Origin of the sequence: Streptomyces sp. NPDC052721 (genome assembly GCF_040678315.1) — a bacterium.
In the GTDB taxonomy this organism is placed as follows: domain Bacteria; phylum Actinomycetota; class Actinomycetes; order Streptomycetales; family Streptomycetaceae; genus Streptomyces.
The window spans coordinates 1-57,671 of record NZ_JBFATL010000017.1; the positions used below are offsets into that span (position 1 = coordinate 1).

Consider the following 57,671-nt stretch of genomic DNA (forward strand, 5'->3'; position numbering starts at 1 on the left):
ACGAGGGCCGGGGCCCGGCACGCCGAGAGCACGCACCTGACGCCGCGCGGCCCGCCCTCCGGGCGGACGACGGGAGTTTGACGACAGGACCTAGCGGACGCCCGCCGCCCATACGAGCCATGGGGGGCTCAGTTGCGTACTCGGCCGGATCGGCTCGTGCTTCCGCGCGCCTGGTGCTGAATACTGTGCACCGTAGACTGTAGACGAAAGACAATTGATACTGAGCCGACAGTGAGCGTCTCAGGGTCCACGCGTCAGACCTGCTCAGGAGGGGACCGCGATGTTGTCGACCGGACTGCCGCAGGGGGCGGTGCCCAAGCTGGAACGGCCCGGCCCGCTGCGCGAGCGCGTCTACGAGGCGCTGCTGGAACTCATCACCACCCGCGCTCTCCAGCCCGGCCAGCACCTCGTGGAGAGCGAACTCGCCGGGCACCTCGGCGTCTCCCGGCAGCCCGTGCGCGAGGCGCTGCAGCGGCTCAACACCGAGGGATGGGTCGATCTGCGGCCCGCCCAGGGCGCGTTCGTCCACGAGCCGACCGAGGAGGAGGCCGACCAGCTCCTCACGGTCCGCACCCTGCTGGAGGCGGAGGCCGCCCGGCTGGCCGCCGCGCACGCGGACAGCGCCGGCATCGCCGTGCTGGAGGGGCTGTGCGCGGAGGGCGAGCAGGCGGTGGCGGCCGAGGACGTGGACCGCGCGGTCGCCCTCAACGCCGCCTTCCACGCCAAGGTGATGGAGCTGGCCGGCAACACCGTCCTCGCCGGACTCGCCGCCCAGGTGGACCGGCGGGTCCGCTGGTACTACACGCCGGTGGCCCGGCAGCGCGGCCGGCAGTCATGGCGCGAGCACCGCGAACTGATCACCGCGATCGCCGCCCGTGACGAGCAGCGCGCCACCCGGTTGATGCGCGAACACACCGAACACACCCGGCGCTCCTACCACGAGCGGAACGCGACCTGACCGACGCGTTCGTGCCGGGGGCGGGACGCGAGCTGACCGGCGCTTTGGTGGTGGGTGGGCCGCGCTCGTTCCAGGAGTGGAAGGCGGTCTGACCGGTAGTTTCGTGGAGGGTGGGCCGCGTTCGTGCCGGGGGCGGGACGCGAGCTGACCGGTGCCTTTCCGGACGGGCGGCCGCACGCGGTGTCTCCGGGCCGCCGCGCAGTCGGCATGCGGTGAGGGCGGGACCGGCCCGGTCCGCTCCGGGCGTTCGGTGAGCCGGTACCACCGCACAGGGAACGGCCGGTCCTACGGGAAGTTCCCCCTCCGGCGACCGACGAGCGGTCGGGGAGGGGGAACACCGGTTGAGCCGGGCGGTCAGGTGGCCGGGTGCGGCTTCGCGGCCGGTACCGGCTCGCCGTCGCCGGTGCGGCCCGGCTGGCGCAGCAGGAGCGCCAGCGCCGCCGCCACCATCGAGACACCGCCGGCCAGCGCGTAGGCGCCGTTGTAGCCCCAGGCGCCGACCACCATGGAGCCGAGGCCGCCGCCGAACAGGCCGCTGACCAGCTTGCCGCTGTACACCAGGCCGTAGTTGGTGGCGTTGTAGTTCTCGCCGAAGTAGTCCGGGGTCAGCGCGGCGAACATCGGGTAGAAGGCGCCGCCGCCGAAGCCGGAGAGGAAGGCGAAGAACAGGAACAGCCACTCGCTCCTGACGTCACCGGCCCAGATGACTCCGAACTGGGCGAGTCCGAGGACGACGATGACGAAGACGAGGGTCGTCTTGCGCCCCCAGTGGTCCGACAGCCAGCCCACGACACCGCGGCCGATGCCGTTGATGACCGCCATCACGCCCATCGAGGACGCCGCGACCAGCGGGCCGAAGCCCACCTCCTTGGCGAAATCGACCTGGAAGGAGATCCCGAAGATCGACACGCCGGCGGTCATCACGATGGAGACCCACATGAGGGGCAGCATCCCGGTGCGGATGGCCTCCTTGGGCGTGAACTGCCGTACGGCGGGCGGGTTCTTCGTCAGCGACCGGGCGTTCTTGCTGTCGCCGGAGAAGGCGAGCGGGTCGATGTCCGCCGGCCACCAGTTCTTCGGCGGGTCCTTGAAGAAGAACGCCGAGGCGAACACGACGATCATCACGTAGACGCCGATGAGGTCCAGGACGCGGTGGTAGTTCTCCGTGTCGAAGGCGTAGTTGAAGATGAAGATGAACGGCAGCGAGCCGTACGCGAAGCCGCCGTTGACGAAGCCCGTGCGGGCGCCCCGCCGTTCGGGGAACCATTTGCCGACCATGTTGATGCACGTCGCGTACACCAGTCCGGCGCCGATGCCGCCGATCACGCCGAAGCCGAGGATCGCCAGCCACACGTCGTCCAGGTGCGACAGGGCCAGGAACCCGATCAGGCACAGGCCGGATCCGGTGTACATCGCACGGCGGGCTGTCAGGACGCCCTTCTCGCGCAGCCAGCCCGCCGGGAAGGCGATGCCTGCCTGGAAGAACACCCAGACGCTGAGGATCCAGAAGGTGTTGGACTGGGTCCAGCCGTGCGCGTGCGAGAGGGTGTCCTCCGCGGAGCCGTACGCGTACTCGAAGACGCTGATCGCCATCATGGCGATCCACGGCAGGTAGACCATGAGCTTGCGGGAGTGGCCGAGGATGTCCCGGTCGGTCTCGCCCACGCGGTAGACGCGGCCGTGCGAGTCGGTCACCTCGCGGTAGGGACGTGGTGCGGCGTGCAGGTCGGCCGAGAGTGGATCTGCCGTCATGCTTATGCCATCTCCTCACCGAGGGGGTGCGGGTTGGGGACGATGCGCCGGGCCTTCGGCCTGCCCGGGGCCTTCAGGAAGAGCGCCAGCACCGCGGAGGCCAGCCCGACGGAGCCCGCGAGGACGAACGCGCCGTGGTAGTCCCACGCATCGACGACGACCGCGCCCAGGCCCGAACCGACGAGCCCGGAGACGAGCTTCGAGCTGTAGACCATCCCGTAGTTGGAGGCGTTGTTGTTCTCGCCGAAGTAGTCCGCCGTCATGGCCGCGAACAGCGGGAAGATCGCCCCGCCGCCGAAACCGGAGACCATGGAGCACAGCAGGAAGAACGGCATGCTGCCCATCTGGCCGGAGACCAGCACACCGAACTGCGCCGAGCCGAGCACGACGCACACGATGATCAGCGTGTTGCGGCGCCCGTAGCGGTCGGATATCCAGCCGATGACCCCGCGACCGGTGCCGTTGACGATGGCCTTCAAGGACATCGCGGTCGCCACGATCCCGCCCGCGAAGCCCATGTCCTTGCCGAACGGCACCTGGAAGGCGATGCCGAAGATATTGATCCCGGCCGTGCACAGCAGACAGAACCACATCATCCACAGAACAGGGGTGCGCGCCGCCTCCTTCGGGGTGTACTGCTTCACCGCCGGCGGGTTCTTCTCCAGCGCCCGGCGGATCTTCGGGTCGTGGGTCACCATGAGCGGGTCGACGTGCGCCGGCCACCAGTTCTTCGGCGGGTCCTTGAAGAACCAGCCGGCGGACGCCACCACCAGGCACAGTCCGATGCCGACCGTGACCAGCACACCGCGGTAGTTGCTCAGGTCCATGTACGACGTGAACAGGAACACGAACGGCACCGAGCCGTAGGCGAAGCCGCCGTTGACGAAGCCGGTCTTGCCGCCCTTGCGCTCCGGATACCACTTGCCGACCATGTTGACGCAGGTCGCGTAGACCAGGCCGGCGCCGATGCCGCTGCACATGCCGAAGCCGAGGTAGGCGACGGCGACGTGCGGCGCGTACGCCAGTGACAGATAGCCCAGCAGCGTGCCGACCGCGCCGAGCAGCATCGCCGTACGGGCGGGCAGCCGGCCGCTCTCCCGCAGCTGCCCCGCCGGGAAGGCCACGGCCGCCTGGAAGAACACCCAGACGCCCATCAGCCAGAAGATGTGCCCGCTGCTCCACAGATGCGCCTCGTGAAGCGTGTCCTCCGCCGATGTGAACGCGTACTCGGCTGAGCTGATGCCCATCATGCCCACCCAGGGCAGGATGACCATCCAGGTGCGCCTGCGGCCCATGATGTCGATGTCGGACTCGCCGACCCGGTACACGCGTCCGTTCCGGTCCGTCACTTCCCGGTACGGCACGGACGTCGAGTAGTCGGTCGTTCTCATCGCTCACCCCTTGCGTCGAAAGTTCCGGCCAGCGCCCCCTGTCCCATGCCTTTCGTGCGCAGACGGGTCCCGGGGCCGGCCGGCGCGCACCGCCGGCCGGCCCCGTTCCGCTCAGCTCATGAACCGCCCCCCAGCAATCCGGCCGCCCGTGCCCACCGGTACTTCGCGCCGAGCACCGCCACCGGCTTCTCGGTCGTGTACGGATACGCCACGACCCCCCGCTCGAACAGGTACTGGCAGGCCTCCTCGACCTCGACGTCACCGGCCAGCGACGCCACGACCGGTTTCTCGACGCCCCGCTCACGGAACTCGGCGACCACGCGCGCGGTGAGTTCGGCGAACACCATCGGCGGGGTGACGATCGTGTGCCAGTAGCCGAGCACCAGGGCGTGGACGCGGGGGTCCTCCAGGCCCAGCCGGATCGTCGCCTCGTACGTCGACGGCGGCTCGCCCCCGGTGATGTCGACCGGGTTGCCGGCCGCGCCGAACGGCGGGATGAACCGGCGGAACGCCTCGTCCAGGTCGGGCGGGATCTCCATCAGGGACAGCCCGTTGTCCGTCACCGCGTCCGACAGCAGCACACCGCTGCCGCCCGCGCCGGTGATGATCACGACGTTGTCCCCCCGCGGGGTGGGAAGTACCGGCAACGCGCGGGCGTACTCCAGCATGTCGTTCAGGCCGGGCGCCCGGATGACCCCGGCCTGCCGGAGGATGTCGTCGTACACCGCGTCGTCGCCCGCGAGCGCGCCGGTGTGCGAACCGGCCGCCTTCGCGCCCGCCGCCGTACGGCCCGCCTTCAGGACCACGACCGGCTTCTTCGGCACGGTCGCGCGGGCCGCCTCCACGAACGCCCGCCCGTCCTTGAGGTCTTCGAGGTGCATCGCGATGCACTCGGTGTGCGGGTCCTCGCCGAACCAGGTCAGCAGGTCGTCCTCGTCCAGGTCCGACTTGTTGCCGAGGCCGACGATCGCCGACACACCCGTCTTCGTGGTGCGGGCGAAGCCGAGGATGGCCATGCCGATGCCACCGGACTGCGAGGTCAGCGCCACCCCGCCCTTGACGTCGTACGGCGTGCAGAACGTGGCGCACAGGTCCTGCCAGGTGGAGTAGTAGCCGTAGATGTTCGGGCCGAGCAGGCGGACGCCGTGCCGCTCGGCGATCGCGACGATCTCCGCCTGGAGTTCGTGCTCCCCGGTCTCCGCGAACCCGGAGGGGATGAGGACGGCGTTGGGGATGCCCTTGCGCCCCACCTCCTCCAGGGCCGCGGCGACGAACCGGGCCGGAATGGCGAAGACGGCCACGTCGACCTCGCCGGGCACGTCCGTGACGCTCTTGTACGCCTTGCGGCCCAGGATGTCGTCGGCCTTGGGGTTCACCGGGTGGATGTCCCCGGCGAAACCGCCGTCGACCAGGTTGCGCATCACCGAGTTGCCGATCTTGCCGGTCTCGTTGGAGGCGCCGATCACGGCGACGGAGGCGGGCTGCATCAGCCGCCGCATGGACGTGAGGATCTCCTCGCGCGAGTACCTCCTGCGCGGTGCCGGCTGCCGCTCGGCGAGGAGGATCCGGATGTCGGCGGCGACCGCGCCCTGTGCCGTCGCGATCACCGGATTGAGGTCCACCTCGGCGATCTGAGGGAAGTCCGCGACGAGTTGGGACACCCGGCGGATCTGCTCGGCCAGCGCCCACCGGTCCACGCCGGCCTGTCCGCGGACCCCGCGCAGGATCTCCGCCGACCGGATGGAGCCGAGCATCGACAGCGCCTCGTCGGCGGAGACCGGCGCGAGGCGGAACGTGACGTCCTTCAGCACCTCCACCAGTACGCCGCCGAGCCCGAACGCCACCACCTTCCCGAAGGTCGGATCGGTGACCGCGCCGACGATGACCTCCTGGCCCGCCGGCAGCAACTCCTGCACCAGCACGCCCTCGATGCGGGCCGCCGCGTCGTAGGCGCGCGCGTTCTCCACGATCCGGTGGAACGCGGCGCGTACGCCGGCCGCGCCCTCCACCCCCACGACGACCCCGCCGGCCTCGGTCTTGTGCAGGATGTCCGGCGAGACGATCTTCAGCACCACCGGCCCGCCGAGACGCGCCGCCGCGGCCACCGCCTCGTCCACGTCGGCCGCCAGTTCCTCGCCCGGTACGGCGATCCCGTACGCCTCGGCGACCACCCGGCCCTCGGGCGCGGTCAGCGCCGTACGGCCCTCGGCCCGCACCGACTCCAGCAGGGACCGCACCCGCGCTACCCGGTCCTCGGCCATCACGTCAGATCACCCCGTTCGACTTCAGCAGGCGCAGCTCCTCGTCGCCGAGGCCCAGTTCGCCGACGTAGACCTCTTCGTTGTGCTCGCCGAGGAGGGGTGAGCCGGTCACCTCCACGGGGGAGTCGGAGAGCTTGAGCGGGCTGCCGACGGTCACGAACTCGCCGCGCTCGGGGTGCGGGACGCGGACCACCATCTCGTTGGCGGCGAGCGAGGCGTCCTCGATGATCTCCTTCGTGGACAGGATCGGGCCGCACGGGATGTCGTACGCGTTCAGCCGCTCCAGCACCTCCCACTTGGGGAGCGTCGCCGACCACTCCTCGATCAGCTGGAACATCTTGTTCAGCTTCGGCAGCCGGGCCTCGGGGGTCGCCCACTCGGGGTCCTCGGCGAGTTCCGGCCGGCCGATGAGTTCGGTGATCGGCTTCCAGCCCACGGGCTGGACGATGACGTACACGTAGTCGTTCGGGCCGCCCGGCGCGCACCGGACCGCCCAGCCCGGCTGTCCGCCGCCGGACGCGTTCCCCGAGCGGGGAACCTCCTCGCCGAAGTCCTCGTTGGGGTATTCGGCGAGCGGCCCGTGTGCCAGGCGCTGCTGGTCCCGCAGCTTCACCCGGCACAGGTTGAGGACAGCGTGCTGCATGGCCACGTTGACCCGCTGGCCGCGCCCGGTCCGCTCGCGCTGGAAGAGCGCCGCGAGAATCCCCGCGACGGCGTGCACACCCGTCCCCGAGTCCCCGATCTGGGCCCCCGTCGCCAGCGGCGGCCCGTCCTCGAAACCGGTGGTCGACATCGACCCGCCCATGGCCTGTGCGACGACCTCGTACGCCTTGAAGCCGGTGTACGGGCCCTCCCCGAACCCCTTGATGGAGGCGTAGACGATCCGCGGGTTGATCTCCTTGATGCGGTCCCAGGTGAACCCCATCCGGTCGACCGCGCCCGGCCCGAAGTTCTCGACCATGACGTCCGAGCGCCGGATCAGCTCGGTGAGGATCTCCTTGCCGCGCTCGGTCTTGGTGTTCAGCGTGATGCTCCGCTTGTTGCAGTTGAGCATCGTGAAGTACAGGGAGTCGACGTCCGGCAGGTCCCGCAGCTGCTTACGGGTGATGTCGCCGGTCGGGGCCTCCAGCTTGACGACGTCGGCGCCGAGCCAGGCGAGCAGCTGGGTGGCGGACGGCCCGGACTGGACGTGGGTCATGTCCAGGACGCGGATGCCGGCGAGGGCCTTGGTGGGCGTTCCAGTCATGCGGGCCACCTCACTTGTACATGGTCTGGTTCATGGTTCCGGGGGCGTACGCGTCCGGGTCGACCCAGACGTTGATCAGCGACGGCTTGCCGGACTCGCGGGCCCGGCGCAGGGCGGGGCCGATGTCGGCGGGGTCGCGGACCTCCTCGCCGTAGCCGCCGAGGATCTGCGCGAACTTGTCGTACGGGACGTCGCCGAGGGTGTTGCCGACCCGTTCGCGGTCCTTGCCGTACTTGGCGGCCTGGCCGTATCGGATCTGGTTCATGGAGGAGTTGTTGCCGACGATCCCGACGAACGGGAGGTCGTAGCGGACGAGGGTCTCGAAGTCCCAGCCGGTGAGGGAGAAGGCGCCGTCCCCGAAGAGGGCGACGACCTCCTTGTCGGGGCGGGCCTGCTTGGCGGCGAGCACGAAGGGGATGCCGACGCCGAGGGTGCCGAGGGGGCCCGGGTCCATCCAGTGGCCGGGCGACTTGGGCTGGACGACCTGCCCGGAGAAGGTGACGATGTCGCCGCCGTCGCCGATGTAGACCGAGTCCTCGGTGAGGAAGTCGTTGATCTCGCTGACCAGCCGGTACGGGTGGATCGGGGAGGCGTCGGACCGCAGCTGCGGCAGCCGCTTCTCGATCGCCGTCTGCTCGGCCGTGCGCAGTTCGTCCAGCCACTCCTTGCGCTTGGCCGCACCACCGTCGAGACGTCCGGAGGCGGCCTCGGTCACCGACTTCAGGACCAGCGCGGCGTCACCGACGATGCCGAGGCCGATGTCGCGGTTCTTGCCGACGGTGCGGTAGTCGAGGTCGATCTGCACGACCGTGGCGTCGGGGGAGAGGCGCTTGCCGTAGCCCATGCGGAAGTCGAACGGGGTGCCGACGATGACGATGACGTCGGCGTGGGAGAAGGCGTACCGGCGGGAGAGCTGGAAGTGGTGCGGGTCGCCCGGCGGGAGCGTGCCGCGTCCGGCGCCGTTCATGTACGCCGGGACGTTCAGGGTGCGCACCAGCTCGGTCGCGGCCTCGGTGCCCCGGGTCGTCCACACCTGGCTGCCCAGCAGGATCGCCGGCTTCTCGGCGTGGACGAGCAGGTCGGCGAGCTTCTCGATCGCCTCGGGGTCGCCGGCCGAGCGGGTCGAGGCCCGGTAGGAACCGGCCCGCGGGACACGCGCCTCGGCGACCGGCACCTTGGCGTCGAGGACGTCCCGGGGGATCTCCAGGAAGGAGGGGCCGGGTGCGCCGTGGTAGCACTCGCGGAAGGCCATCGACACCATGTCCGCCGCGCGGGCCGTGTCCGGCACCGCCGCCGCGAACTTGGTGATCGGCGTCATCATGTCGACGTGCGGCAGGTCCTGCAGGGACCCCATCTTGTGCTGGGTCAGCGCTCCCTGGCCGCCGATCAGCAGCATCGGGGACTCGGCGCGGAAGGCGTTGGCGACCCCGGTGACGGCGTCGGTGGTCCCGGGTCCCGCGGTGACCACCGCGCAGCCCGGCTTGCCGGTGACACGGGCGTAACCGTCGGCGGCGTGCGCGGCGACCTGCTCGTGGCGGACGTCGACGACTTCTATTCCCTCGTCCACGCAGCCGTCGTAGATGTCGATGATGTGGCCGCCGCACAGGGTGTAGATGCGGTCGACGCCTTCGGCCTTCAGCGCCTTGGCCACGAGATGGCCACCGGAGATCACGTCCTGGGTGTCGTCGGGCATGGCGAAGTCCCGTCCCTTTCGTAGGAGGTTGGGCGGCTCGCGGGGCAGCGGGGGCGTACAGCGGTGCGTACAAGCGGTGCTACAACACCAGGCGGTATGCAGTAGATTGCATACAGTCGACGAATACTGTATGAAGCTTGTTATCCCGCATCCAGTGGGCGGTGTCCAGGGGGCGTACACAGTTTTCGGTCATCGGTCTCCGGTCGATTCCGGTCACCGGAGCACGCGATGATCCCCGCAGACGGGAGCCGGCATGGACCTGTTCGAACACCAGGCACGACAGCTCTTCCAGGACCACGGCATCCCGGTGCCGCGGGCCGAGGTCACCCAGTCGCCCAAGGAGGCCCGGGAGATCGCCCGGCGGCTCGGCGGCCGGGCCGTGGTCAAGGCACAGGTGAAGACGGGCGGGCGCGGCAAGGCGGGCGGAGTCCGGCTCGTCGCCGACCCGGCCGCCGCCGAACTGACGGCCCGGCAGATCCTCGGCACGGACATCAACGGCCACCGGGTCCGCACGCTGATGCTGGCCGAACCGGTCGACATCGCCGAGGAGTTCTACGTCTCCTACGTCCTGGACCGGGCGGCCGGCGGCTTCCTCGCCATCGCCTCCGCGCGGGGCGGGGTGGACATCGAGGAGGTCGCCGCGAACCACCCGGAGGCCGTGGCGCGCATCCCGGTCGACCGGGCCGAGGGCGTCACCTCCGCCAAGGCCGGCGAGATCGCGAGGGCCGCCGGGCTGCCGCCGCGGACCGCAGACGTCCTCATCCGGCTGTGGCAGGTCCTGGTCGCCGAGGACGCCCTGCTGGTCGAGGTCAACCCGCTGGTGCGCACCGCCCAGGGGCACGTCCTCGCCCTCGACGGCAAGGTCACCCTGGACGACAACGCACGCTTCCGGCAGACCCGTTGGGGCGCCGAGGACGCCGAGCACCGGGATCCGCTGGAGACCGCGGCAGCCGCCCGCGGGCTCAACTACGTCAAGCTCGACGGCGAGGTCGGGATCATCGGCAACGGCGCCGGACTCGTCATGTCGACCCTGGACGTGGTCGCCGGCTGCGGCGCCCGCCCCGCCGACTTCCTCGACATCGGCGGCGGCGCCTCGGCGGAGGTCATGGCCGACGCCCTCTCGGTGGTGCTCGCCGACCCCGCCGTGCGGAGCGTCCTCGTCAACGTCTTCGGCGGCATCACCGCGTGCGACACCGTCGCCGACGGCATCCTGGCGGCGGTCGACCGTGTCCGGCCCACCAAGCCGCTCGTCGTGCGCCTCGACGGCAACAACGCCGCCCGCGGCCGGGCGATCCTCGACGCACGCGCGCACCCGCTGGTCGAACAGGTCGCCACCATGGACGGCGCCGCCCGCCGGGCCGCCGCACTCGCCCACACCGCCTGAGGAGCCCGGACATGGCCATCCACCTCACCACGCAGAGCAAGATCCTCGTCCAGGGCATGACCGGCGCCGAGGGCATGAAGCACACCCGGCGCATGCTCGCGGCCGGCACGAACGTCGTCGGCGGAGTCAACCCGCGCAAGGCCGGCCGTACCGTCGACGTCGACGGACACCCGCTGCCCGTCTTCGGCTCGGTCGCCGACGGCATACGCGCGACCGGCGCCGACGTCAGCGTCGTCTTCGTCCCGCCCGCCTTCGCAAAGGCAGCCGTCACCGAGGCCGCCGACGCCCGCATCCCGCTGGCCGTCGTCATCACCGAGGGCATCCCGGTCCACGACACCGTCGCCTTCACGGCGTACGCGCGGCAACGGGGCACGCGGATCATCGGACCCAACTGCCCCGGCCTGATCTCCCCGGGCCAGTCGAACGCGGGCATCATCCCCGCCGACATCGCCAAGCCCGGCCGTATCGGCCTGGTCTCCAAATCCGGCACCCTCACCTACCAGCTCATGTACGAGCTGCGCGACACCGGCTTCTCCACCTGTGTCGGCATCGGCGGTGACCCCGTCGTCGGCACCAGTCACATCGACTGCCTGGCCGCGTTCCAGGACGACCCCGACACCGAACTGATCGTCCTGATCGGGGAGATCGGCGGTGACGCGGAGGAACGGGCCGCCGCCCACATCCGCGACCACGTCACCAAGCCCGTCGTCGGCTACATCGCCGGCTTCACCGCGCCCGAGGGCCGGACCATGGGCCACGCGGGCGCCATCGTCTCCGGCTCCACCGGCACCGCCCGCGCCAAGCAGGAGGCCCTGGAGGCGGCCGGGGTACGGGTGGGCCGTACCCCCTCGGAGACGGCCCGGGCGGTGCTGGAGACGCTGCGGCAGGGCTGAGCCGAGGCCCCCCGCACCGCCGACTCCCGAGAAAAGGCAGGTACCTCCCAGGTACCTCAGAAGAAACGGCAGGCACCTCCCGCACCCTCCATCCCCGCGAAGCGAGAGCGGAGACCACCGATGTCACCCACCCTCACCCCGCAGCCCCCGACACCTCCTCCCGTCGCACTCCTCAGACCCGGCACCTCCTACGCCGACGCCTGGCAGCGCTGTCTCACGGTCGCCCCCGAGGCCTTCCGGGAGCAGGACGCCGGCAATCTGTGGGCCGGTGTCTGGCACCCCGACGGCCGGACACTGCCCGCGACCACCCCGGTCGACGGCACCCCCGTCGCCGGCGCGCCCCGCCTGGACGGCGGCACCGCCCAGCAGGCGGTACGCGCCGCCCTGGACCAGCACCGCGCCTGGCGGCACATCCCGCTGCCCGAACGGCGGGCCCGCGTCGCCGCCACCCTGGACGCGCTCGCCGAGCACCGCGACCTGCTCGCCCTGCTGCTCGTCTGGGAGATCGGCAAGCCCTGGCGGCTCGCACTCGCGGACGTGGACCGGGCGATCGACGGTGTGCGCTGGTACGTCGACGGGATCGAACCGATGCTCGCGGGCCGGGCCCCGCTGGACGGGCCCGTGTCGAACATCGCCAGCTGGAACTACCCGATGAGCGTGCTCGTCCACGCCGTCCTCGTGCAGGCGCTGGCGGGCAACGCGGTCATCGCCAAGACCCCCACCGACGGCGGTGTGGCGTGCCTCACCCTCGCCGCGGCGCTGGCCGCCCGCGAAGGGGTGCCCCTGACCCTGGTCGGCGGCAGCGGACGCGAGCTGAACCAGGCGCTGGTGCGGGCTCCGGAGATCGGCTGCGTGTCCTTCGTCGGGGGCCGCGACACCGGTGCGGCCGTCGCCACCGCCGTCGCCGACCTGGGCAAGCGGCACATCCTGGAACAGGAGGGCCTGAACACCTGGGGCATCTGGGACTTCTCCGACTGGGCGGCGCTCACCGCCGTCGTCCCCCGGCTCTTCGACTACGGCAAACAGCGCTGCACCGCCTACCCGCGCTTCGTCGTCCAGCGCTGCCTCTTCGACGCGTTCCTCGCCGCCTATCTGCCGGCGGTCCGGGCCGTCCGCGTGGGCCACCCGCTCGCCGTGGCGGACCCGGCCGATCCGCTCCCCGAGCTGGACTTCGGACCGCTGATCAACGCGGCCAAGGCCAAGGAGCTGACCGACCAGGTGGCCGAGGCCGTCGACCGGGGTGCCGTACCGCTGTACCGGGGCCGGCCGGACGAGGCGCGTTTCCTGCCGGGCCAGGACATCTCCGCCTACGTCCACCCGGTCACCCTGCTCGGCCCGCCGCCGTCCTCCCCGCTGCACCACGCGGAGCCCTTCGGGCCGGTCGACACGATCGTCCTCGTCGACACCGAGGCCGAGCTGCTGGCCGCGATGAACGCGTCCAACGGCGCGCTGGTGGCCACCCTCGCCACGGACGACCGGGCCGCCTACGACCGGCTCGCCCCGCAGATCCGCGCCTTCAAGACCGGCCACGGCGTCCCCCGCTCCCGCGGCGACCGGGACGAGCTGTTCGGCGGGTTCGGCGCGTCCTGGCGCGGCGCCTTCGTCGGCGGTGAGCTTCTGGTACACGCCGTGACCCGGGGCCTGGCGGGGGAGCGGCTGCCGGGGAACTTCCCGGAGTACCAGCTCCTGCCCTGACTCTCACGTTCGGCACACAGGACCTCGCGGACTGTATACCGTCGGCAATCCCGCGTCCTGCCTCGCCCGGCGGACGGATACGCAGGTGAAACGCACTCCGAAACCTTGGTATTGTTGTCCATGTCGCCGCGCGGAACACACCCCGCAAGGCGGCAGACACCTGGTCCGGGTGGCGGAATGGCAGACGCGCTAGCTTGAGGTGCTAGTGCCCTTTATCGGGCGTGGGGGTTCAAGTCCCCCCTCGGACACCAGCTGAGACCCCTGTTCATCAGGGGTTTCTTGCTTTCCAAGGCTGTGGCGTGACCAACCACGTGACCAACAGCCTGGAGACTTCCCAGGTCAGACCAGGGATGACAGGCCGAGTCGGCCAGCACCGGAGGCGGCCAGTCGGCGCGCTCCGTCTTTACGAGAGTGGCCGTACCGGGCCATCGTGTAGCCCGGCGAGTGGTGCCGGACGTTGGCGGAGACCTCTACGGGGTTCTCTCCGGCCTCCAGGTCGTTCGTGACCTTGCTGTGCCTCCAGTCGTGGATACGGAAGTCCTCCGGCAGGTGCAGGCGGGTGGGAGCGACGGCCGCTGAGGTCCGAGCACTTCCGGAAGTTGTGGTGACCGTAGAACGGTCAGGCAAGACGGGGCGGCCGGCCACCGTTTTCACACTCCGCGGTGACGATTCCGAGTCCGAGCCAGAACCGGTCTCCCATTCTTCCGCCCCCATGCCGGCCGCAGCAGAACGGGAGGCGCAGCGGCCCACGGTCGTCCGCCTGGACGCGTACCGTCCGGAACCGAACCGTGCCCCGGAGCTTGCGCCGGAACCGAAGCGTCCGGTTCGCCCGCCGGTTTCCGTGACCGAGCGGCCCGAACTCCTCGGAGAGAACCCCTTCCGCGCACTGCTCTAGCGAACAAAGCCCCCAGCCGGTACCACTTCCGGCTGCTGTGTCCTGGCCTCTGGCAGGGGTCACAATGCAGAAACCCCCCGCATCCGAATTGCGGGGGGCTGGCCTCCGGGACACGGCGGCGTCCCGTTGGCAGTCATGGAGCCTAATTCACTCCTTCAGAGGCTGACGCCCAGAGGGCGGCTCAGCGGGGTTTGTGCTGGGTACCTGCGGCCCGGCCGGACCGCCCGGCGGATCAGGCCCCGGCATTGTTGCCGGAAGCTCTACCCTCATAGGTGCGTTCCCTTCATCTGATGGTGGTGGGGAGCCAGACGCCTCGGCCACTTGACCTTTGCGAGAGCGAGAGTGGTCGGGGCGTCATCCCGCGTACTGCGGGTAGTAGGTGAACTTCGGGGCGATCTGCTCGGCGGTGAGGTCCGGCACTGTGAGGTTGCCAGTGACCAATACGTCTTGGTTGCACCAGGAGTCGCCAAGCTCCACGAGCCAACCACCAGGCTCCATCTCCCAGTCGGCGTCGGGAAGCTTCACGACAACGTTGCTGCCGCAGATGAACGCACGGGACGCCTGCGAGACGATCCACTGAGCCTTCCTGATCTCCGAGGCTCCGTCGTTGTGGCAGCGCTCGGCCATCTGCCAGAGCTTCCGCCAGTTGACGGCTGGAGTGAGTGGACCGATGTAGGCGACCTGTTGGTCATCCACAAGAGTGCTCGCGTAGCCGAAGACGGGCCCGAACATGGAAAAGACGGTTACCCGTCCCCGGCCCTTGGTTCCTTCGGCAGTTGCCATGAAAACTCCCTTTTTTACTTAGAGTCCTGGAATGTGAGGGCCGGACTCTAGCGGCTGCCACTGACAGCGGCTGGCATCAGCAGCACGGGCCGTCGCCGCAGCACGTCGGCTCGTTGCCGTCGGCCTTGGTGCCCCACAGGGACTCGTCCACCGCGTAGCCGTGGGCGCGGAGCTTGGTCACGACGTCGACCACCGTGGCCTTGTCCCGGTAGCGGCTCTTCGGGGCGTGGTGGATGAACCGGCCGTACCGTTCGGTGCAGAAGGCGGCGTACTCCTCGGTGTGGAGCATGAACGTGTGCCAGCCGGGGTCAACGACCTGGGAGGGCGACATGCCCTCACCGGTCTGGCCCATGACGTCGATGAACGCCAGGGCCTCGTTCATGATGCGCTCGGCCATCGAGCGCTCGTGCCCGTATCCGCACTCCTCCTCGTCCCCCGAGACGCAGCGGGCCCGCCAGGTCCTCTCTCCGTCGAGGTCTCGGGTGATCTTGTAGTTCACGAAGCTGAGTACGGCTTTGACGCTCACTGGTTCTGGCCCTCGTTCTTCGTCACGTAGACCTTCAGCAGTTCGAAGGTGACAGTCGCCGTGTCTCGCATATAGGCAAATGCGTCGTAGGCGGGGGTGGCCGGCGTCGGACGGCTGGACAGGTCCAGGTGCCTGTACGCCCGGCGGAACAGCTCCATCACCTCGTCGTCCTGGTCCGCGCCCAGGCCTACGGCCAACAGTTCTTCTAGGTGCCCGATGCACTCGGCCGTCCTGGCATCGATGTCCGCTCGGGTCGACCGGGAGAGGCCCATGAGCTGAATCACGGTGATGGTGTCCCTGAACCAGTCAACTTCGAGGTGTTCTCTGGTCGTCTCAGGCTCTCGGATCACGCTGGCCACCACGATTCTCCCCTCGGTGCTGCCTCGGCAGGCTGGGCCCGAAGATGAACGTAGAGGCACTGTCGCTCAAGTCCCAAGAAGATTGCGCCAGTTTGCAGCAAGTCGATTGACGGGCCCGAACGACCTCACGACCATCGTCTTGTCGCGCAATCCGGTGCAAGGAAGCGGACGGGAGAGCAACCATGCAGCTACGGTTCCTTGGGAAGAACTCCACCCCGGGAGACAGCCCCACCCTGTACGCCAGCGACCAGGACACCTACGTCATCCAAGGCTGGAAGGTGTATGCGAACGAACTCCTCATGCAGCTCGACGTGCCGGAAGGACAGACCGTCATCGAGGTGCCGACTGAGCTGTTCGAGCACCTGACCAAGGACGGACTCCCCACTGGCGAGATCAAGAAGTACAACGACCCGATCAAGATCGTCACTGAACAGGGGACCTGCGTCCTGCAAGGTCCAGAAATGCACGACGCTGAAGCCCTGAGCCAGATGCGCATGCCCGACTATGAGACCTGCGTCGAGGTCCCCAAGTCCTCGATCACGGCCCTCCTGGAGGAAGACAGTGGACCTGATCAGCCCCGCGCAGCGTGACGAGCTGTTCAACCAGTTCGAGCGTGATGCCTTCCATCTGGAGCTGCGAGACGACTACGGGTCTCCCATCGAGGACACGCCGTACGCCCGATGGAAGCGCGGCGAACCCGACGACTACTCATGGCTCGATGACTGGACGACGCGGATGAAGCGCGTCACGGGTGAGGGCAAGACGGTCCGTCGCGTTCGCGTGGTCACAGAGCCCCACAGCCAGTACGTCACTTGGGAGCACTCGCTCACGCACCTCAACATCGAGATGGGCGAAGATATCCGATGGCTTCCCAGGCACCGGCTGCCGGAAGGGGTTGCCTTCCCCGCGGGAGGGAACGACTGGTGGCTGTACGACGACCGCCTTCTTGCCGTGGGGCACTTTGATCCTGAAGGCCGAGTTCTCGGGTCGGAGATCCTGGAAGACCCTGACACCGTGGCCGAGTGCATCCGTCTGCGAGACCTGCTCTGGGCCGTCGCCATCCCTCACGCCGAGTACAAGCCCTGACCCATCAGTGAGCAACCAAGCACAAGAAGCACGAGAGGCGTTGGGTGCCCGGCTTCGCGGGTTCCGCAAGGATGCGGGCTTCGCGAGCGGCCGGGCATTCGCGCTGGCCACAGGATGGCAGGAGTCCAAGGTCTCCCGGATCGAGAACGGGAAGCAGAAAGCGAGCGAGGACGACATCCGCGTCTGGTGCACGACGACCAACAGATCCGAGCAGATCGAAGACCTGATTGCCACGGTCCGGCACATTGACGAGCTGTGGCTTGAGTGGCGCCGGCAGTTGGCGACTGGGGCAGAGAAGAGACAGCAGGCCGCGATACCGGTCTACTCAAAAACTAAGGTATTTCGAATCTGGCATCCGACGCTCGTATGGGGGACGCTCCAGACCTCCGAGTACGCCGCAGAGACCTTCAAGCAGGTCGTCAACTATTACGAGATTCCCGACGACACCGAAGCCGCCACGGCCAAGCGGCTTGAACGTCAGCAGTACCTATACCGAGGCGATCGCATCTTTAACGTCCTGCTCGGCGAGCAGGCGCTTTACAGCAACTTTGGAGGAAAGGAGGTGATGAAGGGGCAACTCGACCGCTTGTTGTCGGTCATGGGGCTGGCCAGGCTGAGCCTGGGCATCGTCCCCAAGTCTGCACCCCTGCGTATCTGGCCTGGTAACTCATTCTCGATGTTCGATGACAAACTCGTCCTAGTTGAGACCTTCTCGGCGGAGTTGTCCGTCACACAGCCACGCGAAATCGAGCTGTACGCTAAAGCGTTCGCCCTGTTGAAACAGTCAGCGGTCTACGGAGCCGCTGTACGAGACCTCATTTTCGCTGCAATCCATCACTACGACAGGATGCCGACCGATTAGGAGGCGGGACCTTGGCCACGAACCCGAATTGGCGTACGAGTTCCTACACGAAATCCGATAGCTGCGTCGAAGTCGCAGACAACGACCCCTCTCGGGTCATGGTGCGAGACACGAAGCGTCGGGAAGTTGGTCACCTGAGTCTCAATCCGGCTTCCTGGAGGCGGTTCATCGAGGCTGCGAAGCAGGTCTCTCAGTAGCACTACATCATCACCTGTGGGATCCGGCTCCCGTGCAATGACCGTGGACGGCAGCGGTCCCGGCGTCCACTCCCCGCTTCCGCCGTCCTCACGGCTGGCATAGTGGCTGACCGCGCCGTCCGCGTCATGGCGCTCGCTCACGAAGGGTCGGTTGCCCTTGATAGTCCACGGCTCGATGAGTGCCGTGCCGACGCCCGGCCACGATAGTGCGAGGGTAGCGAATGCCCGTGCCTGCTCCAAGGTGCCGCCAACGAACTGGCCGCCCGGTGAGTCAAGAGCACCAACGTGGCTTCCCGGTACGGTCTGGAAGTGGATCGCGTAGTCATCAATCGTCTGTCCACTCATGGCGCAAGACTACGTGTGGGACCGGCGCATGGCGGGGGCTTCCTGCTGCTCAGACCGTCACGCCCCACGATGTGGTGTAGGGGTGCGGGGCGAGTGTTTTCCAACCCCGAGTATCGGCGCACCCCATGGCATCGCGACGCGCAGAGCACCGACCCCCACGCCCCTTCCTTGAACTGCACTGGGGTGGGGTGCACGTAGTTGTCGAGCGAGTGTCGTACCAACTGCTAGCCGTGATCAGTAGCGCAGTCAGCGCACTTGGCGGAGCCATCTGGTGTGGCGGGCGATAACAGCCAGGCACGGTCACCCGCGAGTTCACGAACCCTCACCAGCTACACCACTCGACGGGACACCACCCTCAGACCCGCAGGTCAGCGAACTAAGCGGCTGGTGCCCGAGTGGAGAGTTCAAGTCCCCCCTCGGACACTCCCTGTAACAATGCGGAAGCGAGGGCCTAGACCTGACGGTCGCGGTCCTCGCTTTTGTCGTACCCGGCGCCGGTGTCCGGCACGCCGGCCGGACCCCGGCGCGGGCCGGCCGGCGGGACGGGTTCAGCTCCCGGCGCAGTAGGTCATCAGCGTGTCGTGGTTGGCCTTGAACTGGTCGTAGATCGCTGAGTTGTCGATCTTCAGCAGCGTCTCGTCGTTGGCCCGCAGCGCTGAGTAGGTGTAGTTGTGGCTTCCGGTCCACACCAGCTTGCGGTTGGCGACCCCGTCGTACGTTCCCTGGATCAGCAGGTACTTGGAGTGCACCCCGATCTTGTAGGTGCCGTCGGGGCTGTTCTCGTAGCACTCCACCCGCTTGGTCAGCTTGCCGTAGAGGGTGTCCGTCACGGCCTGGCTCATGGAACCCGGTGCGCCGTCGGCGGCGAGGTAGACCGAGCACCCCGAGTTCACCAGGCTGACCAGCTTCTGGGCGACCTCGTCACGGCTGAAGAGGTTCATGCCCACGCGGATCTGGGTGCCTCCGGAGCAGCTGACGTTGTCCAGGATCAGCTTGACGGTGTCGGTGCTCGCGTCGTTGCTCCACGACGTGCCGGACGCCTCGTGACGGGGGAAGAAGTACGCCTTGTACGGGCCGGTGGTGCTGGTGGGGGTCTTGTAGTAGTTGTCGGAGCCCGACGAGGAGGAGCCGTAGGACAGCAGGTCCGAGAAGTACGACTGGTAGATGCCGTACAGGCCCGAATCCGGGATCGTCACAGCGTTGTTGAAGTAGGTGGTGCGCTGTGAGGTGGTCATGTTGTGCGAGGTCTGCACCACCACGTTGCTCGCGCCGCCCACGTTGGAGAACAGCCAGAACTTGTTGTGGTTGATCGCCGGATCGCCGGAGGTGAGCTCCCGGTCCCCGATGCAGCCGCGCGCGCTGGGGCAGGCCATCACCCACGACGACTGGGTGCGGTCGATGCCCAGGCCGTCTTTCAGGGTGTTGTACTGGCCCCCGCTCATGGTGGTGGTGGTGTCGTCCACGATGATGCGGACCTTGACGCCTCGCGCCTTCGCGTTGACCAGCGCCTGGGCGGCCGTGCCGTCGGTGAACGTGTAGGCCGCGGCCGTGATCGACTCCCCGGCGGGGGTGGCGTTGATCAGGCTGACGATGTAGTCGCGGATCCGGTTCTGGTCGGCGGTGGTGCCTGACGGGTCGTTGAAGACGGCCGAGGTGGTGACCGTGACGGCGGCGTGGGCCGGGCTGGAGAGGAGCAGGACGGTCGCGGGGAGCAGGACGGCCGCCAGGACCGCCCTCCACATCTTCGTCAGTCGACGCACAACGATCCCTTCGCGTGACGGGCCGGGACTGAGCGTATGTCAGGAGCCTGCGACAGGTTGCCCGTTCACTCCTGTCCATGGCAACAGTCCGCACGTGAACTCCGCCCTGCGCGTGTACCGCGCGCCCGGTGCGTCCGCCGTGGTGAAGGGCTGCGCGCGCCCCCTTCCGCGCGACCCGGTTGTTCTGTCGAATCCCTTGACGATCGCCCCTCCGGCGGATTAACTCACGTCCTAAATTAAGCCATGAGTGCAATCCCTGAAGGGACCCGGGAGCCATGCGCAGCATCCGAGCCGCGGCCGTAGGCGCCGTCACCTTGTCTCTCGCCCTTGCGGCCACGGCCTGCGGAGGCGGATCGTCCACCAACGGCGGGTCGAACGACTCGCCCAAGACGCTGACGTACTGGGCCTCCAACCAGGGCGCCAGTGTCGCCGTGGACAAGCAGGTTCTCCAGCCCGAACTCGACAAGTTCGAGAAGCAGACCGGGATCAAGGTGAAGCTGGAGGTCGTGCCCTGGTCGGATCTGCTCAACCGGATCCTGACCGCGACCACCTCCGGCCAGGGCCCGGACGTGCTGAACATCGGCAACACCTGGAGCGCCTCGCTGCAGGCGACCGGCGGGCTGCTGTCGTGGGACGAGAAGAACTTCGCCAAGATAGGCGGCAAGGAGCGGTTCTCCGACACCGCGCTCGGCTCGACCGGCGCCCAGGGCAAGGACCCGTCCGCCGTGCCCCTGTACTCGATGGCGTACGCCCTCTACTACAACAAGAAGATCTTCGCCGACGCCGGGATCAGCAAGCCCCCGGCCACCTGGGACGAGCTGATCGCCGACGGCAAGAAGATCAAGGCCAAGGGCAAGTCCGTGCTCGGTGCCGAGGGTGCGAACCTGTCGGAGAACATCCACCACGTCTTCGTCTTCGCCAAGCAGCACGGCGCCGACTTCTTCACCGCCGACGGCAAGCCCGACTTCACCAACCCCAAGGTCGTCGATGCGGTGAAGAGCTACGTCGACCTGATGGCCAAGGACAAGGTCATCCCGGCCGGCGACGCCGAGTACGCGCAGAACCAGTCCGTCAGCGACTTCGCCAAGGGCAAGCAGGCGATGCTGCTGTGGCAGTCCGCCGCCTCCAACCTCAAGTCCCAGGGCATGAGCGAGGACGCCTACGGCGTCGCCCCGGTACCGGTGATCTCCGGGACGCCCGGCGCCGGCACCCAGGTCAACTCGGCGGTCATGGGCATCAACATCGCCGTCTTCAAGAACACGCACAACCTCGACGGCGCCACGAAGTTCGTGAAGTTCATGACCTCCGACGCCGAGCAGAAGATCCTCAACACGGCCTACAGCTCCATCCCGCCGGTCAAGGCCGCCCAGGGCGACGCGGCGTTCAACGCGCCGGACACCGCGGTGCTGAAGGACACCCTCGCCAAGAGCGCCGCCGCGCTGCCGCAGGTGCCGTCCGAGTCGCAGTTCGAGACGGCGGTCGGTACGGCCGTGAAGGAGCTGTTCGCCGACGCCGCCGCCGGACGCGCCATTACCACCGACTCGGTCAAGGCGAAGCTGGAGAAGGCCCAGCAGCAGATGCCGGCGGCGTGACCACGATGACGACCACCGCACTGAAGGAACCGGTGCGCGACACGTCCCCCGGTGCGGCGCGCGAACCCCGCCGCCGCACCGGGCGGATCAGACGCGTCTCCCTGCCGTACCTGCTCCTCCTGCCCGCCCTGCTCCTCGAACTCCTCGTCCACCTCGTGCCGATGGCGATCGGCATCGTGATGAGCTTCAAGCAGCTCACCCAGTTCTACATCCGCGACTGGGGCACCGCCCCCTGGAACGGCTTCGACAACTACAAGGTGTCGGTGGACTTCGACGCCCCCGTCGGCAAGGCGCTGCTCCAGTCCTTCGGCATCACCGTCGGCTTCACCCTGCTGTCGGTCGGCCTGTGCTGGCTGATCGGCACGGCCGCCGCCGTCTACATGCAGGACACCTTCCGGGGGCGCGGCCTGCTGCGCGCCCTGTTCCTGGTGCCGTACGCGCTGCCCGTCTACGCGGCCGTCATCACCTGGGTGTTCATGTTCCAGCACGACAACGGCCTGGTGAACCACGTGCTGCACGACCAGCTGCACCTCACCGACAAGCCGTCCTTCTGGCTCATCGGCGACAACAGCTTCTACGCCCTGCTCACCGTGTCCGTGTGGAAGGGCTGGCCGTTCGCCTTCCTCATCGTGACGGCCGGACTGCAGAACATCCCCCGGGAGCTGTACGAGGCCGCCGCGCTGGACGGCGCCGGGATGTGGCAGCAGATCCGCCGCATCACCCTGCCGTCGCTGCGCCCGGTCAACCAGGTGCTGATCCTGGTGCTGTTCCTGTGGACGTTCAACGACTTCAACACGCCGTACGTGCTGTTCGGCAAGGCCGCTCCCGAGGCCGCCGACCTCATCTCGGTGCACATCTACCAGTCCTCCTTCGTCGCCTGGAACTTCGGCACCGGCTCGGCCATGTCCGTCCTGCTGCTGCTGTTCCTGCTCGTCGTGACGGGCGGGTACCTGCTGCTGACCTCGCGTGGACGGAGGGCCTCCGATGCGTGATCCGTCGCTCACAGCGCCCCACAACTCGCCCATGGCACCGGCGCGTTCGTTCCTGTGGTCGCGCCGGGTGTTCCTCACCCTGCTCGCCGGGTTCGTGCTGATCCCGGTGTACGTGATGATCTCCAGCTCGCTGAAGCCGCTCGCCGACGTCACCGGAAAATTCCGCTGGCTGCCCAGCGAGCTGACCATCCGGCCGTACATCGACATCTGGTCGACCGTGCCGCTCGCGAAGTACTTCATGAACTCGCTGATCGTGGCGGGCGCGGCGACCGTCTGCTCGGTGGTCATCGCCGTGTTCGCGGCCTACGCCGTCAGCCGCTACGACTTCCGCGGCAAGCGCGTCTTCACGGTCACCGTGCTGTCCACGCAGATGCTCCCGGGCATCCTCTTCCTGCTCCCGCTCTTCCTGATCTACGTCAACATCGGCAACGCCACCGGCATCGCCCTGTTCGGCTCCCGCGGCGGGCTGATCCTGACGTACCTCACCTTCTCGCTGCCGTTCTCCATCTGGATGCTGATCGGCTACTTCGACTCGGTGCCGCGCGACCTGGACGAGGCGGCGCTCGTGGACGGCTGCGGCCCGCTCGGCGCGCTGTTCCGGGTCGTCGTACCGGCCGCGATCCCCGGCATCGTCGCGGTGGCCGTCTACGCCTTCATGACCGCCTGGGGAGAGGTGCTCTTCGCCTCGGTCATGACCAACGACACCACCCGCACCCTCGCCGTCGGCCTCCAGGGCTACTCCACCCTCTACGACGTCTACTGGAACCAGATCATGGCCGCCTCGCTGGTCGTCAGCGTGCCCGTGGTGGCCGGCTTCCTGCTGTTGCAGCGCTATCTCGTCGCGGGTCTGACGGCGGGCGCCGTCAAGTGACCCACACCCCTGATCCCGAAGGGACTTCCGTGTCCGAACCCATCGACCTCGCCGCCCTCCCGCACGACTTTCTGTGGGGCACGGCCACAGCGGCGTACCAGATCGAAGGGGCCGTCACCGAGGACGGCCGTTCGCCCTCGATCTGGGACACCTTCTCCCACACCCCGGGGAAGACCGCGAACGGTGACAACGGCGACGTCGCCTGCGACCACTACCACCGCTGGCGCGAGGACATCGGCCTGATGCGGCAACTCGGTGTCAACGCCTACCGGTTGTCCGTGGCCTGGCCGCGGGTGGTTCCCGGTGGCACCGGCCCGGTGAACCCCAAGGGACTCGCCTTCTACGACGAGCTGGTGGACGCGCTGCTGGAGGCGGGCATCACCCCGTCCGTCACGCTCTACCACTGGGACCTGCCGCAGGCGCTCCAGGACCGTGGCGGCTGGCCGGAGCGGGACACCGCCCTCGCCTTCGCCGAGTACGCGTCCGTCGTCGCCGAACGCCTCGGCGACCGGGTCACGCTCTGGGCCACCCTCAACGAGCCGTCCTGCTCGGCCTGGATCGGCCATCTCGAAGGTACGATGGCGCCCGGCTGGACCGACCTCACCGCCGCCGTCCGCGCCTCCTGCCACCTGCTCCTCGGCCACGGCCTCGCCACCCAGGCGATCCGCGCCGCCGCCCCCGGCGCGCAGGTCGGCATCGTCAACAACCTCTCCACCGTGCACCCGGTCACCGACCGCCCCGAGGACCTGGCGGCGGCCCGCCGCCACGACGGCCACGTCAACCGCTGGTGGCTCGACCCGGTGCACGGCCGCGGCTTCCCCGCCGACATGGTGGAGACCTACGGCGTCGAACTCCCGGTGGACGACGCCGACCTGGCCACCATCGCCGCCCCGCTCGACTGGCTCGGCCTGAACTACTACTTCCCGGCGTACGTCGCCGACGACCCCGAGGGGCCCGCGCCGTACGCCCGATCCGTCCGCCGCGAAGGCGTCCCGCGCACCGGCATGGACTGGGAGATCGACGCGTCCGGCATCGAGACACTGCTGCTGAGGCTCACCGAGGAGTACGGCGCCCGGAAGATCTACGTCACCGAGAACGGCTCCGCCTTCCCGGACGTGGTCCGCCCCGACGGCAGCGTCGACGACCCCGAGCGCCAGGACTACCTGGAGCGCCACCTCGCCGCCTGCGCCTCCGCCGCCCGCAAGGGCGCCCCGCTGGCCGGCTACTTCGCCTGGTCGCTGCTGGACAACTTCGAGTGGGCGTACGGCTACGACAAGCGGTTCGGCCTGGTCCACGTCGACTACCGCACCCAGGTCCGCACGATCAAGGGCAGCGGCCGCCGGTACGCGGACATCGTCCGCGTCCACCGCGGCCAGACGCGCCGGGCCGCCTGAGCCCCGGCCCGGACGGCCGGTGGACACGACTGGGGAGTTCGTGTCCACCGGCCTGCCCCGCACACCCACCTACGGCACGGTCGGCGTCCGGATGAAACGGCCCGTCGGCCACGGTTCTGGCCGGCACTCCGGCTGCTCGGCAGCAACGTGGTCGCCCCGTCCGCCTCCCGGCGGGCCTCCGGGGAGACCGACAGCAGGGAGAACATCGGCTACCCCGACTGGACCACCACGGCCCTGCACGGCTCCGGCTACTCGGCCGACGGCAACATCGGCGCCCGCCGGACAGCCCGCACGAACTGGCCTGGGGGCTGGAGCTTCGGGAGCTCGGCGAAGAAACCGATGTCGAAGGCGAGCTGGGGCATGGGAGGATCCTAAGTCCCCGGCGGGGCCGTACGCGGACGAAGGCCAGGTCAGGAAGGGATACCGGGCCCGTCGCCGTCGAGATCCAGGCGGATGACGGCCAGGGTCTCCGCCACTTCGGCGGTCAGTTCGTCGTCCGGGCCGAACACCAGGCACAGGTCCGCGTGCAGCGGGTCCAGGACGTCGAAGGCGTCCGCCGTCCGCCCCTGCGCGAGCAGCAGCATGCCGATGTCGCGGCGCAGTTCCACCGCGTTCTCGCTCACGTCGCCGTCAACGGCGCGGACGACGTCGAGGACGTCGTTCAGTCCGGCCAGTGCCTCGGTCACCTGTCCGAGTTCGCCGCGGCAGCGGGCCGCCTGGGCACGGCTGTTCAGCGCGTCCTCACTGCTCGCTCCGCTGACCCGCGCGAAGGCGTCGGCGAGCTGCTCGAACTCGGGCAGCGCGGCCCGGTGGTCACCCGCCAGCTGGCGGCTGACCGCCCGCCACGTGCGCAGCCGTAGCACCGCCTTGTTGTCGGAGCCGAGGGCGCGTGCGGCCGGCCCGATCAACTCGTCCACCACCTCGGCGGCCTGTGCGTACCGCTCCTCCTCCATCAGGGCGAGGTAATGCTCATGGACTTCGCGGATGTGCTCCCGCAGTGCCTCCCGCTCGGCCGCGGGTACGACCGGCGGCGCGTCGGGCGCGGCGGCGGCACCGGGCCGCACGCTCCCGGCGCCGGCGCGGGAACGGGGGGCGTAGGGGCGGCGGAAGATCCCGGTCGGGTCGGGCGCCCCGGCGGGCCCCGCCTCCTCGGGCGGCGACTCCTCTCCCGGCGCGGGCAGGAACGGCCGCAGCCGCTCGTACACCTCCTGCACGTCCGCCGGACGCGCCTCGGGCGCCTTGCGGAGCAGGTGCAGAACCAGCTCTTCCAGGGCCGCCGGTACGTCGGCCCGCAGCTGCCGCAGCGGCGTCGGGGCCGCGTTGATGTGCTGCGTCATCAGCTGCCACTCGCTGTCCCCGCCGAACAGCGGCCGGCCGCAGAGCAGTTCGTGCAGCACACAGCCCAGTGCGTACAGGTCGGTGCGCGGCGTGACCCGTCCGCCGCGCACCTGTTCCGGAGCCATGTACTGGTGCGTCCCGAGGGGGCTGCCCGTCGCGGTCAGTTTGGTGACGTCCGTCCGGAGCATGGCCGCGATACCGAAATCCAGCACCTTCACCGTGCCGTCTCGCGCGACGAGGACGTTGCCCGGCTTCAGATCGCGGTGCACCACGGGCACGTCGTGCGCGTACGACAGCACGGTCGCCACCTGCGCCGCCACGGCCACCGCCCAGCTGACGGGGAGCGGCCGGTCCGGGTGCACGTACGCGGTCAGCGGCACTCCGTCGACCAGTTCCATCACCAGGAACAGCTGCTCGTACGACTCGTCGAGGACCGCGTCGTACACCTGCGGCACACCGGGGTGCTGGATCCGCGCGGTGATCCGGGCCTCGCGCCGGAACCGCTTCTCGAACTCCTGCGCCGCGTGCGGCGACGTCACGGCCTGCGGGCGGATCAGCTTCACGGCGACCGGCCGGTCCAGGACTGCGTCGTAGCCGCGCCAGACGTCCCCCATGCCGCCGTGGCCGAACTGCTCCAGCAGCTCGTAGCGTCCCGCGATCCGTCCAGCGTCCGGCACCTGGTCCCCGCCCCGCCCCGTCGAGTGTCCGACGTCTTCCTCGCTCTTCGATGTGCTCGGCACTCAGTTTCGCGGGTGCGGGTTTCGCGCGTCCAGCCAGGTGGCGGGGTACCTGTGTGATCAGGTCAGGTGCGGCGCGGCCAGCTCGGCCCACACCGTCTTGCCGGGGCCGCCGTCGGCGCGGGGCGTCCAGCCCCATCGGTCGGCCAGGGCCTCGACGAGGAGGAGTCCGCGACCGCCGTCGCGCGGGTCGGCCTCCGGTGCGGGCGCGGGCAGGCGGGGGAGGCGTTCGCCGCGGGTGTCGGTGACCTCGATGCGTACGGTGCCGGTGGGCGGGGCGGTGGTGAGGCAGACGCGGAAGTCGCGGCCGGCCACGTGCCCGTGCCGGACGGCATTGGCGCACAGCTCAGCCGTGACGAGGGTAAGGGTGTCATGCGCGTCGCTGCCGTACGGGATGCCCCAGGCGTCGAGCCGGGTTCCGCACAGCCGCCGGGCCAGGCGGGCGCCGCGCGGGGTGGAACTGAAGCGCATCGTGAACCGGTGCACCGTGAGGGGTGGTTGTGCTGCGGTCATGCACTCACCGTGGCGTCCTGTGGCCTGGCGTGACCAGTGGTGACGCGCTGACGCTGGTGCTTCGTACCGGGCTTGAGCGGGTGCTGTACGTGGCGGTACGTCGTGGTTCGTGGGGGAGAGGTGGGTGGCAGGACAGTCACTGACAGCGGCGCGGAGGTCGACCAGTCCACGACCGCGGTTCCCGGTCGACATGACCGAGGAAACGTACGGCGTCGACCTCCCTGGCTGACAGACGGCCCCCCGCGGCGGTGCTCGCCGGGGGGACAGGCCGGTCAACGGGTCAGGACAAGTACGAGCAAGACGAGGGCGACGCACGCCGCCACGGCCAGAAAGGCCTTCCTCCGTCCCTCGTCCGACACCCGTCTCCGGACGGCGAGCCGTCCGTCGGTGCTTCGGAAGATGTAGAACGCCAGGTTGTCGGAGCCGGGCGGCGTCGCCTTGACGACCGTCAGCCGCTTGATCACGACTTCGCGCTCCTTCTCTCCCTCCAGCGAGCGCAGGTGCGGTTCGAGGGCCGAGCGATGGCTGGGGGAGAGGTCGTCGGGAAGCGGATCGCCGGTGCCGAGCCGGTCCGTCCGCCAGTCGCCCGCGCCCAGTTCCGATGCCACCTGCCGGGGCCGTGGGACGGGGGGCGGCACCTTCTCGGTCTGTGAGGTCCACTTGATCCGTCCCGCCGTCCATGACGTGAGGTTCCCGTGCCCGTGACAGGCGGTGCACTCGACGGTGCCCGCTCCCTTGCACGGTACGCACGGGATGCGCCCAGTCGCGTCGCACTCAGCGCATCTGACCTTCCCCCAGCCCCGGCACCCAGGGCACGCGCTGTCGGGTGTCTGGCAGGCCTCGCACTTCACCCGCTCGTCGGGCCGGCCGGCCCGGCCCTGCTTGGGCGGCCGGGGCGGGGTGCTGGGCAGGCCGCCGTGCTTGAGGCTCTGCGTGCACGTGGTGACGCCCTGGCACACGGTGCATACTCGGGCCGGCTCGCACGGGCGGTACTTCATGCCGTTGCAGTCGGCACACCGCCGTCGGCCGCTGCCGCAGTCACAGGACCTGAGATGCACCGTGCCGCGTTTGACCAGGTCGAGCGGCTGGTCGACGGGCTGCTCGTGCGGGCCCAGCTTGTAATCGCGCAACACGTCGTAGACCGATCTCCCCGAGAGGTCGACGGTGCCGGGCCGGTGCAGTGTCTCCTCGGTGCGGCGCTCCACACGCCGGGTGACCTTGCCTTCGAGCAGGTGCAGGCGGGTGAGGTCGAAATCCGCGGCAGACGGACCGGGACGCCTGCTTTGGCCGCGTGCCAGGAACCTGTCGAGTGCCGCACGCACTTCGTCGTCGGACGGATCGCCGGCTGCCACCGAGAAACTCACTCCCCCCAAGCCACGCCTCTCCCGCCCGAGACAGGGGCCGGACCGAAGCCGAGCGACACCAGTGTGAGGGGGACAGTGCCCGCCGCAAAAGGGCGCGTAGCGGAGAGGCCATGACGCCGCCCGTCCGCGCAGCGCGCGGAGCACCCCCCCAAGTCGTGTCCGGGGCGCGACGTGACCTGTGGTGATGCTATGGCGTTGATCCTTCGGGGGCGGGCTCGACCCCTGTGTCCGGCTGGCGAAGTGCGGCAAGAGGTGGGCGTGGTGGTGACCGTGAGGGATGTGGAAGCGGGGCAGCGGCCGGAGGACGAGCCGGGGACGGGTGTCGTGACCGCGTTCGGCCGGCAGTTGAAGCTGCTGAGGGTGCGGGCGGGCCTGGAACGGGCCGAGTTCGGCAAGCGGGTCGGGTACTCGGCGGACACGGTGGCCTCCATCGAGCAGGGCAGGCGCATCCCGCAGGCACGGTTCATCGAGAAGGCGGATGAGGTGCTGGGAGCGGGTGGGGTGCTGACGGCCTTGAAGGAGGAGGTGGGGAGGGCTCAGTATCCGGCGTTCTTCCGGGACGCGGCACGACTGGAGGCGGACGCGCACGAGCTTTTCCTGTACGCGGTGCAGGGGTGCCGGGGCTTCTCCAGACCGAGGAGTACACCCGAGCTCTGCTTGCCATGCGGCGCCCGCTGCTGGACGAGGACACCATTGAGCAGCGCGTGGCGGCACGACTGGCACGCCAAGAGATCTTCAACCGCTGGCCGGCGCCGCTCGTGAGCTTCGCCATCGAGGAAGCGGTGCTCCGCAAGCCGTTCGGCGGTAAGCCGGTCCTTCGCGGGGTGCTCGAGAACATCCTGTTGATCGGGCACAAGCGCAACGTCGAGATCCAGGTGGTGCTGAACGACAGTGAGGACAACGCCGGGGTGGACGGGCCCTTCACGTTGATCACACCGAGGAAGGGCGACCAGATCGTGTACCTGGAAGTGCAGGGGCGCAGCATCCTGGTGACCGACCGGGACGAGGTACGGTCTGTCTCAGCACGCTATGGAATCATCCGCAGCCAGGCTCTCACTCCGCGAGAGTCCGTGGGATTCGTAGAGAAGGTGCTGGGAGAGCTATGAACAACGGCGAGTCGTGGCGCAAGAGCAGCTACAGCGGTGCGGAGGGTGGCGAGTGCATCGAGATCGCCGAGGCAGACGGAGCCGTGTGGGTCCGTGACTCCAAGCGTCCCGCAGAGGCCAAGCTGTCCTTCGGGAGCGAAGCGTGGGACGGCTTCATACGGATGGCCGCCCAGGGATGAACCGGCGGGGTCCGGTACGTGCATCGCACCGGACCCCGCTCGCGTCAGATGTCTTCCAGCCCCTCCTCCCGGCGGATCATCCGCCAGGCCGCGCGGCGCGCACTGCGGTCGAGGTTGGACTTGAAGTCGCGGTCCGTGCCGAAGTACCGCTTGCCGAGCGTGTCGATCGTGGAGACATGGTCCATCATGTTCTCCTCGAACTTCTTGTCGAAGACGATGCCGAAGTTCTCCTCGTCGTTGACGAGGGCGGCAGCCCGGACCTTCGGGTCCTCCTTGGTGGCGTTGAACGCCGGGAGGACGTCCTCCTCGGTGAACTCCGTGCCGAACTTGGCGTTGAACTTCTCGATCAGCTCGGACAGCATTGACTTCTCGGCGTCCTTGCCGCCGCCCACCCCGTCGCCGAAGCCCTTGAGCTGGGCCGCGCCCTCGGGGTTGAGGGACACGTCGTGCTCGCCGGTCTTCTCGACGCGCAGGTGACTGAGGTCCACCTCGCCTATGTCGACCCCGCCGTCCGCCCGCCGGGGGAGCCGGTTGAGCAGGTAGCGCCCGTAGAGGTACAGGCGCTCCAGCTCGGCGTCGTGGTACGGGACGATCTGCGCGAGGAAGCCGTACTTGCGGACGTAGTCGGTGAGGTTGGCGCGGAAGTCCTCGGCCGTCTCGACGTCGTCCTCCTCCTCGCTCTCCAGGAGGGCGGTGAAGCGGGTGACCGCGGGGGACAGGAGCCGGTACAGCTCGGCGTGCAGCTTCTCCCACTTGGACTGCGAGCCGGCCGCCTTCTCCTGCGCCTCGAAGTACGCGGCGACGAACTCGTCCATGTCCTGTTCCGAGATGACCGGCGCGGACATGACGCGGCTCTGGGCCGAATAGAGGAGGTTCGGGTCGGAGGGCAGGGTGTGCGCCTCCTCGAAGTACGGGCGGAAGGCGTCCCGGATGTCCTCGGCCTCGTTGACGAAGTCGAGGACGGCGAGGTCGGCCTGCGTCTTGCGCTCGGCGGTGCGGTTGAGGCGGGAGAGGGTCTGCACGGCGGCGATGCCGGTCAGCGTCTTGTTGACGTACATGGTCGTCAGGAGCGGCTGGTCGAAGCCGGTCTGGTACTTCTCGGCGACGACCAGGATGCGGTACTCCTGCTGGCCCTTGCCGCCGGCCTTCGCGGCCTTGTCGTCGGCGCGGGTGTAGCCGAACGCCTTCGGCAGTGCGCTCTCCGGCAGACCGCCGTTCTCCTTGCTCTCGGTGGTCTCCTCGCCGTCGATGGTGAGGGACCCGGAGAAGGCGACCAGCACACCGAGGTCCGGGTACTTGGTGTCGTACGCGCGGTCGGCGATGTAGCTGCGGATGGCTCGTGCCATCTGTACGGCGGAGTGCCGGGAGGCCGTGACCACCATGGCCTTGGCCCGTCCGCCGAGCCGGCCGCGGGTGTGGGCGACGAAGTGCTCGACGATCACCTGGGCGTGCTGGGAGACGGTGTGCTCATGGGTGAGCGCGAACCGGGCGAGGAGGGAGTTCGCCTTGGAGGGGTCGACCTCCTTCTCGTCCGGGTTCTGGTTCACCAGCTTCCAGTAGGTGTTGTAGGTGACGTAGTTGCGCAGGGGGTCGAGGATGAAACCCTCCTCGATGGCCTGGCGCATGGAGTAGGTGTGGAAGGGGCGGTAGACGGTCTTGCCGTTCTCGACGCCTTCCGTACCGAAGAGTTCGAGCGTCTTCGCCTTGGGGGTGGCCGTGAAGGCGAAGTAGGAAAGGTTGGCGGCATGGGAGCGCTCGACCGCCTTCGCCTTCAGCTTGTCGTCCACGGTGACCGTGGTCGCGCCCTCGTCGTCCGAGTCAGCGTCCAGGCCGAGGTCGCGCAGGGCGGACTTCACGGCGGTGGCGGCGTCGCCGGACTGGGAGGAGTGCGCCTCGTCCACGATGATCGCGAAGCGGGTGCCCTCGATCTTGGTGGGGTTGCGCTTGATGTAGTCGAGCAGCGCCGGGAACGAGTGCAGCGTGACGGTGACGATCTTGCCGGTGTCGCGGGAGAGGGCGCGGGCCAGCTGCTCGCTCTTGGCGCCGTGCTTCTCGTCCACCTTCACGACCAGGCCGTCCGTCTGCGAGAAGCTGCCGACGGTCGCCGAGAGCTGGGCGTCCAGCGCGCGGCGGTCCGTGATGACGATGACCTTGTCGAAGACGGGCTCGCCGGGCTTGATACGGCCGTCGGCGAGGGCGTCGGGCCGCAGGACCGCGGGATCGCGGCGGGCGTGCAGGTCGCTGAGGCGGTGGGCCAGCCAGCCGATGGTGTTCGACTTGCCGGACCCGGCGGAGGCCATGATCAGGTAGTTCTGGCCGGCACCGTGGACGGACGCGTGCGCGGTGAGCTTGCGGACCACGTCCCACTGGTGGAAGCGGGGGAAGATCGTGGTCTTGGTGGTGCCGCCGCCGGGCGTCTTCTCCTTCTGCTGATGCACGAAGCGCTGGAGCAGGTCGAGCCAGTTGTCCCGCTGCCAGACCTGTTCCCAAAGGTACGAGGTGGCGTACGTGCCGTGGGCCGTGGGCGCAGGGTTCCCCGCTCCACCGGGCTGGCCGGCGCCGTTCGAGCCGGTGTTGAACGGGAGGAACCGGGTGCTCTTGCCGCGCAGTTGCGTGGTGACGAAGACCAGGTCCGGGTCGACGGCGAAGTTCGCGACGACCCGCCGCGTGAAGATCAGCTCGGTCGGGTCGCGGTCGGTCCGGTACTGCTCCTTGGCCTGCTCGACGCCCTGCCCGGTGAGCGGGTTCTTCAACTCGGCCGTGGCGACCGGGATGCCGTTGAGGAACAGGGTGAGGTCGAGCCTGTGGCCCCAGTCGGCCTGCTTGGTGGCGTAGGGGAGTTCCCGGACGACGGTGAGGCGGTTGGCGCGGTAGCCGTCGAGGACCGACTCGGCGGAGATCAGGTTGGGCTTGAAGTAGGCGACGCGGAGACGGACACCGCGGTCCTTGACGCCGTTGCGGAGGACGTGGAGCAGCCCGTCGTCGGCGATGGCCCGGTCCAGGCGCTGCGCGAAGCCGCGCTGCGCCTCGCTGGGGTTGCCACCGTAGACGGTGAGCAACTCGTCCCACTCGTCGGGCTGGGTCGCGCCGATGAAGGTGAACAGCTCGTTGGTGTCGAGCCCGAGGTCGGGCTGGTAGTCCTCGGGGTTCGCCTCCCGCCAGCCGCGCTCGCAGAGGGCGGCGACGATGGCAGAGCCGAAGGAGGACTCGTCGTGCACGGGGCTCATACGGAGACTCCTTCGGTGACGTTGCGGCCGCTGGCGGTGGTCACGTCGAACTGGCCGGTTACGGCGGCGGCGATGAGGGCTTGGCGGCGTTCGGCGACCAGCGCTCGTTGCGCAGCGAGTTTCCGTTGGAGAGTCCCAATTTGGGCAACCCTGTCGGCTAGCTGTCCCAGCCGTTGGGTGGCTTCGCTGAGCGTGGGTAGAGGAATCGGCACACCGCGCAGTCGATCAGCCTTGATGCCCAGAGCCGTGGAGCCAGTGGAACGGAGTTGCAACTCTGCCTGCCCCTGAGGTGACAGGAGGTACCAGTAAAGCCACTGCGGTGAGCAGACGTCTTGATTCGCCCTAAGCACGATCACGCGTTGCGCAAGTGCGATGAATGTATCGCTCACCATGGCTACTTGCCCCAGCGGAGCTTCAGTGGTGAGCAGTACATCATTAACCTCAAGCAGCCCCCGACGCATCCAATCGGCATAGGATTCCGCAGCTACGAACTCACGACTGGCTTCGAGGTCAATACGGCCATTGCGAATATTCTTAGCTGTAACGAGTGGAATGCCGGATTCTGTCTTCTCCGGAGTGGCCCCGCGGTAGTCAATCCATCGCTTGACTGCTCGCCGCAGAGGGAGAACTGGAACTTCGTCTGACGCTTGGTAGGTGAAGCATGCTGCGATGAGTGCTGCTTTGCGCTCTTCGAGTAGTCCAGTCAACTTGTTGAATCGGTCGTCGAGGACTTCCAGCTTCGAGGTCTCGGTGTCGAGGAAGTCGGCGATGCGGCGCTGTTCCCTTTGCGGTGGGTAGGCCCAGGGGGAGGAGAAGAACGCTTCCGTGTCTAGGTTCTGAATTCCGGTCGTCTGCTTGATCGCGGCTTGAGTCAGTCCTTGTCCGTATGCCGTGGCGAATACGTAGTTCAAGAACCTGGGCTCGACGTCGGTGGACGGCTTGACGTGAGCGCAGAAATTAGAACACACCGCTTTGACGGTATCGGTGAACAGGACAGCCATACCCACGGGCTGTTTCTCGCCGCCCCCTGACTTCTCCAAAACGAGATCCCCAGGACGCAGGAGATGCTGATGAAGTGAGGAGGCGTCCACGTGGCGCAGAGGTGCATGGGCGGGAAGCGCACGCCGACGGGGTCGGTCGAAGTCCGCAGCGCGGATGCAGCGGACGTCTCCGCCGTCCCCGACAGGGTCGCTACCCCACGCGCCGTTCGTGGCGCTCGCGATGAGGTTCTTGAGACGTCCGCGAGTCCAATGGACGGGCGCCGCGTGCAGCCACTCATGTGCACCGGTCATTCCGTGACCTCCCCAAGCAGCGCCTGGATCTCCGCCTCCAGCGCCTTCAACTCCGCGTCGATCTCCGTCAACGGCCGCGGCGGTTCGTACACGTAGAAATGCCGCGTGAACGGAATCTCGTACCCGATCTTCGTCTTGCTGTGGTCGATCCACGCGTCCGGCACATGCGGGTGGACCTCCCGCGCCAGGTACTCCTCGACGTCCTCGCCAAGCGGCACGTTCTCGTAGTCCCGAAGCTCAGCGTCCGGCTCAGGCTGGCCCTTGACGAGCTGTACCTCGCCCTCCGGGTCCCGCACGCCGACGACCTCACGCAGTGCCTTGTTGAACGGCGCGCCGGTCGGCCACGTCCCGCCTGCCTGCACGACCGCGTCCTTCAGTGCGAGCCAGGCCTCCTGCTTCGTGCTCCAGCTCGTGCCCATCAGGGACTTGAACGCGTCCGCCAGCGCCGGAGCCTGCGGCAGCTTCTGGATCGCCTTGGACGCCTCCAGCGCCGCCAGCGTCTCCTCCGTGATCTCGAAGCGCAGCTTCAGCGGGCGCTCGACCGTGATCCGCTGGTAGCCGAAGTCCTCGTTCCAGAAGACCTTCACCTTGCCGTGCAGCGGATGCTCCGCGTCCCCCGCCACCGCCAGGGCCTCGCCGTACAGCTTGACCACCGTCGCGATGTGGTCCTTGCCCAGCTCCTTGCGCTTGTCGCCGAGCGACTTCCGCATCTTCTGCCACTGGTCCCGGGCGTCCAGCAGGACGACCTTGCCCTTGTGGTCCGGGCTCTTCCGGTTCGTGAGAATCCAGAAGTACGTGGAGATGCCGGTGTTGTAGAAGAGCTGGTCCGGCAGGGCGACGATGCCCTCCAGCCAGTCGTTCTCCAGGATCCAGCGGCGGATCTCCGACTCACCCGAGCCGGCCGCGCCCGTGAAGAGCGGCGAGCCGTTGAAGACGATCGCGATGCGCGAGCCGCCCCCGCCGTTCACGTCCACCGGCTTCATCTTGGAGATCATGTGCTGGAGGAACAGCAGCGAGCCGTCGTTGATGCGCGGCAGGCCCGCGCCGAACCGGCCGGCCTCACCCAGCGACTTGTGCTCGGCCTCGACCTCCTCCTTGACCTTCTTCCACTCCACGCCGAACGGCGGGTTCGCGAGCATGTAGTCGAAGGTCTTGCGGGCATGGCCGTCGTCGGAGAAGGAATTGCCGAAAGCGATGTTCTCCGGGTCCTGGCCCTTGATCATGAGGTCGGACCGGCAGATCGCCCACGACTCGGGGTTGAGTTCCTGCCCGTACACCTCCACCGTGGCGTCGGGGTTCAGGTCCTTGATCAGGTCGTCCATCGCTGAGAGCATGCCGCCCGTGCCGCAGGCCGGGTCGAGCACCGTGCGGACCGCGCCCGGCAGGTGCAGCGCGTCACCGTCCGGAGCGACCAGCAGCCGCACCATCAGCTGGATGACCTCGCGGGGAGTGAAGTGCTCACCGGCCGTCTCGTTGGACTGCTCGGCGAAGCGGCGGATCAGTTCCTCGAAGATGTAGCCCATGTTGTGGTTGGGCACGACCTCGGGACGCAGGTCCAGGTCGGTGAACTTGCCGATGACCTGGTAGAGCAGCCCCGCGCTGTCCAGCCGCTTGATCTGCTGGGCGAACTCGAAGCGGTCCAGCACACCCCGCCCGTTGTCCGAGAAGGCCCCCACGTACACCGTGAGGTTCTTCGCCGCGTTCTGCGGGTCCGCGGCGATCTTCTTCAGGGTGAGGCGGGAGCGGTTGTAGAAGGAGTGGCCCGAGGCCCGGCGCAGGAAGCGGTCCGGGTCGATGTCGCTGTCCTTGTGCTGCTCGGCGATCTCCGCGACCCTGTCGCGGGTAGGCTCCAGCACGCACTCAAGGCGTCGCAGCACCGTGAACGGCAGGATGACCTTGCCGTAGTCGGACTGCTTGTAGTCCCCCCGCAGGAGGTCGGCGACGGACCACGCGTGGTTCGCCAACTCCGTGTGCTTGCTGCTGTTCAAGTGGATCCCCGGATTCCTTCCGAAATGTCCCAACCCCACCGTCCGGGCCGGCTGAGCGGCCGGGACGGTCCGACAATTGTGGTCTATGTGTGAAGGCGCGCGTGCCTAACGGGGCGAATCGCCACCCCGCACGCGTACCGCCCCCTCGGACTCCGCGTCCCGCGACGGGAGCAGCTGGCCGCCCGTGAGCCCGCCCGCCAGCAGCCGTGCCGTCTCCTCCGCCAGCCGCGTCGCCCGCCGCGCCTCCGCCCGCAGCTCGTGCACGTGCCGGAACGCCTCCCCGTACCGCCGCTGCTCCTCCAGCGGCAGCAGGGGCACGCGCAGCCGGCCCGGGCTGACCGTCAGGATCGTGCTGCCCGTCGACGCGCCCGCGATGTTCTCCTCCGCGCCCAGGAAGCCGGCGAGGAACCACGCGTCCAGGCGTGCCGGGTCCGGGCGGAAGAGGTGGACGTGGTGCCCGAGCAGTGCCCCGGCGTCCTCCTCGCCCGCGACCCGGGCCATCGGGCCGTCCGCGCTCGCGACCGCCCGTACGAGGACGTCCCCGAGGGCGATCACGGGTGCCGTGTCGTCGTAGGGCCCCACCGGATCCCCTGTGGGACCCGACTCGCTCGCGACGTCCGAGCTGGTGAGCACCGCCCGCGTCTCGGGCCTTCCGCCCCCGCCCGTCCCGCCGCCCGCGGCCTGTGCCCGACTGCGCACACTGTCCGGCTGGGTCCGCAGCAGGGTGAGCGCCCCACCGCGTGCGAGGTCGGAGGCCGTGGCCGTCCGCCACTCGCGGGCCGTGGCGCCCGCAGCGCTCCAGCTCTCTTCGCCCGCCGTCCGCGCGAGGGACTTCGCGGCCCTGACGAGGTTCCGTCGTGTGGCGTCGACCTCGGCCGACAGTTCCGCCGGATCGATCTCGGCACGTGACGCCCGCACGAGCCGCGCCGGGGTCAGGTCCACCACGTCGTCCAGCAGGTCCACCACGCCGACCGCGCGCGCCACGCCAGGTTCACCCTCGAAGGTGTCCGGGCTCTTCGTGAACGCCCGCCACGCGTCCAGAGCGCGCACCGTGATCCTGTCCCAGTCCACGGAGGCGGACCGGCTCCCGCCCCGGGGGCGGGGGTTCCCGGCCGTGCCTCCGGGCCCGGCCGTCATCGCGGGCGTTTCCGCGGCCGTGTCGACGAACAGCACGGACTTGCGCTCGGGGCCGCCCGGCTCCGGCCGTTGCAGGACCCAGATCTGCAAGCCGACGTGCAGCGGCACCGACGCGCCGGCCGGCAACGCGATCACCGCGCGCAGCGCCCCGCTGCGCACCAGCTCCGCCCGCACGCGACGCCCCGACGCGCGGCCGGCCGTGGCGGGCGGCAGGAGCAGGGCGGCGTAGCCGCCGGGTGTCAGGTGGGCGAGCGCGTGCTGCACCCACGCCAGCTCCGACTCGGCGCGCGGCGGGACGCCGTACGCCCAACGCGGGTCGTACGCCAGCTCGTCGTGGCCCCAGTCACGGACGCCGTACGGCGGGTTGCACAGCACCGCGTCGGCGACCAGGTCGGGGAAGGCGTCCGCGCGGAGGCTGTCGGCGGCGCGTACGGTGACCGAGGCATCCGGGGCCGTCAGCATCAGGCTTACGGCGCTGCGCCGAGCCTGCACGCCGAGCGCGTCCTGGCCGTACAGCTCGTGTGCTCCCCGGCGGGCGGCGGCCGCCAGCAGGGTGCCGCTCCCGCAGGCCGGGTCGAGGACGCGGACCGGGGAGCCGGGGACGAGGCCGGCGAGCAGGTCCGCGAGCGGTGCGGGGGTCCGGTACGCGCCGGACGCGGCGCTGTCCTCCAGCTCCCGCTCGGCGAGCACGGCCAGCGCGGCCTGGCCGCCCTCGTCACGTACGCACGCGTACAGCGCGCGCAGTACCGCCGCGTCACCCGTCTCGAAACGGACCGCGTCCGCGGCCGGTACGGCATCGCAAGCGGACGCCGCGTCCTGCTGTGCGCGGGCGGCGAGGTCCGCGTCCGGCAACCGCACGGCGGCCGTCAGCTCCTCCGCCGGACGGCCCGCCGCCGCGAGGACGAGCAGGGGCAGCCCCTCCGACGTACCGCCGCCGCCGTGAGCGTGCAGGCGCAGGACGGTGCGCAGCTCCTCCGCCGGGGTCGCCGCCGACGCGTGCCCGCGTGAGGCGAGCCAGGCGCGCACGGCATCCAGGTCGTACAGGGGGCTGCTCTCCGTGCCGCCGGACGGCTCCGGGAAGTCCTGGTGCCGACGACGCCAGTTGCTGACCGTGGCCCGCGTGACCCCCGCGATGCGGGAGATCTCGGCGGCGGTCACCTGGGCGGACGACTGTGGCATGGCGGGAGTCCTGGGCCTCTCGGGAGTAGTTAGTCAACAACCTACGCCACGCGTCAAATCTGTCAACGCGTTTGACGGTGCTTTCAGTGTTGTGCTTTTCTGGCCATGCTTGCGGATGGAAGCAGCTCGCTGTCCTCCGGGGGCGGGCCGGAAGGTCCGCGGCCTCCGACCACCACGCACACACACGAAACGGACTGCACCCATGACCTTCCAGCAGCCCTCCCCGCCGCCCCACCCCGGACCGCAGGGCCCCCTCGGTCCCGGCGCGCCCGCCGGCCCCGGAAAGCCGGTTCGCGGCAGCAGACGATGGCTCAAGTACGGGGCGGTCGCTCTGGTCTCCCTGTTCATAGGAGTCGGCATCGGCAACAGCGGAGGCGCGGCGGACTCGGGGAAGAAGACCGCCGAGCCCGAGGCCGGCCCCCGGCCGACCGTCACCGTGACCGAGACGGCCGAGGCCGCTCCCGAGCCCGCTCCCACCGTCACCGAGACGGTCACCGCCAAGCCGAAGAAGACCAGGAAGCCCGGACCGGCGACCAGCTTCTCCGGCGAGGGCGAGTACCTCGTCGGCGAGGACATCGCCGCCGGCACCTACCGGACCGCCGGGCCGGAGGGCGGGTTCGGCTGCTACTGGGAGCGCGCCAAGGACGCCAGCGGGGAGTTCGGCTCCATCATCGCCAACAACAACCTCAACGGGCCGGGGCGCGTGACGCTCAACAAAGGGGAGTACTTCAAGACCAACCGGTGCCAGGAGTGGAAGAGGGTCGGCTGAGATCGGGCGTGCCCCGACTCCGCACGCAGGGCCTGGAACGCGCTGACCTTGTCCTCGCCGAAGCGGCTCGGGGAAGCCCTCCTGCTCCAGGATCTCGTGGCCGAGCAGTCCGTGCCGGACGTACCGCGCGCGGCGCGGACCAGTTCGGCGTCCAGGTGGCTCAAGCGCGGGGCGGACAGGAGCTGTTCGGTGAGTACTGCTCGTGCGGCGCACGGATCTCGTCGGGTCCCGGAATGCTCATCCGGCGAGCGTGACAACCCGCCGTCGAGCGGTCCGTACGGCCCTCCTGCCCGGGTCCTGACCGGTCAGGTCCGGTCCGGCCCGGGCCGGTTCGGGTCATCCGATCGAGCACTCCTTCACACTGAGCGGTTCGGTGCTGCCGGCCGGTCTGCTGCACAGCACCTCCGTCTCCGAGACGCCCTGCGGGGTCCTGCGGACCCGCTTGAGCACGATGCTGTGGCCGTACCGTTCCCCGTACAGCGGCGCGTCGGTGAAGTCGATCGTTCCGGTGGCCATCCCGTCGAGCTTCACGCCCCTGAGGTTCACCCAGGTCGCCGCGCGGCTCTGGCGCACGTCGCCGAGGCTGGCCGCCCAGTACAGCGCACGCGTGGCGTCGTGGGCGAGCGCCGTCTGGCCGCTGGCGAAGTCGGGGGAGTCGTACCTGACCTCCTTGCCCGCCAGCCAGGGGAGGTACTTGGCGGCGTCCTCGTAGAAGGCGGTCGTGGACGCGGCCTCCCTCAGCTCGGCCAGTGCGGCGTGGTAGAGGGTGATCCGCGGGGCCACGCCGTCACTCCCGCCCGTGCCGGAAAACCTGGCCTTGCTCAGGTCGTCGCCCGTGAGGATGGAGATCTCCCGGCTCGCGCAGCCCGGTTCGGTGCCCAGCTGGGTCATCAGCGGACCGATGTCCTCGACCCGTCCCGCGAAGTAGATCACCGTGGGTACGTTCTTCCCCCGGCAGATGCTCTCCGCGTGCAGCCGCAGCTCGGGCTTGCCGTTCGCCACCCGATAACGCTGCTCGGGCAGCAGCCGGAAGTGCTCGCGGCGCAGCATTTCGCCGCCGTAGGAGGCCTGTTCGCTGGTGTAGCGGTCCTGCGAATCCTTGGTGTCGCGGGCCAGCACCAGCGCGTACGGGTCCTTCTCCCGGGCGCGGAGCTGCCGGACGACGAAGCCGAGCGCTTCCGCCTGGTGCTCGTCGGGAGCCGCGAGGCTGAACCAGTTGGAGAACTTCTTCGGCAGGTAGGTCGCCGAGTTGGTGCCGGAGACGATGGGCAGTCCCACCGCGTGGAGCCGGCGCGTGACGTAGGGACTGCTCTGCAGGTCACGTCCGAAGCCGACCACGCCGACGACGGTCGGGTCACGGTCGGCGTACTCGGCGATCGCGTCCGCCGTCAGCCGCTGCTGCCCCATGTCCACGCCCCCGTTGGCGAGCAGCACCCGGAGTTTCACCGTGTAGTTCTCGTTGACCACGCGCTGGGCGAGATACACGCCGGCCAGCTCCTCGGTGCCCTTGACCAGGGAGGAGTCCGTCGAGGAGGAGCTGAGCGGTCCCGCGTACACCACGGTGACGTACGTGCCGGGGTGGTGGTGCAGCACGTCGGCGTTCTCGGCGCGCACCAGGTCCTCCAGCTCGCGCATCCTGTTGCCCTCCTGGTCGGCTCCGCCCGGGAGGTACGCGCCGAACCGGACGTCTCCGGTGGCTATGCCGACGCACTCCGTGCCGCCGCCGGGAGCGGGACGCCGTACCGTGTCGCGGTCGGCGCTCAGCAGGCCCGCCGAGCAGTACGCACGGTGCAGTTCGAGGGAGTGGACGACACCCGAGGTGACGGCGAGGACGAGGACGAGGACGAGGCTGTACGCCGACCACACCACGCGGGCGACGGACGGCCGGTGCCTGGCCCGGACGCACCGCCAGTCCGTCTGCCGCAGCTGCACCAGCTCGTCGCGGGGCAGTGGCACCCTGAGGACCCAGGGCAGGGCGTTCGTCCGGCTCGGCGACTGGTCGGCCCGGAGGTTCCCGGCCCACTCGTCGTACCAGTGCCGCAGCCGTTGCTGGAGGCGCCAGGGCGGGGGCGGGGGCTGCGGCCGGCCGGCCGGTGGTTCCGTGTCCGTGCCGCGGTCGAGTAGCGCCGCGTCGCCCGCCGCCACGCCCGCCACGATGAGCAGCGGGTCGAGTTCACTGCGCCGGCTGCGGACGTCGCTGACCGCCCTGATCAGTTCGACGCCGCCGTTCTCCCGGCTGATCCGGCGCAGGAACAGCACCGGCGGACGCGTCCGCTTGAACCCCCGCAGGTCCCAGCTGCCGCGCCGGTGGTTGTCCCGCAGGTCCTCGAACAGCGCCAGCACGTACAGCTGGAGGGGGAACGGGCCGCCCTCCCGCATCGCCTCGGCCACGTCGTAGGTGCGGGCCGCTATGGCCCTCCAGGAGCGTACGGGCCGCAGCAGCCGCACGCTGGTCGACCGGCGGCGGGCTGCGGACTGGAGGAACGTCGTGGTCAGGAACCACCGGCTCTCCCTGCGCAGCCACAGGAAGAGGGGAGCGCGTCCGGGGACGTGGTTGAGGCCGGCGAGCAGGATCATCAGTCCGATGCCCGCCAGGACGGCGACGTACCACTCGGGGCGGGTGAGCAGCGCGGTGAACGCGCCCAGGATGCCCATGGGCAGGAACTGCTGCACGTCGTTGAGGAGCAGCTGCCGGTGCCGGCGCGCGGGTCTGCGGGGCCGCCAGCGCTGCCGGGCCAGGATGCGCAGCAGATGCGTCTGGGCGTGTTCCCGCTGCGCGTTGCCGTCCGGTGTGCCGACGGGGGCGGTCGGCCAGTGCTCGCGCATCTCCGGGTCGTCGGTGGCCTCCTGGAGGGCGCGGACGAGGTTGAGGCGTGGGAAGGCGTAGGGCCGGTAGGCGGCGGACCGGGCGCCCCACTTCCGCCAGTCGCCGAGGTCCCACAGGAGCCGCGTGGCCCTGGCCAGGGGGTCGACGTCCCCCGGCTGCGGCTCGGTCGGGGCGACGGCCAGGCGCGTCCCGTGGCGCTGCTGTCCTTCGCGCAGTTCGTCGACGAGTTCGGTGACGCGGTCGTCGTCCGCGGGGTCCTCGGCGTGCAGCACGATGACCGGCATCGGGCGATCGCTGGTCCGGAAGTCCTGGATCAGGGACTCCAGCTGCCGCTGGACGTCGATTCCGGCTTCGGTCGACATGCCCGGGTGATCACCCGGGCAGTCCTGAGGAAAGACGTGATCCCGGCCGTGCATGGACACCCCCCGTGGTCTGAAGACACATGTGTCACAAGCGCTCTTGAGGATATCGCCGGGGACTGACAATTCGCTCCCGGCGGAACGCTGCGCGGGCTGTGGCGCGGTGGGGGCTGGCGGCGCGGTGGGGGGTGGCTGTGCCTCTTCAGCGAGGGGAGGGGCGGGCTTCCTCACGGGGTGTCAGCAGCCGCTGCCCATGGAGGCGCGTGCCCGGGCGGGGGCATACCCGGAGCACCTCGGGGTGAGCGATCGGGGAGCCGTGGGGGTCCGGGGGACAGGTGGCCCCGGCCGGTGTCGGCCTGCCGGGGGCGCCGTCAGCGGCTCGGCGGGGCCAGTTCCCGGCAGTGTCAACCGCTCCCGGCGGAACGCTGCGCGGCGCGGGCACGGTGGGGGTGGCAGTGCCTCTTCGGCGAGGGGAGAGGCCCTCGGCGGCACCGAAGGTCAGCGGCCCGACGGGACCAGTTCCCGTACCGGCCGCGTCGGCGCCGGACGCACGACCCGCGAGGTGCGCCACAGCCACCGCACATCCCGCCCGAACGACCACACCAGGGAGCCCAGCGCCAGCAGCGTGATCGTGAGGTTCGCCGGGTGGGGGAGCAGGTCCGCGCCCGCGACGAGGAGGCAGACGCCCTGGATCGCCGCCACGGTCTTGCGCGCGAACGACGGCGGCAGGGGGGCCGTCAGCCAGGGCGCGAGCCGGGCCGCGGCGACGAACGCGTAGCGCATCCCGCCGATCAGGAGGACCCACGGGCCGAGCTGCGCCGACACGTACACGCTCAGCACCAGGATCAGGAACGCGTCGACCTCCATGTCGAAGCGCGCGCCGAGCGCGGAGGAGGTGCCGGTGCGGCGGGCGACCTTGCCGTCCACGCCGTCCAGCAGCAGGGCCACGGCGGTCAGGGCGACCAGCAGCGTCACCGGCGGCGCGCTCTCGAAGGAGTCCGCGACCAGCGCGGTCACCCCCCCGACCAGGGTGGCCCGGCCCAGCGTGACCCGGTTCGCGGGGCCGAAGGAGCGCAGCCGGGATCGGTGCACGGCGCGGGAGAGGACCGCCCAGGTGGCGAACGCGAAGGCGAGCCCCGTCAGCCAGCCGGCCGGCCCCATGCCGACCGCCGAGCCGAGCAGAGCCAGCAGCAGGATCTGCACACCCGCTCCCACAGCGGTCTCCTGCTGGAGCCTCGCGTCATACGTGTTGTTCAGGGCCACCGCACACCCTCCGGCCGAGTGACAGAGTCGATCCACGCCGCGTACTGTGCGCGGCCTGTGCACAACTCGGTACGTGAACAACTTCCCGATCGTTCAGGAGGATGCCGGTGAACCGTTCGGCCCGCGCGTTCTGGCTCCGCTCGCCCGGCCAGGGAGAGCTGCGCGACGTCACCCTCGCGGAGCCTGCCGAGGACGAGGTCCTGGTGCGGGCGCTGTACTCCGCGGTCAGCCGGGGCACGGAGACCCTCGTCTTCCGGGGCGGGGTGCCCGAGAGTCAGCACACCGTGATGCGGGCACCGTTCCAGGAGGGTGACTTCCCGGGCCCGGTGAAGTACGGCTACCTCAGCGTCGGCGTCGTGGAGGCGGGTCCGGCCGCGCTGATCGGCCGTACCGTCTTCTGCCTGTACCCGCACCAGAGCCGTTACGTCGTTCCGGTGAGCGCCGTCACCGTGGTGCCCGAGCGGGTGCCCGCCGCGCGGGCCGTGCTCGCCGGGACCGTCGAGACCGCCGTCAACGCCCTGTGGGACGCGACGCCGCTGCTCGGCGACCGGATCGCCGTCGTCGGCGGCGGCATGGTCGGCTGCGCGGTCGCCGCGCTGCTCGCCCGTTTCCCGGGCGTCCGCCTCCAGCTGGTCGACGCCGACCCGGCCCGCGCGAAGACCGCCGAGGCGCTCGGCGTCGGCTTCGCCGCACCGGCCGACGCCCTCGGCGACTGCGACCTCGTCGTCCACGCCAGCGCCACCGAGGCCGGCCTCACCCGGGCCCTGCAACTCCTCGCCCCCGAGGGCACGGTCGTGGAACTGAGCTGGTACGGCGACCGGCGCGTGGCCCTGCCGCTCGGCGAGGCCTTCCACTCCCGCCGGCTCACCGTGCGCAGCAGCCAGGTCGGCACGGTCTCCCCGGCCGCACGGGCCGGCCGCACCTACGCCGACCGGATGGCGCTCGCCCTGGACCTGCTCGCCGACCCGGCGCTGGACGCGCTCATCACCGGGGAGAGCGCTTTCGAGGAACTCCCGGACGTGATGCCCAAGCTGGCGTCCGGTGAGATTCCCGCCCTGTGCCACCGGGTCCGGTACACGGAGACCGGCCTGACCTGAGAAAAGAGTGAGGAACGGCTGAACACGGGGAAGCGAAGAGCCGTACTACACGGCATCCCCCGGCGGGCAAGGCGGGGGACCAGACGCGCCGCACCTGGAGGGTCGTCCGTTGTTCAGCATCACCGTCCGCGATCACATCATGATCGCCCACAGCTTCCGCGGCGAGGTCTTCGGGCCCGCGCAGCGCCTGCACGGCGCCACGTTCCTCGTGGACGCGACATTCCGCCGCGAGCAGCTGGACGAGGACAACATCGTGGTCGACATCGGCCTGGCCACGCAGGAACTGCGCACCATCACCGCGGAGCTGAACTACCGCAACCTGGACGACGAGCCCGAGTTCGCCGGCATCAACACCTCCACCGAGTTCCTGGCCAAGGTCATCGCCGACCGGCTCGCCGAGCGAATCGCGAAGGGCGCGCTCGGCGAGGGCGCCAAGGGCCTCGCCGGGATCACCGTCACGCTCCACGAGTCGCACATCGCCTGGGCGAGTTACGAGCGTGGCCTGTGACCGACCTGACCGTGGAGCGGGCCCGCCTCGCGTACGTGCCCGCGCAGCCCACCGCCGCGCCGAACGCCGGAATCATCCCCATGTCCCTGCGCAGTGTGCACTTCGTGATGCCGGGCGGCGTCGACGACCCGGCCGCGCCCAGCGGCGGCAACGCCTACGACCGCCGGGTCTGCCTGGACCTGCCCGGCTTCGGCTGGCAGGTCACCCGGCACGCCGTACCCGGCACCTGGCCGCGCCCGGACGCCGCCGCCCGCGAAGCACTCGCCCGTACGCTCCGGAGCCTCCCGGACGACTCCGTCGTCCTCCTCGACGGCCTCGTCGCCTGCGGGGTCCCGGAGACCGTCGTCCCCGAGGCGCGGCGCCTGCGCCTCGCGGTCCTCGTCCATCTCCCCCTCGGTGACGAGACCGGCCTGGACCCGGCCGTCGCCGCCGGCCTGGACGCGCGCGAGCGGACCGTGCTGCGGGCGGTGCCCGCGGTGATCGCCACCAGCGACTGGGCGGTCCGCCGGCTCGTCTCCCACCACGGACTCGCCCCCGACCGGGTGCACGTGGCCGCGCCCGGTGCCGACATCGCACCCCTCGCACCCGGCACCGACGGCGTCTCCCGGCTGCTGTGCGTGGCCGCCGTGACCCCGCGCAAGGGCCAGCACCGGCTGGTGGAGGCGCTCGCGGAGGTCCGGGACCTGCCGTGGACCTGCGAGTGCGTCGGCGGCCTCGGCCACGACCCCGCGTACGTGGCCCACCTGCGCGAACTGATCGCCCGGTACGGCCTCACCGACCGTCTGCACCTCACCGGCCCCCGCTCCGGCGCCGGCCTCGACGCCTCCTACGCCGCCGCCGACCTGATGGTCCTCACCTCCTACGCCGAGACCTACGGCATGGCGGTCACCGAGGCCCTCGCCCGGGGCATCCCCGTCCTCGCGACCGACGTCGGCGGCCTGCCCGAGGCGGTCGGCCGCGCCCCGGACGGCGGCGTGCCCGGCATCCTCGTCCCGCCGGAGGACCCCGCCGCGCTCGCCGCCGAACTGCGCGGCTGGTTCGGCGAACCCGACGTGCGCCGCCGCCTCAAGGCCGCGGCCCGCGGCCGTCGCGCCGCCCTCGACGGCTGGGCGGCCACCGCCCGCAGCCTGGCAGCGGTCCTCGGCCGCCTCCCGGAACCACCGAGGAGGACGGCGTGAGCGGGCACGGGGACGGGGGCGCAGAGGTGGCGCCGGTCCGGTCGGAGCCGGGTGGGCCACGGGACGGTGCAGTGGTCCCTGCCCGATCGGGTCCGGATGGACTGATTCCGGCTCAGCCCGGGCCGCGGGCGGGCGAGTCCGTACGGGGTGCCGCGCGTGCGCGGAGCGAGGAGGAACCGGGCGTGGAGATCGTGGGCGCAGGGCTGGGCGCGGAGGCGCTCGGCGGGGAGACCGGTGCCGGGGGTCCGTCCGGGGCGGGGGAGCGCGGCGACACGACCGGGACCGGGCCGACCGGTGCCGGCGGGTCCGCCCGCGACCGCGCTGCCGGTCCGGTCATCGCCGGTGCCGGGCCCGTGGCCCGTCCCGGTGAGCGGGCCACCGTACGACTGCGGGACGGCGACCCGGACGAGGCTCCTCGGTACGCGCCCGAATGGCTGCAACTGCGGGAAGGCGCCGACGCGGCGGCCCGCGCGCAGGAACTGCTCGACCCGCTGCGGATCCGGCTGGCCGACCTGCCGGGCCGCCCCGGTGGACTGGTCGTGCACGACCTGGGCTGCGGCACCGGCTCGATGGGCCGCTGGCTCGCGCCCCGCCTCGACGGCGCCCAGCACTGGATCCTGCACGACCGCGATCCCTACCTGCTGCACTTCGCCGCCGTAGCCTCCCCGCGCTCCGCCGCCGACGGCAGCCGCGTCACGGTCGAGACCCGGCGCGGTGACGTCGCCCGGCTCACCCCGGAGGCGCTGACCGGGGCCTCGCTGGTGACCGCGTCCGCGTTGCTCGACGTGCTCACCCGGGAGGAGATCGAGGCCCTGGCGGACGCCTGCGTGGGCGCCGGCTGCCCGGCCCTGCTCACCCTCTCTGTCGCGGGACGCGTCGAACTCGCCCCGGAGGACCCGCTGGACGCCGAGATCGCCGAGGCGTTCGACGCCCACCAGCGGCGCGCCGGGCTGCTCGGCCCGGACGCGGTCACCGTGGCCTGCGAGGCGTTCGCCGAGCGCGGGGCGACGGTCCGGGTGCACGCGAGCCCGTGGCGGCTCGGCGCCGAGGAGGCCGCGCTGACCGGGCAGTGGCTGCGCGGCTGGGTGGGCGCGGCCGTCGAACAACGGCCGGAACTGGGCGACCGGGCGGAGAAGTACCTGAGCGACCGGCTCGCCGCCTGCGCGGCCGGCGCGCTACGGGTCACCGTGCACCACACCGACCTGCTGGCGCTGCCCCGGCCGAGGGGCGCAGCGGCGTGAGCGGGAGGACGACGGCAGCGGGCACGAGGGTGCCGCCGGGGGAGGTCACCGGCAGGCGCGCGCGTACGACACCGGCGGAACCGGCCTGCGCGGCACCTGAGCCGGCTCCTGCGCGCACGCGCGTGACGCCGGCGCAGGCGCTCCGCGCAGACGCGACGCCCCCGAGCCCGGCGGCCACGCAGCCGGACCCGGCACCGGCGCCACCGCAAGCACCCCCCGCCCCCCGGCGCCGTGACTCCCGAGCCCTCCGTACCCACGTCGGCACCCTCCTCGGAGTCGTCATCCTCGCCGCCCTCCTGTGGCGGCTCGGTACCGGGGCTCTGCTGGACGGGCTGCGGCGGATCGACGCCGTGACGGTGCTGGCGGCGCTGGGCATCGGCGTGGTCACCACCGTGTGCAGCGCGTGGCGTTGGCAGGTGGTGGCGCGGGGGCTGCGGCTGAGGCTGCCGCTGGGACCGGCCGTCGCCGACTACTACCGGGCGCTGTTCCTGAACGCGGCCCTGCCCGGCGGGATCCTGGGCGATGTGCACCGCGCGGTGCGGCACGGGCAGAGCGCGGGTGACGTGCGGCGCGGGGTGAAGGCGGTCGTGCTGGAGCGGGTCGCGGGGCAGATCGCGCTGGCCGTGGCGGGCGCGGCGGTGCTGCTGACCCTGCCGTCGCCGGTGCGCGCCGAGGTCCGTGGCTTCGCCCCGCTCGTGGTGCTGGCCGCGGTCGGCGCGCTGGCCGTCGTACTCGCCGTCCGGATGAACCGTCCGCCGGCCCGCCGGCACGGCGCGCTGCGCCGGACGCTCGGCGAGGCCCGCCGGGGACTGGCGTCCCGGCAGAGCGGGCCGGGAGTCGCACTGTCCTCCGCGGTCGTCCTGGCCGGGCATCTGGTCATGTTCGTCGTGGCGGCCCGGGTGGCCGGCTCGGCCGCACCCGTCGCGGTGCTGCTGCCGCTCGCGGTCCTGGCGCTGCTGGCCATGGGGCTGCCGCTGAACGTCGGCGGTTTCGGCCCCCGCGAGGGCGTCACCGCATGGGCGTTCGGCGCGGCGGGGCTCGGCGCGGACACCGGTGTCGCGGTCGCCGTCGTCTACGGCGTACTGAGCTTCGTGGCGAGCCTGCCCGGCGCCGTGGTCCTGCTCCGGCGCTGGTACGGGACCCTGCGCACCGAGCCCACCACACCAGCGCCCACACCGCCCCGCACCCCCGCCCCCGACGACCGCCCGCCGACCGGGGCCGCCCCCACGGGTCCCGGCCGGCCGGGGGGCGCCGGCCGGGGTCACTCCCGGTCCGGCGCCGAGGTGAGCAGCGTGAAATACGACTCGAAGGATTCCGCCAGGCTCGCCAGCAGTTCCTTTCCCTTTTCCGCCGAACCCAGGGAAGGACGGCCGATGACGCCCGATTCGGTATAGGCGGACATTCCCACGGTGAGCAGATGACGACGGTCGTCGGCGATGAAATCGGCGGACTCGTGACCAGGGCGGACGAATTCGGGGTGAGCGTGCAGAAGAATCGAGGTCTCGATTTCTCCCGCGTGCATGTCGGTGAGCAGCGAGGTGACCACCCCGGCCCGCTCCCGCGCCGCCTCCCAGTCCTCGGCGGCCGGGAACAGCGCCATCCGCTCGCCGCGCGCGGAGGCCTCCTGGACGACGTTGCCCAGCACGTAGTTGCCGCCGTGCCCGTTGACGACGACCAGCGCGCCGACGCCCGAGCGGCGCAGCGACGCCGCGATGTCCGAGACCACCGCGTGGAGGGTCACGGCGGAGATGCTGACGGTTCCCGGCCAGGCCGCGTGCTCGTGCGAGCAGGAGACCGTCACCGGAGGCAGGAGGTGCACCGGGTACGCGGCGGCGATCTCCCGTGCCACGGCGCAGGCGACCAGCGTGTCGGTCGCCAGCGGAAGGAACGGCCCGTGCTGTTCGAAGCTTCCGACGGGAAGGACGGCGACCTGTGCTGACACGCCCGCCCCCCGGGTCCGTACGTCCTCCGTGGTGTCCGTCGGCACCACGCCGCTCACCACCCCGTACGCCGCCGTCCGCGCGCCCGAACCACTCATCTCTTCACGGCCTTTCGTCTCTGCTTAGGAATCAGATCATGACAGAAAACACCGGCGTCAACATCGGCGTACTCGGCAAGAAGTCCCCGCGGCGTTCCGGCGCGGAACGCGTCGTGAATGCACCGCTGCCCACCGTGTACGGGAAATTCCAGGCGATCGGCTACCTGGACCACGACCGCGGTGACGAGCAAGTGGCCCTGGTGTACGGCGAGATCGGCACCGAGAACGTGCTGACCCGGCTGCACTCGGAGTGCCTGACCGGGGACGCGTTCGGCTCCCGGCACTGCGAGTGCGGGGACCAGCTGGAGGCCGCCATGCGCGCGGTGGTCGCCGAAGGCAGCGGCATCGTCGTCTACTTGAGGGGACACGAGGGCCGCGGCATCGGTCTGCTCGCCAAGCTGCGCGCGATGGCGCTCCAGGCCGAGGGCCTGGACACGGTGGAGGCGAACCTCGCCCTGGGCCTGCCGGTCGACGCCCGCGACTACGGCGTGGCCGCCGACATCCTGCGCGACCTCGGGGTGCGCTCGGTACGGCTGATGTCCAACAACCCGCGCAAGCGCGAGGCGCTGGTCCGGCACGGCGTCCAGGTCGCCGAGCAGGTGCCGCTGCTGATCGAGCCGTGCGAGAGCAACATCACGTACCTGCGGACCAAGCGGGAGCGGATGGACCACCACCTGCCCCACCTGGACGCCGTCGGCCACGGCTCCTGAACGCCCGGTCGCCGGTTCGGCGGGCCGAGTTCCGGAAAGGATCAGGCGACAGGCGTGCGGCACGGTGAAGGAGGCGGCGGCGTGAACCTTCGGGCCGAGGCGGTCATCGTCGGCGGCGGGGTGATGGGCACGAGCATCGCCTGGCACCTGGCGCGGGCCGGCGTGCGGGACGTCGTCCTCGTCGAACGGGACGAACTCGCCGCCGGCTCCACCTCGAAGGCCGCCGGAGGAGTGCGGGCGCAGTTCTCCGACGAGCTGAACATCCGGCTGGGGGCGCGCAGCCTGGAGGCGTTCGGCCGGTTCGAGGAGGAGGTCGGGCAGGACATCGGGCTGCACCGGGTCGGCTATCTGTTCCTGCTCTCCACGCCCGGGCAGGTGGCCTCCTTCGAGGCGGGCGTGCGGTTGCAGAACTCCCTCGGGGTGCCCAGCCGCCTGCTCACCCCCGAGGAGGCCAGCCGCCCCTCCCCGCTGATCCGCACCGACGGCCTGCTGGCCGCGGCGTACTCCCCGGACGACGGCCACTGCACCCCGGAGGCCGTCGTCCACGGCTACGCGACCGCCGCCCGCGCCCACGGCGCCCGCATCCTGCGCCACACCGAGGTCACCGGCATCGAACTGCGCGGCGACACCATCACCGCGGTCAGTACGACCCTCGGCCGGATCGAGACCGGCACGGTGATCTGCGCGGCCGGCGCCTGGTCGCGGGCGGTCGGCGCCATGGTCGGCATGGAGCTGCCGGTACGGCCGCTGCGCCGGCAGATCGCCGTCACCGGACCGGTGCCCGGCCTGCCGCCCACGCTGCCGATGACCATCGACTTCACCACCAGCCTGTACTTCCACCGCGAGGGCCCCGGCCTGCTGCTGGGCATGTCCGACCCGGACGAGCGGCCCGGCTTCGCCACCGACACCCACGACCGGTGGATCCCGCGACTCGCCGAGGCGATGCGGCAGCGCGCCCCCGCCCTGCTCGACCTGCCCCGCACCGGCGGCTGGGCGGGCCTGTACGAGAACACCCCCGACCACAACGCCCTGATCGGCGAGGCGCCGACGGTGTCCCGGTTCCTGTACGCGACCGGCTTCTCCGGGCACGGCTTCCTCCAGGCACCGGCCGTCGGCGAGGTGATCCGCGACCTGTACCTGGGCCGCGTACCCTTCCTGGACATCAGCCCCCTGAGCGCCGGCCGGTTCGCGGCCGACGCCCCGCGCCCGGAGGCCAACCTGGTATGACCGAGCTGCACCTGTGGCTGCGCCACGAGCCCCGTACGACCGAACGGCGCACGCCCGTCGTCCCCGCCGACGCCCGCCGCCTGGTCGACAGCGGGGTCATACTGACCGTCGAGGAGTCCCCGCAGCGGATCTTCCCGACCGAGGAGTACGAGGCGGCCGGCTGCCGCCGCGCCCCGGCGGGCTCCTGGGTGACGGCACCCCGCGACGCCGTGATCCTCGGCCTCAAGGAACTCCCCGACGAACCGGCCGAGTTGCTCCACCGGCACATCTTCTTCGGGCACGCCTACAAACAGCAGCCGGGCGCCGCCGAGCTGCTGCGCCGGTTCGCGGCCGGCGGCGGGGCGCTGCTGGACCTGGAGTACCTGGTGGACGACGAGGGCCGCCGGCTCGCCGCCTTCGGCTACTGGGCGGGCTATCTGGGCGCCGCGCTCGCCGTGCTCCAGTACCGGGGCCGGCTGACGGCACCGCTCACCCCCACGACGAAGGACGACCTGGACGCCGTACTGAGGCCGGCGGCCGGGGACACGGCGTTCACGGCGCTGGTGATCGGCGCCCTCGGACGCAGCGGGCGGGGCGCGTGGACGGCCTTGCGCACGGCGGGTGTCGAGGCGACCCGCTGGGACCTGGCGGAGACCCGCGACCTGGACCGGCGGGCCCTGCTCGGGCACGACGTGATGGTGAACGCGGTCCTCGCCACCACCCTGGTCCCGCCGTTCCTGCGCGAGGAGGACCTGGACTCCCCGGCCCGCCGGCTGCGCACCCTGTGCGACGTCACCTGTGACGTCGGCTCCCCGTTCAACGTCCTGCCGGTCTACGACCGTACGACGGACTGGACCGAGCCCGTGCGCCGGCTGCGCAAGGAGCCGCCGCTGGACCTGATCGCCATCGACAACCTGCCGTCCCTGCTGCCCCGGGAGTCCAGCGTCGACTTCTCGGCGGCCCTGCTGCCGCAGCTGCTCGCCTTCGGCCCGGGCGGTGCCTGGGGGCGCTGTCTCGACCGGTTCCACCAGGCGTGCCGTGAACTCGGCATCGAAGGAGGGGAGTCGCACTCATGACCGACCGTGTCCCGGCGAGCGGAACCGTCCACTGGGTCGGCGCCGGACTGTCCACCGGCAGCGGGCTCGCCGGCCTGTGCCGTACGGCCGGCCGGGTCCTGCTGTGGCACCGCACGGAGGACCGCGCGGCCGAGGCGCTGGCCGGGCTCGGCCTGACCGGACGGGCGGAGCCCCGCGCCCTCACCGCCCCGGCCGCACTCGCCGCCGCGCTGGAGCCCGGCGACGTCGTGGTGTCGATGCTGCCGGCGCCGGAGCACGCCGGGCTGCTGGCCGTCTGCGTACGGGCCGGGGCGCACTTCGCCTGCTCCAGCTATGTGTCGCCGGAGCTGCTGGCGCACGCGGAGAAGGCGCGGGCGGCGGGCGTCGTCGTGCTCACCGAGGCCGGCCTGGACCCGGGCATCGACCACCTCTTCGCGCACAGCCTCATCGGCCGGGCCCGCGCGCGCGTCGGCGAGCACACCCCGGCCTCCTACCGGCTCACCTCGTACTGCGGCGGCGTCCCGGCCGTGCCGAACGACTTCCGCTACCGCTTCAGCTGGGCGCCGCTCGGGGTACTCAACGCCCTTCGCTCGCCCGCGAGGTACCTGGAGGACGGCGTGGAGACGACGGCCGGCCGGCCCTGGGAGGCGACCCGGCCGCTCGTCCTGGACGGCGAGACCTTCGAGGCCTACCCCAACCGCGACAGCATCCCCTTCGTCGCCCAGTACGGCCTGCCCGCCGCCTGGACCCCACGCACCCTCGTCCGGGGCACGCTCCGGCTGGACGGCTGGCTGAAGGCGTGGGAGCCGGTCTTCGAGGAGCTGAGGACGGGCGACGACGAGCGGATCGCCGCGCTGGCACGGCAGTTGGCGGCGGCCCACCCGACCACGGACGCCGACCGCGACCGGGTCGTTCTCTCCGTCTCCCTGGAGGTCGACACGGGCGAGGGCCGGCCCTGGACCGGCGCCTACCTGCTCGACCTGACCGGTGACGAGGAGTCCGCGATGGCCCGCTGTGTCTCCCGTCCGCTCGCCCTCGGCGTCCGGCACATCCTGGACGGCAGCCTGCGGGCCGGCCTGCACCGGGCGGCGCAGACCCCCCAGCGCGCGGACCGGTGGCTGGCCGAACTCGCCGGCGAAGGGCTGGAGTTCACCCTGACCCTGGGCCAGTAGCCGGCCGCCGGATCAGTCCGTCACCGCCTCGTGCACCAGCCGCCGCAACTCGGGAAAGACCTTCAGCTTCTTCGGGCGCACCTGGCTCATGAACTGCACGGTCAGGTCATGGGCCGGGTCGACCCAGAACGCGGTGGTGGCCACGCCGGTCCAGCCGTACGTGCCGAGGTGGGACGGGGCCAGGGTGCGGGTGGGGTCGGTGACGACGGAGACGTTGAACCCGAAGCCGAGGCCGTCCATGCCCGGTTCCCGGTGGACCGGGGCGCCGAACGAGCGGATGGTGGCCCCGCCCGGCAGCTGGTTGCGGGTCATCAGGGCGAGCGTCTCCGGCGCCAGGAGCCGTACGCCGTCCAGCTCACCGCCCCGGCGCAGCAGCTCCATGAACCGGTGGAAGTCGTGCGCGGAGGAGACCAGGCCGCCGCTGCCGGACAGGAACCGCGGCCGGCCGCGCACCGGCAGACCCGGCACCGGTTCGATCCCGCCCTCGTCCGTCTCGCCGTACAACTCGGCCAGCCTGTCAGCCTGTTCGGGCACGATGTGGAAGCCGGTGTCGGTCATGCCGAGCGGGCCGAGGATGCGCTCGGCGAAGAACGCGTCCAGCGGCTGCCCGGACACCACCTCGATCACCCGGCCCAGCACGTTGGAGGCGACCGAGTAGTTCCACTGCGTGCCCGGGTCGAACTGCAGCGGCATGCGCGCGTAGACCTCGACGGTCTCCGCGAGGTCCTTGCCCGGCGGCACCGAGTATTCCAGTCCCGCCTCGCGGTAGAGCGCGTCCACGGGGTGGCGGTAGTAGAAGCCGAAGGTCAGGCCCGCGGTGTGGGTGAGCAGGTGCCGTATCAGGATCGGACCGGCGGCCGGACGGGTACGGACGTCGGCGCCCGAACCCTCCACATACACACGGGGGCCGGCGAAGGCGGGGAGATGACGGTCCAGCGGGTCGTCCAGGGACAGCCGGCCCTCCTGCACCAGCAGCAGCACCGCGACCGCGGTGACCGGCTTGGTCATCGAGTAGACCCGCCACAGGGTGTCCGGTTCGACCGGCAGCCCGGCCGCCACGTCCCGCAGGCCGTACGTGGTCAGATGCGCGACCCGGCCACCGCGGGCCACGGCCACCAGAAAGCCGGGCAGGCGTCCCGCGTCGACGTGCCGCGCGAAGTGCCGGTCCAGGCGGTCCAGCGCCTCGGCGTCCAGCCCCGCCTCCGCCGGCTCCACATCCTGTCGCAGCTGTCCCATCGCTCTCCTCCGGTCGCGTCGTCCCCGATGCGTCCCGACTGCCGCGCGGGCCCGCACCCACTTCTCATCGTCGCGCAGGAGCGCTGGTCGGGACCGGTTCATCCGGGGTGTGTGTGATCGATTCGACGTCGGCGCGGCCGGGCAGTGCGTGGGTCGCCGGCAGGGCGAGGGCGGTCAGGGCCGCCAGGGTGAGCAGGGCCGGGCCGGTGCCCGTGCTCAGCAGCGCGGTCGCCCCGGCCACGCCGACAGCGGGGCCGACGTTCAGCGCGGTCTGCTGCAACCCGCCCGCGACCCCGGCCACCGTCACCTCCGCCCGCCGCACGATCACCTGGGTGGCCGCCACCATCACCGTGCCGAACCCGGCGCCCAGCAGCGCGAACCCGCACCCGAGAGCGGGCGTGCCTCTGGCCCCGGACAGCACGAGGACGCCGAGCGCGAGCACCGCCGTCGCCCCCGCCGTCGTCACCCGCGCACCGCACCGGCGCAGCAGGGCGGGACACAGCGACGCCGACACCACCATGAGCACGGCGAGCGGCAGGCCGCGCAGGGCGCTGTCGAACGGGTCGAGGCCGAGGTGGCGCTGGAGGACGTACGTGGCGACGAACAGGGTGCCGAACAGGGACGCGGAGACGGCGACCAGGATGCCGAGCGCCGCACCGACCGCACGCGAGCCGACCACCCCGGGCGGCAGCAGCGGGCTCGCCGTACGCCGCTCGTGCCGGACGAGGACGGCGGCCGTCACCCCGGACAGGGCGAGGCCCGCCCCGGAGACCGGCCGGGCCGTGACCGCGTACACCAGGCCGGCCAGGGTCACCGCGAGCAGGACGGCCCCGGACAGGTCCAGCGGCGCCCGGGCGGGTACCGGGCGCCGCTCCGGGCGGAGCAGGGCGGGCAGGCCGAAGGCGAGCGCGGGCAGCACGTGGACGAAGAACACCGCCCGCCAGCCGAGACCGGTCACCAGCGCCCCGCCCACCAGCGGTCCCGCTGCCGCCGCCAACCCGATCGCGGCGGTCCGCACCGCCAGTGGCGACGCGAGCCGGTCCGGCGGGTACGCGGCCCGCAGCATGCCCAGCGTGGCCGGCTGCGACAGTGCCCCGAAGACCCCCTGCACCGCCCGCAGCGCGATCACCCATCCCACCCCGGGCGCGAGGCCGACACCGACCGAGGCGGCGCCGAAACCCAGCATGCCGAGGCCGAACACCCGCCGCTGCCCGTACCGGTCACCGAGCCGCCCCGCGAACACCAGCAGGCTCGCCACCGCGACGAGATAGGCGGTGCTCGTCCACTGGACCTCGGCGAACGACGCGTCCAACTCCCGTTGCAGACTGGGCTGGGCGACCGTGAGGACCGTACCGTCCAGTGCGACGACCACCGCGCCCGCCACGCTGCTCGCCAGCGTCCAGGGCCGGTTCACCTGCCGCCCCCGGGACCGCCCAGGTGCGCCGCGAGGACGGTGTCGAGCAGGGGGCCGAAGTCCTCTTCGCCCAACGCGAGTTGAAGGCTGCGCCAGCGCCACAGCTGGGCCGTTCCGTGCAGGTTCGCCCACAGGGCGCCCGCCACCCGCCGGGCATCGGCGCCGGGGTCCGCGTCGGCGATCAGTTCAGCCAGCAGCGTGAACAGCGGAAGACTCGTGGCCCGCAGCCCGAGGTGACCGCTCTCCAGCAGGTCGTGGCGGAACATCAGCTCGTACATGCCGGGCCGCTCCAGCGCGAACTCCAGGTACGTCCGCGCCAGCGCCGCCACTTGGGCGCGCGGCCCTCCGGACTCCTGTTCCAGCGCCGCGTGTGCCCGCACGCCCAGTTCGGTGAAGCCCCGCCGGGCGATGGCGGAGAGCAGTTCCAGACGGGTGGGGAAGTAGCGGCGCGGCGCGCCGTGCGAGACGCCCGCGCGCCGGGCGATCTCCCGCAGGGTCAGCGCCTGCGGGCCCTCGGTGGCCAGCAGCTCCACGCCCACGTCCACCAGCCGGACCCGCAGGCCCACCTCGGAGTCAGTCATAGACAGTGTCTACCAGGCGGGT

At 70.6% G+C, this 57,671-nt stretch carries 44 protein-coding genes, 1 tRNA gene and 3 pseudogenes; 26 read left to right on the plus strand and 22 right to left on the minus strand.

What is annotated here, in order from left to right:
• The first annotated feature begins 280 nt into the window (after positions 1–280).
• On the plus strand, positions 281–958 hold the full coding sequence (locus AB0L21_RS18045; RefSeq protein WP_365704277.1) for a GntR family transcriptional regulator: 678 nt from the start codon (positions 281–283) through the stop codon (positions 956–958).
• Between the two features lie 354 nt (positions 959–1,312).
• Here the strand turns inward: AB0L21_RS18045 and AB0L21_RS18050 are convergent, their stop codons facing one another.
• The 5 genes from AB0L21_RS18050 to AB0L21_RS18070 form a co-directional block, all read right to left on the minus strand.
• Positions 1,313–2,710: an OFA family MFS transporter gene (locus AB0L21_RS18050; RefSeq protein ID WP_365704279.1), complete on the minus strand. Its 1,398-nt coding sequence runs from the start codon at positions 2,708–2,710 to the stop codon at positions 1,313–1,315.
• Between the two features lie 2 nt (positions 2,711–2,712).
• Positions 2,713–4,101 (minus strand): OFA family MFS transporter, encoded by a 1,389-nt coding sequence (locus AB0L21_RS18055; RefSeq protein WP_365785002.1) that lies wholly within the window; start codon positions 4,099–4,101, stop codon positions 2,713–2,715.
• A 116-nt stretch (positions 4,102–4,217) separates the two neighbouring features.
• Entirely contained in the window at positions 4,218–6,362 is a 2,145-nt protein-coding gene (locus AB0L21_RS18060) for an acetate--CoA ligase family protein (protein ID WP_365785004.1), read from the minus strand.
• Positions 6,363–6,366: 4 nt separating this feature from the next.
• Positions 6,367–7,608: a formyl-CoA transferase gene (frc, locus tag AB0L21_RS18065; RefSeq protein ID WP_365785006.1), complete on the minus strand. Its 1,242-nt coding sequence runs from the start codon at positions 7,606–7,608 to the stop codon at positions 6,367–6,369.
• Between the two features lie 10 nt (positions 7,609–7,618).
• On the minus strand, positions 7,619–9,301 hold the full coding sequence (locus tag AB0L21_RS18070; RefSeq protein ID WP_365785008.1) for a thiamine pyrophosphate-binding protein: 1,683 nt from the start codon (positions 9,299–9,301) through the stop codon (positions 7,619–7,621).
• Positions 9,302–9,554: 253 nt separating this feature from the next.
• Between AB0L21_RS18070 and sucC the strand changes: the two genes are divergently transcribed.
• The 4 genes from sucC (at position 9,555) to AB0L21_RS18090 (ending at position 13,524) form a co-directional block, all read left to right on the plus strand.
• A complete protein-coding gene (gene sucC / locus AB0L21_RS18075; RefSeq protein WP_365785010.1) occupies positions 9,555–10,685 on the plus strand; it encodes an ADP-forming succinate--CoA ligase subunit beta in 1,131 nt (376 codons plus the stop codon).
• An 11-nt stretch (positions 10,686–10,696) separates the two neighbouring features.
• Entirely contained in the window at positions 10,697–11,578 is an 882-nt protein-coding gene (gene sucD, locus AB0L21_RS18080) for a succinate--CoA ligase subunit alpha (RefSeq protein WP_365704295.1), read from the plus strand.
• 120 nt (positions 11,579–11,698) lie between these two features.
• Entirely contained in the window at positions 11,699–13,273 is a 1,575-nt protein-coding gene (locus tag AB0L21_RS18085; RefSeq protein WP_365785012.1) for an aldehyde dehydrogenase family protein, read from the plus strand.
• A 163-nt stretch (positions 13,274–13,436) separates the two neighbouring features.
• Positions 13,437–13,524, plus strand: a tRNA-Leu gene (locus AB0L21_RS18090).
• A gap of 998 nt (positions 13,525–14,522) precedes the next feature.
• On the opposite strand, the gene AB0L21_RS18095 is transcribed toward AB0L21_RS18090, so the two are convergent.
• The 3 genes from AB0L21_RS18095 to AB0L21_RS18105 form a co-directional block, all read right to left on the minus strand.
• Positions 14,523–14,951, minus strand: coding sequence for a hypothetical protein (locus AB0L21_RS18095; RefSeq protein WP_365785013.1), 429 nt, complete (start codon positions 14,949–14,951; stop codon positions 14,523–14,525).
• A 76-nt stretch (positions 14,952–15,027) separates the two neighbouring features.
• Complete coding sequence (locus tag AB0L21_RS18100) at positions 15,028–15,477, minus strand: hypothetical protein (RefSeq protein WP_365785015.1); 450 nt, start codon at positions 15,475–15,477, stop codon at positions 15,028–15,030.
• Entirely contained in the window at positions 15,474–15,836 is a 363-nt protein-coding gene (locus tag AB0L21_RS18105) for a hypothetical protein (RefSeq protein ID WP_365785017.1), read from the minus strand. Before AB0L21_RS18105 ends, AB0L21_RS18100 begins: the two co-directional genes overlap by 4 nt.
• A gap of 182 nt (positions 15,837–16,018) precedes the next feature.
• Here AB0L21_RS18105 and AB0L21_RS18110 point away from each other — a divergent pair, with 182 nt between their 5' ends.
• The 4 genes from AB0L21_RS18110 to AB0L21_RS18125 are packed head-to-tail and all read left to right on the plus strand — an operon-like array spanning position 16,019 to position 17,981.
• A complete protein-coding gene (locus tag AB0L21_RS18110; RefSeq protein WP_365785019.1) occupies positions 16,019–16,426 on the plus strand; it encodes a hypothetical protein in 408 nt (135 codons plus the stop codon).
• On the plus strand, positions 16,398–16,922 hold the full coding sequence (locus AB0L21_RS18115; RefSeq protein WP_365785021.1) for a DUF6879 family protein: 525 nt from the start codon (positions 16,398–16,400) through the stop codon (positions 16,920–16,922). The genes AB0L21_RS18110 and AB0L21_RS18115 overlap by 29 nt, the downstream gene beginning before the upstream one ends.
• 40 nt (positions 16,923–16,962) lie before the next feature.
• A complete protein-coding gene (locus tag AB0L21_RS18120) occupies positions 16,963–17,784 on the plus strand; it encodes a helix-turn-helix transcriptional regulator (RefSeq protein WP_365785023.1) in 822 nt (273 codons plus the stop codon).
• An 11-nt stretch (positions 17,785–17,795) separates the two neighbouring features.
• Entirely contained in the window at positions 17,796–17,981 is a 186-nt protein-coding gene (locus tag AB0L21_RS18125) for a DUF397 domain-containing protein (RefSeq protein WP_365785025.1), read from the plus strand.
• Positions 17,982–18,874: 893 nt separating this feature from the next.
• Here AB0L21_RS18125 and AB0L21_RS18130 read toward each other — a convergent pair.
• A complete protein-coding gene (locus AB0L21_RS18130) occupies positions 18,875–20,086 on the minus strand; it encodes a phospholipase D-like domain-containing protein (protein ID WP_365785027.1) in 1,212 nt (403 codons plus the stop codon).
• 275 nt (positions 20,087–20,361) lie between these two features.
• Between AB0L21_RS18130 and AB0L21_RS18135 the strand changes: the two genes are divergently transcribed.
• From AB0L21_RS18135 to AB0L21_RS18155, 5 genes and pseudogenes are all read left to right on the plus strand, one after another.
• On the plus strand, positions 20,362–21,678 hold the full coding sequence (locus AB0L21_RS18135; RefSeq protein WP_365785029.1) for a sugar ABC transporter substrate-binding protein: 1,317 nt from the start codon (positions 20,362–20,364) through the stop codon (positions 21,676–21,678).
• Positions 21,679–21,683: 5 nt separating this feature from the next.
• On the plus strand, positions 21,684–22,670 hold the full coding sequence (locus AB0L21_RS18140; RefSeq protein WP_365785153.1) for a sugar ABC transporter permease: 987 nt from the start codon (positions 21,684–21,686) through the stop codon (positions 22,668–22,670).
• A gap of 31 nt (positions 22,671–22,701) precedes the next feature.
• Positions 22,702–23,541 (plus strand): carbohydrate ABC transporter permease, encoded by an 840-nt coding sequence (locus AB0L21_RS18145; RefSeq protein ID WP_365704303.1) that lies wholly within the window; start codon positions 22,702–22,704, stop codon positions 23,539–23,541.
• Positions 23,542–23,570: 29 nt separating this feature from the next.
• Positions 23,571–24,935, plus strand: a complete 1,365-nt coding sequence (locus AB0L21_RS18150) for a GH1 family beta-glucosidase (RefSeq protein WP_365704305.1) — start codon at positions 23,571–23,573, stop codon at positions 24,933–24,935.
• Positions 24,936–25,002: 67 nt separating this feature from the next.
• Positions 25,003–25,220 (plus strand): annotated as a pseudogene (locus AB0L21_RS18155) (glycoside hydrolase family 16); the annotation flags it as partial.
• 125 nt (positions 25,221–25,345) lie between these two features.
• Here AB0L21_RS18155 and AB0L21_RS18160 read toward each other — a convergent pair.
• From AB0L21_RS18160 to AB0L21_RS18170, 3 genes are all read right to left on the minus strand, one after another.
• On the minus strand, positions 25,346–26,950 hold the full coding sequence (locus AB0L21_RS18160) for a serine/threonine-protein kinase (protein ID WP_365785031.1): 1,605 nt from the start codon (positions 26,948–26,950) through the stop codon (positions 25,346–25,348).
• 120 nt (positions 26,951–27,070) lie between these two features.
• On the minus strand, positions 27,071–27,523 hold the full coding sequence (locus AB0L21_RS18165; RefSeq protein WP_365785033.1) for an ATP-binding protein: 453 nt from the start codon (positions 27,521–27,523) through the stop codon (positions 27,071–27,073).
• Positions 27,524–27,795: 272 nt separating this feature from the next.
• Entirely contained in the window at positions 27,796–28,875 is a 1,080-nt protein-coding gene (locus AB0L21_RS18170) for a hypothetical protein (protein ID WP_365785035.1), read from the minus strand.
• 201 nt (positions 28,876–29,076) lie between these two features.
• Between AB0L21_RS18170 and AB0L21_RS18175 the strand changes: the two are divergent.
• Positions 29,077–29,993: pseudogene (locus AB0L21_RS18175) on the plus strand (helix-turn-helix transcriptional regulator).
• A complete protein-coding gene (locus AB0L21_RS18180) occupies positions 29,990–30,172 on the plus strand; it encodes a DUF397 domain-containing protein (protein WP_365785037.1) in 183 nt (60 codons plus the stop codon). The pseudogene AB0L21_RS18175 and the gene AB0L21_RS18180 overlap by 4 nt, the downstream one beginning before the upstream one ends.
• Before the next feature lie 44 nt (positions 30,173–30,216).
• On the opposite strand, the gene AB0L21_RS18185 is transcribed toward AB0L21_RS18180, so the two are convergent.
• The 4 genes from AB0L21_RS18185 to AB0L21_RS18200 form a co-directional block, all read right to left on the minus strand.
• A complete protein-coding gene (locus AB0L21_RS18185; protein ID WP_365785039.1) occupies positions 30,217–33,399 on the minus strand; it encodes a type I restriction endonuclease in 3,183 nt (1,060 codons plus the stop codon).
• Positions 33,396–34,400 carry a restriction endonuclease subunit S gene (locus AB0L21_RS18190; protein ID WP_365785041.1) on the minus strand — a complete coding sequence of 335 codons (1,005 nt, stop codon included), beginning with the start codon at positions 34,398–34,400 and terminating at the stop codon, positions 33,396–33,398. Before AB0L21_RS18190 ends, AB0L21_RS18185 begins: the two co-directional genes overlap by 4 nt.
• Positions 34,401–34,687: 287 nt before the next feature.
• Positions 34,688–36,679, minus strand: coding sequence for a class I SAM-dependent DNA methyltransferase (locus AB0L21_RS18195; RefSeq protein WP_365785042.1), 1,992 nt, complete (start codon positions 36,677–36,679; stop codon positions 34,688–34,690).
• Positions 36,680–36,784: 105 nt separating this feature from the next.
• Positions 36,785–38,995, minus strand: a complete 2,211-nt coding sequence (locus AB0L21_RS18200) for an N-6 DNA methylase (protein WP_365785044.1) — start codon at positions 38,993–38,995, stop codon at positions 36,785–36,787.
• A gap of 202 nt (positions 38,996–39,197) precedes the next feature.
• On the opposite strand from AB0L21_RS18200, the gene AB0L21_RS18205 reads away from it, so the two are divergent.
• The gene (locus AB0L21_RS18205) at positions 39,198–39,764 is read left to right on the plus strand and encodes a hypothetical protein (RefSeq protein WP_365704324.1); all 567 of its coding nucleotides are present in this window, start codon (positions 39,198–39,200) and stop codon (positions 39,762–39,764) included.
• A 336-nt stretch (positions 39,765–40,100) separates the two neighbouring features.
• Here AB0L21_RS18205 and AB0L21_RS18210 read toward each other — a convergent pair whose 3' ends face one another.
• A complete protein-coding gene (locus tag AB0L21_RS18210; RefSeq protein WP_365785046.1) occupies positions 40,101–42,953 on the minus strand; it encodes an ABC transporter substrate-binding protein in 2,853 nt (950 codons plus the stop codon).
• A gap of 495 nt (positions 42,954–43,448) precedes the next feature.
• Positions 43,449–44,213 (minus strand): CDP-alcohol phosphatidyltransferase family protein, encoded by a 765-nt coding sequence (locus AB0L21_RS18215; RefSeq protein ID WP_365785048.1) that lies wholly within the window; start codon positions 44,211–44,213, stop codon positions 43,449–43,451.
• Positions 44,214–44,320: 107 nt separating this feature from the next.
• On the opposite strand from AB0L21_RS18215, the gene AB0L21_RS18220 reads away from it, so the two are divergent.
• The 5 genes and pseudogenes from AB0L21_RS18220 to AB0L21_RS18240 form a co-directional block, all read left to right on the plus strand.
• On the plus strand, positions 44,321–45,310 hold the full coding sequence (locus AB0L21_RS18220) for a zinc-binding alcohol dehydrogenase (RefSeq protein WP_365785050.1): 990 nt from the start codon (positions 44,321–44,323) through the stop codon (positions 45,308–45,310).
• Positions 45,311–45,419: 109 nt separating this feature from the next.
• Positions 45,420–45,818, plus strand: coding sequence for a 6-carboxytetrahydropterin synthase (locus AB0L21_RS18225; protein ID WP_356337738.1), 399 nt, complete (start codon positions 45,420–45,422; stop codon positions 45,816–45,818).
• Complete coding sequence (locus tag AB0L21_RS18230) at positions 45,815–46,996, plus strand: glycosyltransferase family 4 protein (protein WP_365704332.1); 1,182 nt, start codon at positions 45,815–45,817, stop codon at positions 46,994–46,996. Before AB0L21_RS18225 ends, AB0L21_RS18230 begins: the two co-directional genes overlap by 4 nt.
• 182 nt (positions 46,997–47,178) lie before the next feature.
• Complete coding sequence (locus tag AB0L21_RS18235) at positions 47,179–48,237, plus strand: class I SAM-dependent methyltransferase (protein WP_365704334.1); 1,059 nt, start codon at positions 47,179–47,181, stop codon at positions 48,235–48,237.
• A gap of 122 nt (positions 48,238–48,359) precedes the next feature.
• A pseudogene (locus AB0L21_RS18240) lies at positions 48,360–49,334 on the plus strand (lysylphosphatidylglycerol synthase transmembrane domain-containing protein); the annotation flags it as partial.
• Positions 49,335–49,498: 164 nt separating this feature from the next.
• Here AB0L21_RS18240 and AB0L21_RS18245 read toward each other — a convergent pair.
• Entirely contained in the window at positions 49,499–50,275 is a 777-nt protein-coding gene (locus AB0L21_RS18245; RefSeq protein WP_365704336.1) for a creatininase family protein, read from the minus strand.
• A 38-nt stretch (positions 50,276–50,313) separates the two neighbouring features.
• On the opposite strand from AB0L21_RS18245, the gene ribA reads away from it, so the two are divergent.
• The 4 genes from ribA (at position 50,314) to AB0L21_RS18265 (ending at position 54,418) form a co-directional block, all read left to right on the plus strand.
• Positions 50,314–50,985, plus strand: coding sequence for a GTP cyclohydrolase II (ribA, locus tag AB0L21_RS18250; RefSeq protein WP_365704338.1), 672 nt, complete (start codon positions 50,314–50,316; stop codon positions 50,983–50,985).
• Positions 50,986–51,066: 81 nt separating this feature from the next.
• The gene (locus AB0L21_RS18255; protein ID WP_365785052.1) at positions 51,067–52,212 is read left to right on the plus strand and encodes an FAD-binding oxidoreductase; all 1,146 of its coding nucleotides are present in this window, start codon (positions 51,067–51,069) and stop codon (positions 52,210–52,212) included.
• On the plus strand, positions 52,209–53,267 hold the full coding sequence (locus AB0L21_RS18260; protein WP_365785054.1) for a saccharopine dehydrogenase: 1,059 nt from the start codon (positions 52,209–52,211) through the stop codon (positions 53,265–53,267). Before AB0L21_RS18255 ends, AB0L21_RS18260 begins: the two co-directional genes overlap by 4 nt.
• Positions 53,264–54,418, plus strand: a complete 1,155-nt coding sequence (locus tag AB0L21_RS18265) for a saccharopine dehydrogenase family protein (RefSeq protein ID WP_365785056.1) — start codon at positions 53,264–53,266, stop codon at positions 54,416–54,418. The genes AB0L21_RS18260 and AB0L21_RS18265 overlap by 4 nt, the downstream gene beginning before the upstream one ends.
• Positions 54,419–54,430: 12 nt before the next feature.
• On the opposite strand, the gene AB0L21_RS18270 is transcribed toward AB0L21_RS18265, so the two are convergent.
• From AB0L21_RS18270 to AB0L21_RS18280, 3 genes are all read right to left on the minus strand, one after another.
• Positions 54,431–55,654, minus strand: coding sequence for a serine hydrolase domain-containing protein (locus tag AB0L21_RS18270; protein ID WP_365785058.1), 1,224 nt, complete (start codon positions 55,652–55,654; stop codon positions 54,431–54,433).
• 64 nt (positions 55,655–55,718) lie between these two features.
• Positions 55,719–57,068, minus strand: a complete 1,350-nt coding sequence (locus AB0L21_RS18275; RefSeq protein WP_365785060.1) for an MFS transporter — start codon at positions 57,066–57,068, stop codon at positions 55,719–55,721.
• Positions 57,065–57,649 carry a TetR/AcrR family transcriptional regulator gene (locus AB0L21_RS18280; protein ID WP_365785062.1) on the minus strand — a complete coding sequence of 195 codons (585 nt, stop codon included), beginning with the start codon at positions 57,647–57,649 and terminating at the stop codon, positions 57,065–57,067. The genes AB0L21_RS18275 and AB0L21_RS18280 overlap by 4 nt, the downstream gene beginning before the upstream one ends.
• Positions 57,650–57,671 lie beyond the last annotated feature (22 nt).

Bases quoted from the DNA above. Each gene is read 5' to 3' on its own strand.
- AB0L21_RS18085 (WP_365785012.1), top strand. From the start codon at position 11,699: ATGTCACCCACCCTCACCCCGCAGCCCCCGACACCTCCTCCCGTCGCA.
- AB0L21_RS18055 (WP_365785002.1), bottom strand. From the start codon at position 4,101: ATGAGAACGACCGACTACTCGACGTCCGTGCCGTACCGGGAAGTGACG.
- AB0L21_RS18280 (WP_365785062.1), bottom strand. From the start codon at position 57,649: ATGACTGACTCCGAGGTGGGCCTGCGGGTCCGGCTGGTGGACGTGGGC.
- AB0L21_RS18265 (WP_365785056.1), top strand. From the start codon at position 53,264: ATGACCGACCGTGTCCCGGCGAGCGGAACCGTCCACTGGGTCGGCGCC.
- AB0L21_RS18210 (WP_365785046.1), bottom strand. From the start codon at position 42,953: ATGTCGACCGAAGCCGGAATCGACGTCCAGCGGCAGCTGGAGTCCCTG.
- AB0L21_RS18050 (WP_365704279.1), bottom strand. From the start codon at position 2,710: ATGACGGCAGATCCACTCTCGGCCGACCTGCACGCCGCACCACGTCCC.
- AB0L21_RS18200 (WP_365785044.1), bottom strand. From the start codon at position 38,995: ATGCCACAGTCGTCCGCCCAGGTGACCGCCGCCGAGATCTCCCGCATC.
- AB0L21_RS18190 (WP_365785041.1), bottom strand. From the start codon at position 34,400: ATGGCTGTCCTGTTCACCGATACCGTCAAAGCGGTGTGTTCTAATTTC.
- AB0L21_RS18260 (WP_365785054.1), top strand. From the start codon at position 52,209: ATGACCGAGCTGCACCTGTGGCTGCGCCACGAGCCCCGTACGACCGAA.
- sucC (WP_365785010.1), top strand. From the start codon at position 9,555: ATGGACCTGTTCGAACACCAGGCACGACAGCTCTTCCAGGACCACGGC.
- AB0L21_RS18245 (WP_365704336.1), bottom strand. From the start codon at position 50,275: ATGAGTGGTTCGGGCGCGCGGACGGCGGCGTACGGGGTGGTGAGCGGC.
- AB0L21_RS18270 (WP_365785058.1), bottom strand. From the start codon at position 55,654: ATGGGACAGCTGCGACAGGATGTGGAGCCGGCGGAGGCGGGGCTGGAC.
- AB0L21_RS18060 (WP_365785004.1), bottom strand. From the start codon at position 6,362: ATGGCCGAGGACCGGGTAGCGCGGGTGCGGTCCCTGCTGGAGTCGGTG.
- AB0L21_RS18180 (WP_365785037.1), top strand. From the start codon at position 29,990: ATGAACAACGGCGAGTCGTGGCGCAAGAGCAGCTACAGCGGTGCGGAG.
- AB0L21_RS18165 (WP_365785033.1), bottom strand. From the start codon at position 27,523: ATGACCGCAGCACAACCACCCCTCACGGTGCACCGGTTCACGATGCGC.
- AB0L21_RS18110 (WP_365785019.1), top strand. From the start codon at position 16,019: ATGCAGCTACGGTTCCTTGGGAAGAACTCCACCCCGGGAGACAGCCCC.
- AB0L21_RS18135 (WP_365785029.1), top strand. From the start codon at position 20,362: ATGCGCAGCATCCGAGCCGCGGCCGTAGGCGCCGTCACCTTGTCTCTC.
- AB0L21_RS18185 (WP_365785039.1), bottom strand. From the start codon at position 33,399: ATGAGCCCCGTGCACGACGAGTCCTCCTTCGGCTCTGCCATCGTCGCC.
- AB0L21_RS18045 (WP_365704277.1), top strand. From the start codon at position 281: ATGTTGTCGACCGGACTGCCGCAGGGGGCGGTGCCCAAGCTGGAACGG.
- AB0L21_RS18205 (WP_365704324.1), top strand. From the start codon at position 39,198: ATGACCTTCCAGCAGCCCTCCCCGCCGCCCCACCCCGGACCGCAGGGC.
- AB0L21_RS18145 (WP_365704303.1), top strand. From the start codon at position 22,702: ATGGCACCGGCGCGTTCGTTCCTGTGGTCGCGCCGGGTGTTCCTCACC.
- AB0L21_RS18140 (WP_365785153.1), top strand. From the start codon at position 21,684: ATGACGACCACCGCACTGAAGGAACCGGTGCGCGACACGTCCCCCGGT.
- AB0L21_RS18070 (WP_365785008.1), bottom strand. From the start codon at position 9,301: ATGCCCGACGACACCCAGGACGTGATCTCCGGTGGCCATCTCGTGGCC.
- ribA (WP_365704338.1), top strand. From the start codon at position 50,314: ATGACAGAAAACACCGGCGTCAACATCGGCGTACTCGGCAAGAAGTCC.
- frc (WP_365785006.1), bottom strand. From the start codon at position 7,608: ATGACTGGAACGCCCACCAAGGCCCTCGCCGGCATCCGCGTCCTGGAC.
- AB0L21_RS18095 (WP_365785013.1), bottom strand. From the start codon at position 14,951: ATGGCAACTGCCGAAGGAACCAAGGGCCGGGGACGGGTAACCGTCTTT.
- sucD (WP_365704295.1), top strand. From the start codon at position 10,697: ATGGCCATCCACCTCACCACGCAGAGCAAGATCCTCGTCCAGGGCATG.